The 57,671-nt window shown below is 63.0% G+C and carries 51 protein-coding genes and 1 tRNA gene (2 of these 52 cut by a window edge); 17 read left to right on the top strand and 35 right to left on the bottom strand.

Annotated elements, in window-relative coordinates; genetic code table 11:
- Together FVE66_RS00785 and FVE66_RS00780 are read right to left on the bottom strand one after the other, a co-directional pair.
- A protein-coding gene (locus FVE66_RS00785; protein ID WP_151445489.1) for an AzlD domain-containing protein crosses the window boundary here: on the bottom strand, positions 1-296 show its 5' portion. The gene continues 25 nt to the left of window position 1, outside the view; only the first 296 of its 321 coding nucleotides appear in the window; its start codon is at positions 294-296; its stop codon lies beyond the left edge, outside the window.
- Positions 297-300: 4 nt separating this feature from the next.
- Entirely contained in the window at positions 301-1,092 is a 792-nt protein-coding gene (locus tag FVE66_RS00780) for an AzlC family ABC transporter permease (protein WP_151445488.1), read from the bottom strand.
- A gap of 261 nt (positions 1,093-1,353) precedes the next feature.
- On the opposite strand from FVE66_RS00780, the gene FVE66_RS00775 reads away from it, so the two are divergent.
- The 4 genes from FVE66_RS00775 (at position 1,354) to FVE66_RS00755 (ending at position 4,256) form a co-directional block, all read left to right on the top strand.
- A complete protein-coding gene (locus tag FVE66_RS00775; RefSeq protein ID WP_151445487.1) occupies positions 1,354-2,274 on the top strand; it encodes a branched-chain amino acid transaminase in 921 nt (306 codons plus the stop codon).
- A 15-nt stretch (positions 2,275-2,289) separates the two neighbouring features.
- Complete coding sequence (locus FVE66_RS00770; RefSeq protein ID WP_151445486.1) at positions 2,290-2,490, top strand: zinc-finger domain-containing protein; 201 nt, start codon at positions 2,290-2,292, stop codon at positions 2,488-2,490.
- A 122-nt stretch (positions 2,491-2,612) separates the two neighbouring features.
- On the top strand, positions 2,613-3,599 hold the full coding sequence (locus FVE66_RS00760; protein WP_151445485.1) for a YheT family hydrolase: 987 nt from the start codon (positions 2,613-2,615) through the stop codon (positions 3,597-3,599).
- 60 nt (positions 3,600-3,659) lie between these two features.
- Entirely contained in the window at positions 3,660-4,256 is a 597-nt protein-coding gene (locus tag FVE66_RS00755; RefSeq protein WP_151445484.1) for a DUF2946 family protein, read from the top strand.
- Between the two features lie 49 nt (positions 4,257-4,305).
- On the opposite strand, the gene FVE66_RS00750 is transcribed toward FVE66_RS00755, so the two are convergent.
- Positions 4,306-5,757, bottom strand: coding sequence for a beta-barrel assembly-enhancing protease (locus FVE66_RS00750; RefSeq protein ID WP_151445483.1), 1,452 nt, complete (start codon positions 5,755-5,757; stop codon positions 4,306-4,308).
- 236 nt (positions 5,758-5,993) lie between these two features.
- Here FVE66_RS00750 and moaC point away from each other — a divergent pair, with 236 nt between their 5' ends.
- Positions 5,994-6,491: a cyclic pyranopterin monophosphate synthase MoaC gene (gene moaC / locus FVE66_RS00745; RefSeq protein ID WP_151445482.1), complete on the top strand. Its 498-nt coding sequence runs from the start codon at positions 5,994-5,996 to the stop codon at positions 6,489-6,491.
- Positions 6,492-6,674: 183 nt separating this feature from the next.
- Here the strand turns inward: moaC and FVE66_RS00740 are convergent, their stop codons facing one another.
- The 9 genes from FVE66_RS00740 to recA all read right to left on the bottom strand — a co-directional run bounded on the left by FVE66_RS00740 (position 6,675) and on the right by recA (position 15,505).
- Positions 6,675-7,274, bottom strand: a complete 600-nt coding sequence (locus FVE66_RS00740; protein ID WP_151445481.1) for a 3-keto-disaccharide hydrolase — start codon at positions 7,272-7,274, stop codon at positions 6,675-6,677.
- 111 nt (positions 7,275-7,385) lie between these two features.
- Positions 7,386-9,062, bottom strand: coding sequence for a hypothetical protein (locus tag FVE66_RS00735; protein WP_151445480.1), 1,677 nt, complete (start codon positions 9,060-9,062; stop codon positions 7,386-7,388).
- Between the two features lie 53 nt (positions 9,063-9,115).
- Complete coding sequence (locus FVE66_RS20575) at positions 9,116-9,574, bottom strand: pilin (RefSeq protein ID WP_151445479.1); 459 nt, start codon at positions 9,572-9,574, stop codon at positions 9,116-9,118.
- Positions 9,575-9,742: 168 nt separating this feature from the next.
- Entirely contained in the window at positions 9,743-10,582 is an 840-nt protein-coding gene (locus FVE66_RS00725) for a Stp1/IreP family PP2C-type Ser/Thr phosphatase (RefSeq protein ID WP_151445478.1), read from the bottom strand.
- 166 nt (positions 10,583-10,748) lie between these two features.
- The gene (sucD, locus tag FVE66_RS00720) at positions 10,749-11,630 is read right to left on the bottom strand and encodes a succinate--CoA ligase subunit alpha (RefSeq protein ID WP_151445477.1); all 882 of its coding nucleotides are present in this window, start codon (positions 11,628-11,630) and stop codon (positions 10,749-10,751) included.
- 15 nt (positions 11,631-11,645) lie between these two features.
- Positions 11,646-12,812, bottom strand: a complete 1,167-nt coding sequence (sucC, locus tag FVE66_RS00715) for an ADP-forming succinate--CoA ligase subunit beta (protein WP_151445476.1) — start codon at positions 12,810-12,812, stop codon at positions 11,646-11,648.
- A complete protein-coding gene (locus FVE66_RS00710; RefSeq protein ID WP_338325366.1) occupies positions 12,809-13,636 on the bottom strand; it encodes a DUF2889 domain-containing protein in 828 nt (275 codons plus the stop codon). Before FVE66_RS00710 ends, sucC begins: the two co-directional genes overlap by 4 nt.
- 223 nt (positions 13,637-13,859) lie before the next feature.
- A complete protein-coding gene (gene recX, locus FVE66_RS00705; RefSeq protein ID WP_151445474.1) occupies positions 13,860-14,312 on the bottom strand; it encodes a recombination regulator RecX in 453 nt (150 codons plus the stop codon).
- Positions 14,313-14,410: 98 nt separating this feature from the next.
- Entirely contained in the window at positions 14,411-15,505 is a 1,095-nt protein-coding gene (gene recA, locus FVE66_RS00700) for a recombinase RecA (RefSeq protein WP_151445473.1), read from the bottom strand.
- Between the two features lie 324 nt (positions 15,506-15,829).
- Between recA and FVE66_RS00695 the strand changes: the two genes are divergently transcribed.
- The 6 genes from FVE66_RS00695 (at position 15,830) to gluQRS (ending at position 22,405) form a co-directional block, all read left to right on the top strand.
- The gene (locus tag FVE66_RS00695) at positions 15,830-16,543 is read left to right on the top strand and encodes a response regulator transcription factor (protein WP_151445472.1); all 714 of its coding nucleotides are present in this window, start codon (positions 15,830-15,832) and stop codon (positions 16,541-16,543) included.
- Between the two features lie 4 nt (positions 16,544-16,547).
- The gene (locus FVE66_RS00690; protein ID WP_151445471.1) at positions 16,548-18,125 is read left to right on the top strand and encodes a sensor histidine kinase; all 1,578 of its coding nucleotides are present in this window, start codon (positions 16,548-16,550) and stop codon (positions 18,123-18,125) included.
- Positions 18,126-18,398, top strand: a complete 273-nt coding sequence (locus tag FVE66_RS00685) for a DUF4212 domain-containing protein (RefSeq protein ID WP_151445470.1) — start codon at positions 18,126-18,128, stop codon at positions 18,396-18,398.
- Positions 18,385-20,421, top strand: a complete 2,037-nt coding sequence (locus tag FVE66_RS00680; protein ID WP_151445469.1) for a sodium:solute symporter family protein — start codon at positions 18,385-18,387, stop codon at positions 20,419-20,421. The genes FVE66_RS00685 and FVE66_RS00680 overlap by 14 nt, the downstream gene beginning before the upstream one ends.
- Positions 20,422-20,574: 153 nt before the next feature.
- The gene (locus tag FVE66_RS00675) at positions 20,575-21,423 is read left to right on the top strand and encodes a sulfurtransferase (protein ID WP_151445468.1); all 849 of its coding nucleotides are present in this window, start codon (positions 20,575-20,577) and stop codon (positions 21,421-21,423) included.
- Positions 21,424-21,508: 85 nt separating this feature from the next.
- Positions 21,509-22,405 carry a tRNA glutamyl-Q(34) synthetase GluQRS gene (gene gluQRS / locus FVE66_RS00670; protein WP_151445467.1) on the top strand — a complete coding sequence of 299 codons (897 nt, stop codon included), beginning with the start codon at positions 21,509-21,511 and terminating at the stop codon, positions 22,403-22,405.
- A gap of 12 nt (positions 22,406-22,417) precedes the next feature.
- Here gluQRS and FVE66_RS00665 read toward each other — a convergent pair whose 3' ends face one another.
- Positions 22,418-23,944, bottom strand: coding sequence for a DEAD/DEAH box helicase (locus FVE66_RS00665; protein ID WP_151445466.1), 1,527 nt, complete (start codon positions 23,942-23,944; stop codon positions 22,418-22,420).
- Between the two features lie 360 nt (positions 23,945-24,304).
- Here FVE66_RS00665 and FVE66_RS00660 point away from each other — a divergent pair, with 360 nt between their 5' ends.
- On the top strand, positions 24,305-26,830 hold the full coding sequence (locus tag FVE66_RS00660; RefSeq protein WP_151445465.1) for a cation-translocating P-type ATPase: 2,526 nt from the start codon (positions 24,305-24,307) through the stop codon (positions 26,828-26,830).
- Between the two features lie 77 nt (positions 26,831-26,907).
- Here the strand turns inward: FVE66_RS00660 and FVE66_RS00655 are convergent.
- Positions 26,908-26,986, bottom strand: a tRNA-Ile gene (locus tag FVE66_RS00655).
- Between the two features lie 97 nt (positions 26,987-27,083).
- Positions 27,084-29,339: an RNA polymerase sigma factor RpoD gene (gene rpoD, locus FVE66_RS00650; RefSeq protein ID WP_421828738.1), complete on the bottom strand. Its 2,256-nt coding sequence runs from the start codon at positions 29,337-29,339 to the stop codon at positions 27,084-27,086.
- Here rpoD and FVE66_RS20420 point away from each other — a divergent pair.
- Entirely contained in the window at positions 29,293-29,679 is a 387-nt protein-coding gene (locus FVE66_RS20420; RefSeq protein ID WP_241672952.1) for a hypothetical protein, read from the top strand. The two genes, rpoD and FVE66_RS20420, sit on opposite strands and share 47 nt — an antisense overlap.
- A gap of 216 nt (positions 29,680-29,895) precedes the next feature.
- On the opposite strand, the gene dnaG is transcribed toward FVE66_RS20420, so the two are convergent.
- The 6 genes from dnaG to FVE66_RS00620 all read right to left on the bottom strand — a co-directional run bounded on the left by dnaG (position 29,896) and on the right by FVE66_RS00620 (position 36,459).
- The gene (dnaG, locus tag FVE66_RS00645; protein ID WP_151445463.1) at positions 29,896-31,695 is read right to left on the bottom strand and encodes a DNA primase; all 1,800 of its coding nucleotides are present in this window, start codon (positions 31,693-31,695) and stop codon (positions 29,896-29,898) included.
- A gap of 13 nt (positions 31,696-31,708) precedes the next feature.
- On the bottom strand, positions 31,709-32,158 hold the full coding sequence (locus FVE66_RS00640) for a GatB/YqeY domain-containing protein (RefSeq protein ID WP_151445462.1): 450 nt from the start codon (positions 32,156-32,158) through the stop codon (positions 31,709-31,711).
- A gap of 234 nt (positions 32,159-32,392) precedes the next feature.
- Complete coding sequence (gene rpsU / locus FVE66_RS00635) at positions 32,393-32,605, bottom strand: 30S ribosomal protein S21 (RefSeq protein WP_005665410.1); 213 nt, start codon at positions 32,603-32,605, stop codon at positions 32,393-32,395.
- 137 nt (positions 32,606-32,742) lie between these two features.
- Positions 32,743-34,062 carry a lipid IV(A) 3-deoxy-D-manno-octulosonic acid transferase gene (gene waaA / locus FVE66_RS00630; RefSeq protein WP_151445461.1) on the bottom strand — a complete coding sequence of 440 codons (1,320 nt, stop codon included), beginning with the start codon at positions 34,060-34,062 and terminating at the stop codon, positions 32,743-32,745.
- The gene (waaC, locus tag FVE66_RS00625; RefSeq protein WP_151445460.1) at positions 34,059-35,066 is read right to left on the bottom strand and encodes a lipopolysaccharide heptosyltransferase I; all 1,008 of its coding nucleotides are present in this window, start codon (positions 35,064-35,066) and stop codon (positions 34,059-34,061) included. The genes waaA and waaC overlap by 4 nt, the downstream gene beginning before the upstream one ends.
- 16 nt (positions 35,067-35,082) lie before the next feature.
- Complete coding sequence (locus FVE66_RS00620; RefSeq protein ID WP_151445459.1) at positions 35,083-36,459, bottom strand: phosphomannomutase/phosphoglucomutase; 1,377 nt, start codon at positions 36,457-36,459, stop codon at positions 35,083-35,085.
- Positions 36,460-36,634: 175 nt separating this feature from the next.
- On the opposite strand from FVE66_RS00620, the gene FVE66_RS00615 reads away from it, so the two are divergent.
- Complete coding sequence (locus FVE66_RS00615; protein WP_151445458.1) at positions 36,635-37,483, top strand: symmetrical bis(5'-nucleosyl)-tetraphosphatase; 849 nt, start codon at positions 36,635-36,637, stop codon at positions 37,481-37,483.
- Here FVE66_RS00615 and FVE66_RS00610 read toward each other — a convergent pair.
- Genes FVE66_RS00610 through FVE66_RS00585 form a run of 6 tightly spaced genes read right to left on the bottom strand, consistent with a single transcriptional unit; the run spans position 37,468 to position 42,037 of the window.
- Positions 37,468-38,220: a lysophospholipid acyltransferase family protein gene (locus tag FVE66_RS00610; RefSeq protein ID WP_151445457.1), complete on the bottom strand. Its 753-nt coding sequence runs from the start codon at positions 38,218-38,220 to the stop codon at positions 37,468-37,470. The genes FVE66_RS00615 and FVE66_RS00610 overlap by 16 nt on opposite strands.
- A gap of 16 nt (positions 38,221-38,236) precedes the next feature.
- Positions 38,237-39,535: a dihydroorotase gene (locus FVE66_RS00605; RefSeq protein WP_151445456.1), complete on the bottom strand. Its 1,299-nt coding sequence runs from the start codon at positions 39,533-39,535 to the stop codon at positions 38,237-38,239.
- Between the two features lie 3 nt (positions 39,536-39,538).
- Complete coding sequence (locus FVE66_RS00600) at positions 39,539-40,498, bottom strand: aspartate carbamoyltransferase catalytic subunit (protein ID WP_151445455.1); 960 nt, start codon at positions 40,496-40,498, stop codon at positions 39,539-39,541.
- Positions 40,491-40,997: a bifunctional pyr operon transcriptional regulator/uracil phosphoribosyltransferase PyrR gene (gene pyrR / locus FVE66_RS00595; RefSeq protein WP_194164338.1), complete on the bottom strand. Its 507-nt coding sequence runs from the start codon at positions 40,995-40,997 to the stop codon at positions 40,491-40,493. The genes FVE66_RS00600 and pyrR overlap by 8 nt, the downstream gene beginning before the upstream one ends.
- Positions 40,984-41,373: a Holliday junction resolvase RuvX gene (ruvX, locus tag FVE66_RS00590; protein WP_151445453.1), complete on the bottom strand. Its 390-nt coding sequence runs from the start codon at positions 41,371-41,373 to the stop codon at positions 40,984-40,986. The genes pyrR and ruvX overlap by 14 nt, the downstream gene beginning before the upstream one ends.
- A 28-nt stretch (positions 41,374-41,401) precedes the next feature.
- The gene (locus tag FVE66_RS00585; RefSeq protein ID WP_151445452.1) at positions 41,402-42,037 is read right to left on the bottom strand and encodes a YqgE/AlgH family protein; all 636 of its coding nucleotides are present in this window, start codon (positions 42,035-42,037) and stop codon (positions 41,402-41,404) included.
- A 173-nt stretch (positions 42,038-42,210) separates the two neighbouring features.
- Between FVE66_RS00585 and FVE66_RS00580 the strand changes: the two genes are divergently transcribed.
- Positions 42,211-43,719 (top strand): cryptochrome/photolyase family protein, encoded by a 1,509-nt coding sequence (locus FVE66_RS00580; protein ID WP_151445451.1) that lies wholly within the window; start codon positions 42,211-42,213, stop codon positions 43,717-43,719.
- 96 nt (positions 43,720-43,815) lie between these two features.
- On the opposite strand, the gene FVE66_RS20415 is transcribed toward FVE66_RS00580, so the two are convergent.
- The 6 genes from FVE66_RS20415 to FVE66_RS00545 form a co-directional block, all read right to left on the bottom strand.
- Positions 43,816-49,812 carry a hybrid sensor histidine kinase/response regulator gene (locus FVE66_RS20415; protein WP_241672951.1) on the bottom strand — a complete coding sequence of 1,999 codons (5,997 nt, stop codon included), beginning with the start codon at positions 49,810-49,812 and terminating at the stop codon, positions 43,816-43,818.
- A gap of 63 nt (positions 49,813-49,875) precedes the next feature.
- Positions 49,876-52,164, bottom strand: coding sequence for a methyl-accepting chemotaxis protein (locus tag FVE66_RS00565; RefSeq protein WP_151445450.1), 2,289 nt, complete (start codon positions 52,162-52,164; stop codon positions 49,876-49,878).
- A 62-nt stretch (positions 52,165-52,226) separates the two neighbouring features.
- Positions 52,227-52,796: a chemotaxis protein CheW gene (locus FVE66_RS00560; RefSeq protein WP_241672950.1), complete on the bottom strand. Its 570-nt coding sequence runs from the start codon at positions 52,794-52,796 to the stop codon at positions 52,227-52,229.
- A gap of 9 nt (positions 52,797-52,805) precedes the next feature.
- The gene (locus FVE66_RS00555) at positions 52,806-53,171 is read right to left on the bottom strand and encodes a response regulator transcription factor (protein ID WP_151445449.1); all 366 of its coding nucleotides are present in this window, start codon (positions 53,169-53,171) and stop codon (positions 52,806-52,808) included.
- Between the two features lie 12 nt (positions 53,172-53,183).
- Positions 53,184-53,600: a response regulator gene (locus FVE66_RS00550; RefSeq protein ID WP_151445448.1), complete on the bottom strand. Its 417-nt coding sequence runs from the start codon at positions 53,598-53,600 to the stop codon at positions 53,184-53,186.
- A gap of 192 nt (positions 53,601-53,792) precedes the next feature.
- Complete coding sequence (locus FVE66_RS00545; RefSeq protein ID WP_151446350.1) at positions 53,793-53,945, bottom strand: rubredoxin; 153 nt, start codon at positions 53,943-53,945, stop codon at positions 53,793-53,795.
- A 93-nt stretch (positions 53,946-54,038) separates the two neighbouring features.
- On the opposite strand from FVE66_RS00545, the gene thiD reads away from it, so the two are divergent.
- Positions 54,039-54,863 (top strand): bifunctional hydroxymethylpyrimidine kinase/phosphomethylpyrimidine kinase, encoded by an 825-nt coding sequence (gene thiD / locus FVE66_RS00540; RefSeq protein ID WP_151445447.1) that lies wholly within the window; start codon positions 54,039-54,041, stop codon positions 54,861-54,863.
- 16 nt (positions 54,864-54,879) lie between these two features.
- Positions 54,880-56,166, top strand: a complete 1,287-nt coding sequence (gene hemL / locus FVE66_RS00535; RefSeq protein ID WP_151445446.1) for a glutamate-1-semialdehyde 2,1-aminomutase — start codon at positions 54,880-54,882, stop codon at positions 56,164-56,166.
- A 130-nt stretch (positions 56,167-56,296) separates the two neighbouring features.
- Here the strand turns inward: hemL and corA are convergent, their stop codons facing one another.
- Positions 56,297-57,262: a magnesium/cobalt transporter CorA gene (gene corA / locus FVE66_RS00530; protein ID WP_151445445.1), complete on the bottom strand. Its 966-nt coding sequence runs from the start codon at positions 57,260-57,262 to the stop codon at positions 56,297-56,299.
- 294 nt (positions 57,263-57,556) lie between these two features.
- On the bottom strand, positions 57,557-57,671 hold the 3' end of the coding sequence (gene mtgA, locus FVE66_RS00525; protein WP_151445444.1) for a monofunctional biosynthetic peptidoglycan transglycosylase. 581 nt of this gene lie beyond the right edge of the window; 115 of the gene's 696 nt are visible here — the last part of the coding sequence; its start codon lies beyond the right edge, outside the window — the gene reads right to left on this strand; the stop codon is at positions 57,557-57,559.

The following is a 57,671-nucleotide window of genomic DNA, read 5'->3' as shown; positions in this document are numbered from 1 at the left end:
AATGCCAGCATGCCGAACAGGATGGTTCCGAGCAGGTGACGGGTGACCAGGAAAAACACCGCAGCCGATACCCCTGCCAGCAGTTTCGGGTTGGCCAGCGACAGGGTGACCTGCCCGCCCGACACCAGCAAGTCGGGCACGATGATGGCGGCCAGCGCCGCGGCCGGCGCATAACGCAGGCCATGCAGCAGGCGGGCCGGCAAGCGGACTCCGCTCAGCAGGAAGAAGGAGGCACGCGTGAGCACGGTAGCGACGCCCAGCGCGAGGATCGTGATCCAGACTTCGGTGTTGCTCATTTGCTCATTTCTTCCTCATGTCCTGCTTCATTTCCTGCTTCATGCGCTTGATCGCGAGCCGGCGCTGCCATGACTCGATCGCCATGGCGATCGCGACGCCGCCGACCACGCCAACCAGCAGCCCGAGGCGATAAGGGAGTGCGTGCAGGACGACGGCAATCACACTGGCGACAGCGACAGCGGCCACGCCTGGCAGGTTGGTCACCAGCGGGATCAGCAGCCCCATCAGGGCCAGCGTGCCGGCAAAACCGATGCTCCAGGACGCCGGTATCTGACCGGCCAGCATGATCCCGATCACCGCGCCCGACTGCCACGCAATCCAGTTCTGGTAGCTCAGTCCGGTGTAAAACCCGACCTTGCCGGCCGTGTCGTTTACCGTATGGTAGGGAAAGCGCTGGGTGAACTGCGCCATCGTGGAATCGCCATTGATATAGCCGTAAAGCAGGCGACGGTACCAGGGAAGATGGGCGAAATGCGGGCCAGTTCCGGCCGCGAAAATGACGAAGCGCAGGTTCACCACCATCGCCGTGACGAATACCATCCATATCGGCGCCGCGCTGGCGATCAGCGGCAGCGCCGCCAGTTGCGCCGACCCGGCAAAGACAATGAAGGTCATGCCCAGCGCCTGCCAGGCCGTCAGGCCGGTCTTGACCATTGCCATGGCCGTGACGATCCCCCAGGCAAAGATGCCGGGAAGATTGCCAGCGCCGACCTTGCGGCCTTCTAGATATGCGCGACGCTCAATGTCTGCCGCGGACTCGGTGCCGGCGGCATGCGCTTCGGATTGCTTGGTCATCGGAACTGCGGGGGACTTGCGCCGGCCGGGTCTTGTCAACTTGCCAGCGCAGGAGAAAATTGAGCTGTCCATTGTAACGCAAGCAGCAAAGGAAGCTGCAGGGCAAGCAGAACCCCGGCCTTGGCCTCCATCCCCCTCCATCCGCCCGCGATCCGCCCTTGATCCGCGGGTCAAACGGAGAAAAGCGCGATCGGTAGCGGCCAGTGCGTGTCGAATCCGTTAAAATTACCGCTTGCGAAAAATTTCCTGGAGAAACGAACCATGTCAATGGCTGACCGCGACGGCAAAATCTGGAAGGACGGTGAACTGCTCGAGTGGCGCGACGCGAAAGTCCATGTCCTCACCCACAGCCTGCATTACGGGATGGCGGTATTCGAGGGCGTGCGCGCCTACAAGACGGCAGAAGGAACCGCGATTTTCAGGCTGAAGGAACATACCCGCCGCCTGCTGAATTCGGCCAAGATCTTCCAGCTGCCCGTTGCCTATGACATGGAAACCCTGATGGCTGCGCAACGCGAAGTGGTGCGCTCCAACAATCTCGAATCCGGCTACCTGCGGCCGCTGATCTGGGTCGGCTCGGAAAAACTGGGCGTGGCCGCCAAGGGCAACACCATCCACGTCGCCGTCGCCGCATGGCCATGGGGCGCCTACCTCGGCGAGGACGGTATCACCAAGGGCATCCGGGTCAAGATTTCATCGTTCTCGCGCCATCACGTCAATGTATCGCTGGTGCGCGCAAAAGCCTCCGGCTACTACATCAACTCGATCCTGGCCAACCAGGAAGCGACCACCGACGGCTACGATGAAGCAATATTGCTGGATACCGACGGCTATGTGTCCGAGGGATCGGGCGAGAACATCTTCATCGTCAAGAACGGCAAGCTCTATACGCCGGACCTGGCTTCCTGCCTGGATGGCATCACCCGCGATTCGGTGATGACAATGGCGCGCGACATGGGCATCGAGGTGATCGAGAAGCGCATCACCCGCGACGAACTGTATTGCGCCGACGAAGCCTTCTTCACCGGCACCGCAGCCGAAATCACGCCTATCCGCGAAGTGGACAACCGTGCGATCGGCGAAGGCTCGCGTGGCCCTATCACGGAAAAACTGCAGAGCCTGTTCTTCGACGTCGTTGCTGGCCGCGCGCCGCAATACCGTCACTGGCTCACCATGGTCTGAGCATCGGAGCACGCAATGGATCAACCATCACTGCACGACAACGTGGTCGAACTGGGCGCAAAGGACTTGCCGGCGTTCTGCCCGAACAAGGCAATGCCGGTGTGGTCGAGCCATCCACGGGTCTATCTCGACCTGACGCCGGAGCACGAGGCGAAATGCCCGTACTGCAGCACGGTGTACCGGTTGGCGCCGGGCACCAAGGTACACGGCCACTGAACCGGACTGGCGGGCCCTGACGGGCCTGCCGTCCCCTGGTTCGCGACGCCGGCTTCGGTTCCCGCTTCTGTTCCCGCTTCTGCTCCGACTTCCGCTCCCGCTCTGGCTCCGGCTTTCCACTTTTGACTCACGACTACAGACCGCCGCGCTGGCTGCCCGGCGGCCACCTCCAGACCATTTATCCCGCCACGTGCATACGCCGCCCCGAGGTCGCCTATCGCCGTGAGCGCTGGTCGGCGCCTGACGGCGACTTCATCGATGTGGACCGCATTGACGGACAGGCAGGCAAACCCCTGCTGGTGCTGTTCCACGGGCTGGAGGGCTCGTCCGGCAGTCATTACGCCAGCTCGCTGATGTCGCTGGTCGCCCGGATGGGCTGGTCAGGCGCAGTGCCGCATTTTCGTGGCTGCTCGGGCGAGCCGAACCTGGCACCCCGCTTCTATCATTCCGGCGACTCGGCCGAGATTGACTGGATCCTGCGCCGCTTTGCTGCCGAGCGCAGCGAATCCGGCCTTCAATCCGGCCTTCAATCCAGCTACTCCCGCCTGTATGCGGCCGGGGTTTCCCTCGGCGGCAACGCCCTGCTGCGCTGGCTGGGCGAATCGCAGCACCAGGCCGAGATTGTCGACGCGGCCTGCGCCGTGTCGGCCCCGCTCGACCTCGCGGCCGGCGGTGCCGCCCTGTCGCGCGGTCCGAACCTGATCTACACCCGGATGTTCCTGCAAACGCTCAAGCCGAAATGCCTGCACAAGCTGGCCCAGCACCCCGGCCTGTTCGACCGCGAGGCAATGCTGGGGGCGCGCAACCTGTACGAATTCGATAACGTCGTGACCGCGCCGCTGCACGGCTATCGCAATACCGACGATTACTGGAACCGTGCCAGCGCCCGCCACGTGCTGGGCGACATCACGCTGCCCACGCTGGTCCTGAACGCGCAGAACGATCCCTTCCTGCCAGCCCGCTACCTGCCGGCGTCAGCGGCGCCGGAGGTGAAGCTGGAGTATCCGGAGCATGGCGGGCATGTCGGTTTTGCCCACGGCAGGCTGCCCGGCTCGATCGACTGGCTGCCGCAGCGGCTGGTGCGCTTCCTGCAGGACGCCGCGCCCTGAAACCCGGGCCACCCATGCGCTACACTCCTTGCATGGACAACGCACGCACACCGCACTTGCATGGATGAGATCGTCAGGCAGGCCATGGCCAAATGGCCGGACGTGCCACATTGTTTCGGCTGGCTCGCACTCGATGCGCGCGGCCACTGGCGCATGCGCGACGACCGCGCCCAGGCACTGGGGCTTCCCGGCGACCGCATCCGCAACACCACCCTGATCGGCTTCATCAATCGCAACTACCTGCCCGATGAGCAGGGCCGCTGGTATTTCCAGAATGGCCCGCAGCGGGTCTACGTCGACCTGGAAATTTGTCCCTTCGTCTGCCACACCGATCCCGCGCTGGGTCTGGTGCTGCACACCGGAGAACCGCTCGCGCAACCGGAAAGCGTGATGCTGTCCGCGGAAGGCGACCTGGCATTTGGCATCGGCAAGCGCTGTGCCGTGCTGGACGACCGCGACCTCGACCAGGGACTGGCGCGCTTGCGGCTGGAAGATGCGGTGCTGGACGAAGAAACGCTGGTGGCGTGGCTGGACGGGGAGGATCGGCGGCCGCTGACGTTCGACTGGAAGGGGCGTGCGCTGCCGGTGCAACGTGTGACGCGCGCGGAACTGGCGGGGCGTTTTGGTTTTGTTTCACATCCGCGGCAAGCGGCCTGACCAGATCGCGCTTCAAGCAGATCCGTCCCCCTCAAGCCCCCTGAATCCCTCAGCGCAGTTCCTTGTCCTTCAACTGCTCCAGGCGCTGCGCGCGCAACTCACGCTCGCGGGCGTCGATCACCGACTGGTCATAAAACGACGCGTCCGGCGCGCGGCGCGCCATGCCCAGCTGGTCGAGAGCGGCCGGGATACTGCCCTTCAATGCATAGGACTCGGCCAGCGCCATGTGCTGCAAGGCCAGCTTGCCCTGCGCCGAGTAGGCACGGGCCAGCTTGTCCTGCAGGCCCGGCTCCTGGCGATACAACTGGATCTGGTCGCGCAAATAGCGCACCGCCTCATCCTGCCTGCCGGCCAGCAACAGTGCTTCGCCGTATTGCGAGGCGATGCCACGCGACAGCGGAAAACGGCGGCGTGCTTCGTCAGCCAGCTTCAGCGCATCGTCCGCGCGCCGGGCGGCGCTGGCGATTTCTATGCCCAGGCTGGCCAAGGCCGGGCTGACGACATTGCGATCCTGCGCGCGCGCCTCGTCGAGCAGCGCCTGTGCCCGCACCGCGTCGCCTTGGCGCAAGGCGACCATTGCCAGTCCGTAACGCGCGGCCAGCATCTGCGAGCGGTTGCGCTGCTGCAGCAAGGTCTGGAAATGGGACGCCGCATCGCGCAGGCCCTGGGTGGACGGATCCTGCAACACCCGCGACCGTGCCCGCATCAGCTGGAAATCGCCGCTGTCGGCATGCTGCCGATAGCGATCGCTGCTGATCCGGGCCTGGATGTCGGCAATCCGCTCGGTGGTCAAGGGATGAGTGCGCAAATAGGCGGGGGCGGTATCGGTATAAGCCCGCGCCGACGATTGCAGGCGGGCAAAAAACGCCACCATGCCCGAGGTGTCGAACCCGCCCTCGCGCATGATCTGCAAGCCGACCCGGTCAGCCTCGCGCTCGGCTTCACGGCTGAAATTCAGTTGACGCTGGATCGCCAGGCCCTGGCCGCCGGCCATCGCGGCGCTGGCGAAATCGGGACTGCTACGCGCAGTCAGTGCCGCCAGCAACATCGCCGCCAAGGGGATCAGCGAATCCTGGCGCTGGCTACCGATCATGCGGGCGATATGGCGCTGGGCCACGTGGCCGATCTCGTGTGACAGCACCGACGCCAGCTCGGACTCGTTTTGCGAAGCCAGCATCAAGCCGGTATGCACGCCGATGAATCCGCCCGGCAACGCGAATGCATTGAGCATCGGATCGCGCACCGCGAAAAACTGGAAGTCATACCCCGCCTCGCCGCGCGCGTCCGGCCGCGCCGCAAGCAGCGATGCGCCGAGGGAGTTCAGGTATTCCCGCAGCGGCTGGTCATCAAGGTAATCACGGTCACGCCGCAGGTCCGTCATGATGCGTTCGCCGAGGCGCCGCTCCATCAGCGGCGACAAATCGCCGCGTTCAGTGTCGCCCAGGCTCGGCAAGTTCTGCGCAGGCAGGGGCGCGGCAACCAGCGTCGCCGTGAGCAGCATCGCCACCGCCCTCGCGGCAACGCGGCACCCGCGGCGTGGCCGAACCGGACTGGGGACTGGTCGCAGGAAACGAAGGAATTTCACGATGCTATGATACCCGCGCGGCTGGCGATCGGCATCCGGCGCCAGGCCGCTATTCGTAACGGCAAGTATCAGATCAGTAGCAGACCAGCATCAAGCCAACATCAAGCCAGCATCAATCAAATATAAGAACACCATCCCCACCGAGGATTTTTGTGACCAGGAAAGACAGCACCGCCACGCAAGGACTAACGCATTTCGACGACGCCGGCCAGGCGCACATGGTGGATGTAGGCAGCAAGGCCGACACCCACCGCGTTGCCATCGCCACCGGAACCATCACGATGCAGCCGGAAACACTGGCCATCATCCAGTCCGGCACGGCAAAGAAAGGGGATGTACTGGGCATTGCGCGCATTGCGGCGATCATGGCCTCCAAACGGACCAGCGACCTGATACCGCTTTGCCATCCTCTCGCGCTGACCCACGTCAGCGCCGATTTCGAGGTGGACCAGGCTGCATCCAGCATCCGCTGCACGGTGCGCGCCGAAACCGCCGGCAAGACTGGTGTGGAAATGGAAGCGCTGACGGCAGTGCAGGTGGGGCTGCTGACCATCTATGACATGTGCAAGGCGGTGGACCGGGGAATGGTGATGGGCGACGTCAGGCTACTGGAGAAGATGGGCGGGAAGTCGGGGCACTGGACTGCGTAGCAAAGCTGAAGCAGAAAGGGCTGACGTCGTGAATGCTTTTTTCCGCCGTAGCAAGAGCGTCAACAGCCGATCGACTCCATGGGTCCCTCCCTTTCAAGGGAGGGAGCCTTCATGGCGTGCGCCGGTCTACGCTGCGTCAATCATGCTGTGGGTGACGATCATCCCCAACACTGCCTCCGCGATTTACAGCGGCCTGATCTGCACCTTGCGGAACTTGATCACGCCGGCTCCGTACTGCAAGGCAAATGGTCCCTGCGCCAGCTTGCTGTCCTGCAGGTCGACCGTCTGCACGCCATTGAGCTTGACCGTCAATCGATTGCCACGAACAACAATGTCAAAGGTATTCCATTTGCCGCCGGCCTTGGGCACCGGCGAAACCGGGGCGAAATTGACGATGGCGCCGGTTGAATACTCCTGCCCGGGGCGCTGGTCGAAGATGTTCACTTCATAGCAGCTCTTGTCGGTGATCTGCTTCGGATCGGCGCAACGCATGAAGATGCCGCTGTTGGCATCCTGGCTGGCCCAGAATTCGGCGTGGATCTCGAAGTCCTTGTAACTGTTCTTCGATACCAGGTAGCTCGGCGTCTTGTCGGCCTTGCGGTCGGCCACGATTGCGTCGTCAGCGCCACGCCAGTTGGCGTCGCCGATACGGTTCCAGTTTTCCAGCCCGCGGGGGCCGTCGACCAGGGTGGCCCAGGGGGCCGTGCTGCCCATGCCAGCGCACCCGGCCAGTGCGGCTGCAAGGGTTACTGAAATTGCCGCAAAAGAGAAAATACGTGCCATGTCGTCCTCCTGTTTGTTGTTGTTTGATCTTGTTGTTTGATCTTGTTGTTTGATCTTGTTGTTTGGTCTTTATACCACCATCAACAGCATCCAGGCCTGACGCAGACGGGATCAATCAGGTCCGCCAGCTTCCACCTTCAGGCGCGCCACGACCAGGCAGGCCGGCATGTGTTGCGCGGCGCATGATGCCGTCATCTCCTCGCGCGCCTCTGCTGCCCGGCCGAGGCGCTTGAGCGTAACCGCGTGCGCATACAACAGCACGGGATTGCCCGGTTTTAGCAACAGCGCGTGCCGGAAAGCACCCTCTGCCCCGACTGGGTTGGCATTGGCGAAATGCGCCAGGCCGAGCGCCTGATGCACCTGGTACAGCTGCGGACTGATACGGGCAACCCGCTGCAGATCGGCCACCGCTTGCGCCGGACGGCCGGCGGCCAGTGCGGCATTGCCGCGGTTGTAGAGGATGCGGTCGGCGCCGGCCACCGCATCGTTTTCCAGCAGGCCCGCGGCGTCATCCCACAAGCGCCAGGTGTCGGATGCCACAGTGAGCCGGTCGAGTGTGGCCGGCGTCAGCAAGGCCACGACCAGAAGCAGCAAACCCAGCCGGGCAAAGGGCAATGCCAGGATTCGCTCGCGCACTGCCGGAAGTTGCTGGAGCCAGAGAAGCAGCACAGCCAACACCAGCATCAGGCCGGGCATCCACAGATAGCTGCGATAGAGCACGAGAGGCTCCTGCACCCGCACGCTGGAAAACTCGACCAGGAACATCAGCCATGGATAAAGCAGGCCGAATCCCGCAAGCGCAAGCAGCCCGCGGGCAAACAGCAGCCTTGCTGCCAGTGCACCGTAGAGCAGGAAGGCAAGCGGCCCGCCCCAAGCTTTCCATTGCACCAGGCTGGTCAGGAATTCCGGCCGCATGTCGACCGACATCCATCCCGGCACGGGGAGCAGCCAAAGCAACAGGTATTTGAAGTACAGGCCGGCCTGGGTGGCGATGCTCAGGGCGTGCGCGGGCTTGCCTTCCAGCAGGCCGCTCTGTGCGAAGACATGCGCCGCCATCGGCTCGTAGGCGGTACCGACGACGCCGCGCATGCGCAGAACGATCAGTAGCGCTACTCCGCCCATTGCCAGCGCAGCCAGCAACAATGCCGGCGGCGAAAGCCGCAACTGCCGGCGCATCAGCACGGTGATGGCGGCGATCAGCAAGGGCAGTCCGACGGCATGCTCCTTCGAAAAGCAGGCAAGGAAATAAGTCAGTACAGCCAGCACAATCCACCGATTCTTCCCTGTGGCCGCGGCATTCAGCCAGGCCCACAGGCACAGCAGCGAAAACAAGGTCGCCATCGCGATACTGCGTTGCACGATGTATCCGGCGACATAGCTAGCGACTGGATGCAGGGCGAAAACAAGCGCCGCTGCAGCAGCGGCGAAGTCGAGCGCGCTTGATTGCGCAGATTGCCCGCAACTGTGCTGCAGCAGGCTGCGCAGCAGCACGAACAGGGCGACCGCGGTGGCCGCGTGAAGCACAGCGTCGACTAGCCGATAAGCATGAGGTAGCGTGCTGCCGAACCATTGCATGGTCCACAGCATGCTGTCGTAGGGAATTCCGCGTGGTCTCAGCAGGAAGTCCAGTCCGGCGGACGGAACCGGCGCGGAACTGAAAAAGGTGAGGTCGTCAAAAAAAAACGGATTGGAGAGAAAAGGCAGGTACAGCGCGAGCACTGCGCCGATCAGCAGCAGGACATAGCCGCGCTGGCGTTGCTTGAGCCATGTAATCAGGCGAGTGTGCATCAGAGATGAAAAAGCCCCTCCGGAGAGGGGCTTTTGCGAGGCTCAGGCTACTATCAGTTCCACTTCGCGACGATTGCCGGAACAGGCGCGGCGCAGGTGGTGCTGACGGCCCACTTGATTGCCGTACCGCCAACCGTCGGGCTGTAGACGATGTTACATGCGGTACCGGTGATCGCAGGAGCGATGCTGGCCGTGATGACGCCAGCAGCGCTGACGCTGATGCCGGTGACTTCGGTGGTGGTCGTCGGTGCGCCCGACAGGCCCAGCGAGGTCCAGTTGTCAGCGCTAGCCAGGCTAGCCAGCGTGCCGCCATTCTCTTGCGAGAACTGGGCGATCGCGGTTTGCACTGCGCTTACAGCGGAAGCAACCTTGGCGACTTTGGCCTTGGTCACGTAGTCCTGGTAGGCCGGAATGGCGACCGCTGCCAGGATACCGATGATCGCGACCACGATCATCAATTCAATCAGCGTAAAGCCACGTTGCACGCGCTTGATCATTTTTGCGGATTTCATCTGAATCTCCCTAGTTGAATGAGGACAGAAGCTTCTGTCTGTGTTCCTTTGGAGCAATTGACGTGCCAGTGCAAAAACAGGCCATTTATTAACCGATGGACAATTTTTTCGCAGATCAACTGACAAATTTTGTCACTCCTGGTCAGTTGATCGCCAATCCTGGTCACTTCAGCGTGACAGGAACAGGAATTCGCTCAGGCCGCGCAGCAGGCGGCGCCCCAGCCCATCGCCCCCGGGCGGGTCTGGCCGACGCACCAGTACCACCGAGATATTGTCGGCGCCGCCGCGGGCATTGGCACTGGCAACCAGGTCGCGACAGGTCTGCTCCAGGTCGCCTGCGCCGTGGATCAGCAGATCCTCGATCGAGCGGTCGGACAATTCGTCCGTCAATCCGTCCGTGCACAGCAAGATGATGTCGCCCGGCGCGAGCGGGTGCGTGTGCACCTCGACCTCGACCGTGCTGTCGACGCCCATGCCCCTGGTCAGCAGGTTTTTCTGCTTGGCTGCGCGAGCTTGCTCGGCGGTGATCAGCCCGGCGTCGAGCTGCTGCTGCAACAGTGAGTGATCGCGGGACAGTGCCCGCAACTTTTGTTCGCGAAAGCAGTACGCGCGCGAATCCCCGATGTGGGCAATCACCAGTTCGCGTTGCCGCAGCAAGGCCAGCACCAGGGTCGTGCCCATGCCCTTGTAGCCGGTTTCCTGGCAGGCTGCGGCATAGATGGAGGCGTTGGCGTGCTGGATTTCGTCTGCGAGCAACTGCTGCATCCTCTGCGCCGGCAAGGCCAGCAACGAGGGTTCACCACGGAATCGCTGCTCCAGCGCCTCCGCCAACACGGAAGTGGCAATGCCGCTCGCGACCTCACCGGCGTTGTAGCCGCCCATGCCATCGGCGACGATCGCCAGTCCAAGCTCCGCACTGACCGTGAGCGCGTCTTCGTTATGCGTGCGCACCCGGCCGACATCGGTGGCACTGGCGAATTGCACTGGCAGGAGGTAGGGTCGGCGCATGCGACAGTCTAAACGGATCCAAAGGAATGCGGGGAGCCGAAGCTCCCCGCAGGTCAATCCCGAACCGGTGCCGATGAGCGCCGGACGGCTGACGATCCATCCTGACGGGGCCATCCGGGATCCGCCATGTGCAGCCAGCGTTCCGGGCAGCCCATCCAGGCCATTCTTACAGCATCGCCTTCAGCAGGCGGGCCATCTCGGAAGGATTGCGCGTCACCGTGATGCCGCATGCTTCCATGATTTCCAGCTTGGCGTCCGCAGTATCGGCGCCGCCGGAAATCAGCGCACCGGCATGGCCCATGCGCTTGCCGGCCGGCGCGGTCACGCCGGCGATGAAGCCGACCACCGGCTTCTTCATGTTGTCGCGGATCCAGTAGGATGCGTTGGCTTCGTCCGGTCCGCCGATCTCGCCGATCATGATCACGGCGTCGGTGTCGGGATCATCGTTGAACATGCGCATCACGTCGATGTGCTTGAGACCGTTGATCGGGTCGCCGCCGATGCCGACTGCAGACGATTGGCCCAGGCCGAGCGCGGTCACTTGCGCAACGGCTTCATAGGTCAACGTGCCGGAACGGGATACCACGCCGATGCGGCCCTTGCGATGGATGTGTCCCGGCATGATGCCGATCTTCAGTTCGTCTGGCGTGATCAGGCCCGGGCAGTTCGGTCCCAGCAACAGCGTCTTGCTGTTGGTCTTGGCCATGCGGTCCTTCACTTCCAGCATGTCGCGTACGGGAATACCTTCGGTGATGCAAACCACCAGATCCAGCTCCGCTTCGACCGCTTCCAGGATCGCAGCCGCAGCGCCGGCCGGCGGCACGTAAATCACGGAAACCGTGGCGCCGGTCTCGGCCTTGGCATCCTTCACCGATGCAAAGATGGGAATGCCTTCGAAATCTTCGCCAGCTTTCTTGGGATGGACACCTGCCACGTAGCAGTTCCGGCCGTTCGCGTATTCGCGCGACATGCGGGTGTGGAACTGTCCGGTCTTGCCAGTGATGCCTTGGGTGATGACTTTTGTGTCTTTGTTAATCAGGATCGACATGTTTGTTCCTTGCGATTATTTACCTTGGGCAGCAGCGACAACCTTCTGCGCAGCTTCTTCCATCGTGTCAGCGGCGATGATTGGCAGGCCGGAATCGGCCAGCATCTTCTTGCCGAGTTCTTCATTGGTGCCCTTCATGCGCACCACCAGCGGCACCGCCAGGGACACCGCTTTCGAAGCGGTGATCACGCCTTCTGCAATCACGTCGCAGCGCATGATGCCGCCGAAGATGTTCACAAGGATGGCTTTCAGATCAGGGTTTTTCAGCATGATCTTGAATGCTTCGGTGACTTTCTCGGCCGTGGCGCCACCGCCGACGTCGAGGAAGTTTGCCGGCTCGCCGCCGAACAGCTTGATGGTGTCCATGGTGGCCATCGCCAGGCCGGCGCCATTCACCAGGCAACCGATATTGCCGTCGAGCGAAATGTAGGCGAGATCGAATTTCGAGGCTTCGATTTCAGCCGGATCTTCCTCGTCCAGGTCGCGGTAGGCAACGATCTCCGGATGACGGAACAGCGCGTTCGAGTCGAAGTTGAACTTGGCGTCCAGCGCCACGACCTTGCCGTCGCCGGTCAGGATCAGGGGATTGATTTCAGCCAGCGAGGAGTCGGTTTCCCAGTATGCCTTGTACAGGCCCTGCAACTGAGCGCGCGCTTGCGGGATCGATTCGGCAGGAACACCGATCTTGGCGGCGATAGAATCTGCATCGGCGTCGGTCAGGCCGGTAGCCGGATCGATTGCGACTTTGTGGATCAGTTCGGGGTGCGACTCGGCGACTTCCTCGATGTCCATGCCGCCTTCGCTGGATGCCATCAGCACGACGCGCTGGCTCAGCCGGTCGGTGACCATGCTGACATACAGTTCCTTCTTGATGTCCGCGCCTTCTTCAATCAGCAAACGGCGAACTTTCTGGCCTTCGGGGCCGGTCTGGTGCGTGATAAGTTGCATGCCGAGGATGGCATTGGCATATTCGCGCACCTGGTCGAGCGATTTTGCGACTTTCACGCCGCCGCCCTTGCCGCGTCCGCCTGCATGGATCTGCGCCTTGACTACCCATACCTTGCCGCCCAGTTCCTCGGCCGCCTTGACGGCGCCCTCGACGGTATTGCACGGAATTCCGCGCGGAACAGCCACCCCGTACTTGCGGAGGATTTCTTTACCCTGGTACTCATGGATTTTCATGCGAGCTTCCTTATAGACGCTGATTGAAGAGGGATTGGAGACTCGTCGTCACGCTTGTTGTCAGCGTTGGCGACCGCCCAGCGGGGATAAAACTTTGCAACTACCGGGCCATCAGTACGCAAGGCACGGCAGCGGTTCAATTGAAACGGCATCTCGATCCGGCCATCTGCCTGCCTTCCGTCCACCGTATCGATGACGTCGCCGGCAAATGCCTGGATGGTGGCCGTCGGCAGCACCTGTGCCAGTTCGGTCAGGTGGGTGCAGCCCTGGATTCCGGCCAGGCGTTGCTTGAGTCCGGCACGAAAGCCTTTCCCAAGGTTCAGTCCTACCAGTTGCTGGTATTGCGGACCGACGGTGTCGCAGCCGCCGGGATAGGGAAAACTGTCCGAAACGGACTCGGCAGCGACAATATTGAGTTCAAGGTCGACGGTCAGGCGCAACCACAAGTCATGAATGGGCTCGCCCGCAGGCCGGATGCCGGGAAGCAGGTGGGCAGCACGAGTCTTGATATCGGTAACGTTGGCTTCGATGTCCCATAGGCCATCTTCCCGGGCATAGGCCTGGACCTGGATGGATCGCGTGTGCTTGAGCACGCGCTTTACGGCAGATGGCGACAAAGGCATATAACGAGAGTGCAGCGACAGCGGTAGTGAAACCGCGATGAATAAGGCGAAGCGGCAGGAGCGGTACAACGTTTCCTGCACGGAGCATTGCGACTCCGACAAGCTCGCCGGAAAGCCTTGGAGTGTAGCACAGCGTGCATTGCGGGAATGCTGAAAAACTGCGGGAATGCCATGTCTCCAGAGACAGACCGTTGGCGTCATGCACCAGTCTCAACCTCAAGAATGCCACGACATCGATGACCGAACTTTTGGTCGAATGACGAACTTCCGGACCGATGCACAGATGCACGCCGGTGCCGCCTCATTGCTTCCAGGCATGGAAACGACTTGGCGAGATAAGGAAAAGACGGGTGCGGGTGCGGGTGCGGGTGCGGGTGCGGGTGCGGGTGCGGGTGCGGCTACCGTCTTGTGTTCCGGAGGAAAATCACGAATCCGAAGAAAAGCCGCGCATCGCTGCCCGGATTGCAGCGGTCGTGAATCCCCGCTGCATCAGGAAACGCATCCGCTTGGCGCGATCCGCCGCGTCAACGGGCGGCCCGGTGTATTTCTTGCGCAGCACCTCGGTCGCCCTTGCCGCCTCGTCCTGCGCCAGTCCGTCCCTCAGATGGTCGAGCGCCTCGCCCCCGAGGCCGTGGCTTTGCAGTTCGGAAAATATGCGATTGTTGCCATAGCGGGCAGACCGGCGGTGAACCAGCGATTCGGAGAACCGGGATTCGGACAGGAATTTCAAGGCCTCCAGCTGGTCGAGCAGCTGTTCGACGTCATCCTCTTCGGTGGCGTAGCGGGCCAGCTTGCGCGCCAGTTCGGCACGGCTATGCTCCCGCGCGGAGAGGTAGCGCAGCGCGCGTCCCTTCAGGCTAAGCTTGATCGCCGGCACCGTCTGCCACCTCCATCACGATTTGCCACCGCCATCACGATTTCCCCACCGGTTCGCCACCAGATGCGGGTGGCAAACCGGTTTGACAGGAACACCGCTTATTCCGCTGGCCGTGCTTCCTTGGCCTCGCGCGCAGGAACCTTCTTCGGGCTTGCTTCGGTGCCGGGCAAGGGCGGCAACAGCGGCACGCCCAGCGCGCCACGCACCTTGTTCTCGATCTCGAATGCGAGCGCCGGATGCTCTTTCAGGTAGTTGCGGGCATTGTCCTTGCCTTGGCCAATCCGCTCGCCGTTGTAGCTGTACCAGGCACCGGATTTCTCAACCACCTTGGCGTCCGAACCCAGGTCCAGGATCTCGCCTTCGCGGGAGGTGCCTTCTCCGTACAGTATGTCGAAGTGGGCCTCCCTGAACGGCGGCGCGATCTTGTTCTTGACGACCTTGACCTTGGTTTCGCTGCCGATCACCTCGTCGCCTGACTTGATGGAGCCGGTCCGGCGGATGTCGAGACGCACCGACGCATAAAACTTCAGCGCATTGCCACCCGTCGTGGTCTCCGGGTTGCCGAACATGACGCCAATCTTCATCCGGATCTGGTTGATGAAAATCACCAGCGTGTTGGTCCGGTTGATGGAACCGGTCAGCTTGCGCAGCGCCTGCGACATCAGCCGTGCCTGCAAGCCTGGCAGCGAGTCGCCCATGTCACCCTCGATTTCGGCGCGCGGCGTCAGTGCCGCCACCGAGTCGATGACGATCAGGTCGACACCACCGGAACGTACCAGCGCGTCCGTGATTTCAAGTGCCTGTTCACCGGTGTCCGGCTGCGAAATCAGCAGGTCGGACAGGTTGATGCCAAGCTTTTGCGCGTAACCGGTGTCCAATGCGTGCTCGGCATCGATGAAGGCGCAGGTGCCGCCCAGTTTCTGCATCTCCGCGATGGTTTGCAGGGTCAGCGTCGTCTTGCCTGACGATTCCGGACCGTAGATCTCGACCACGCGGCCGCGCGGCAGTCCGCCGACACCCAGTGCAATGTCCAGTCCGAGCGAGCCGGTCGAGACCACCTGCACTTCTTCGACAGCCGCGCCGTCTGCCATGCGCATGACCGAGCCCTTGCCGAATTGCTTCTCGATCTGGGACAGGGCTGCAGCAAGTGCCTTGCTCTTTTCCGACGCATTGAGGGGTTTTCTGTCGTCCATGGGCTCTCTTTTCCGATGCGGTTTTTCTGTGGTTTGCCGGTGAATGGCAGGATGAAACAAATCCGAAAATATATACCGGCATGACATACCGGGCATGTTTCGCAGGCCTGCCGTCCAATCAGGCTGTACTGTATAAACAAACAGTGATTAATGCAAGCTAATTTGTGCCGCTGATTGCCGTGCAGGGCGTGCGCATCACTCGCGCCGACTACCGAACAAACGGGCTGCCAACGCGGCCCGGAACATGCGCTGGCGCTGCGCCTTGCTGCACTGCTGGAAACGCAATAGACTAGCCTTCACACCGAAACCTCTCCCCATTCCACTATGCGTATTTTGCTTGCCGAGGATGACAGCGTGCTGGCCGACGGGCTGACACGCTCCCTGCGGCAGTCCGGCTACGCAACCGACTGCGTCAAGAATGGCCAGGATGCCGACCTGGCCCTTTCGGCACAAGACTTCGACCTGCTGATACTGGACGTGGGCCTGCCCAAGATGTCCGGCCTGGAGGTGCTGCGCCGGCTGCGCGCCCGCAATTCCCGGCTGCCGGTGCTGATCCTGACCGCCAACGATTCGGTCGAACAGCGGGTAAAGGGGCTGGATCTCGGGGCCGACGATTACATGGCCAAGCCTTTTGCCCTGTCCGAACTGGAAGCGCGGGTGCGCGCCCTGACCCGTCGCGGCGCCGGCGGCGGACCGACGGTGATCCGCCATGGGCCGCTGTCGTTCGACCAGGTCGGCCGCATCGCCTATATCAATGACCAGATGCTCGAACTTTCGGCGCGCGAACTGGGACTGCTGGAAGTACTGCTGCAACGGACCGGCCGCCTGGTCTCCAAGGAGCAGCTGGTCGACCACCTGTGCGAGTGGGGCGAAGAGGTAAGCAACAACGCCATCGAGGTTTACGTCCACCGTTTGCGCAAGAAGATCGAAACCGGCGGCGTGCGCATCGCCACCGTGCGCGGACTTGGCTACTGCATGGAAAAGTACACGGAGCCGCCAGCCCCGCCTTCCGCCACGCCGCCCGCCACGGCGGCCTGAAAGCATGCTTCCTGGCGCGCGTCCGGCCGTGCAGGGACAGGCTGCGCCGGCAGTTGTCGAGCCACCGGCCAGCGCTGCCTTTCCCGATCCTGCCGACGAGACCGAGCATCCGGAGCCGATGCAGCGCTCGCTGTTCGGCGAGATCCTCGACTGGATGCTGGTTCCGCTGCTGCTCCTGTGGCCGGTCAGCATTGCGGTCACATTCCTGGTTGCGAAGTCGATTGCAAATCATCCATTCGACCGGGCCCTGGACGACCGCGTCACCGTGCTGGCGCAGCAGGTCAAGGAGTCCGACGGTCGCGTGGTGGCACCGCTGCCGACGTCGACCAAGGACATACTGCGCGCGGACGATGTCGACAACGTGTTCTTCCAGATCGTCGGCCCTGCCGGCGACCACATCGACGGTGATCGCGACATGCCGCCGCCACCCGACGAGGAAAACCGGCAGCCGTGGGCGGTGCAACTGCGTACGGACGTGATGCGCAATGCCGAAGTCCGCATCGCCTATACCTACCTCGACCTGAATCACACCCCATCCCACGCCCCTTCCGGCGTCACGCGTGCGGAAGGGCGCCGAATGGTGCTGGTCCAGGTCGGGGAGACGCTCGACAAAAGGGTGCAACTGGCCAACCAGATCATCAAGGGCGTGATCCTGCCGGAGTTCCTGATCCTGCCGATTGCGCTCGCGCTGGTGTGGTTCGCGCTGTCGCGCGGGCTATCGCCCCTGACCGAACTGCAGCAGCGTATACGGGCACGGCGTGCCGACGACCTGAGTCCGATCGAATCGGGCCATGTGCCGGAGGAAATCGCACCGCTGGTGGGTTCGCTTAATGAATTGCTGGACCGGCTGTCGCAAAGCATACAGTTGCAGAAGCGCTTCATTGCCGATGCGGCGCATCAGATGAAAACCCCCCTGGCCGGCATGCGCATGCAATCTGAGCTGGCCCTGCGACAGACCAGTCCGGACGAGATACATCGCTCACTGGAGCAGCTATCAAAAAGTTCGGAGACCGCGACCCGCCTGGTGAACCAGCTGCTGGCGCTGGCACGCGCCGAGAACCAGACACCGCAGGCGACGCCGTTCACGGCCGTGGAACTGACTGCAATGGCACGCAATGTGGTGCAGGAGTGGGTGCAGACCGCACTGGCACGCCGGATCGACCTTGGCTTCGAACAGCCGGGCCGGGAGGTCATGATCGACGGCAATGCGACCATGCTGCGCGAGTTGCTGAACAACCTGGTCGACAATGCGCTGCGCTACACCCCAGCCGGCGGCAGCGTCACGATCAGGGTGCGGGTCGACGAGGACGCCGGGCGTGCCTTCCTTGAAGTGGAAGACACCGGCCCTGGCATACCGCCCGCCGAGCGCTCGCACATCTTCGAACGCTTCTACCGGATACTGGGCAGCCAGACCGAGGGCAGCGGGCTTGGCCTGGCGATCGTGCGCGAGATTGCGCAGCAGCACGAGGCGGAGATCGACGTCTACAACAATCCGCGCAGCCATGATCCGAAATGCCCCGGCAGCCTGTTCCGCCTGACGCTGAAGCTGCATCCTCCCGCCGATGCAAAGGAGAACGACTGAATGCGCATTCCGCCCGAACACCGGCAACGGCACTGGCTGCGGACACGGCAAGTCACGCTGCTGTTGCTTGCCATCTGGTTCGCCGTCACCTTCCTGTCAATCTGGTACGCCCGCGAGCTGACCGGCCTGACGCTGCTCGGCTGGCCGGTCTCCTTCTACATGGCAGCCCAGGGATCGGTACTGGTCTATGTGGCGATCATCGGCGCCTATGCATGGTGGATGGGCCGGCTTGACGCGAAATACCAGGTGCGGGCGAGCGATGGCGACAAATAGTTTTTCAAGCCGGCTTGCGCGCTACTACATCTGGTACACGATCGGTTTCGTGCTGCTGCTGGCGGCGCTGGCGATACTGGAGCGGGAAGGCTTTCCCCGGGTATGGATAGGCTACCTGTTCATTTTCTCGACCATCGTGCTGTACGCCGGAATCGGCTTCCTGAGCCGCACCTCCGATGTGACCGAGTACTACGTGGCCGGACGCCGGGTGCCGGCAGTGTTCAACGGCATGGCGACTGCCGCCGACTGGATGTCGGCAGCCACCTTCATCAGCCTGGCCGGCGGACTTTACCTGCAGGGCTTCGACGGGCTGGCCTACATCATGGGATGGACCGGCGGGTATTGCCTGGTGGCGCTGCTGATTGCGCCTTATCTGCGCAAGTTCGGGCAGTACACGGTGCCCGATTTCCTGGCCGCCCGCTTTGCCGGCCAGGCCGGCGGCGACTTCGTGCGCATCATCGGCGCACTGGCAACCATTGCCATCTCGTTCACCTATGTGGTGGCCCAGATCTATGGCGTGGGCCTGATCACGTCGCGCTTCACCGGCATCGATTTTTCGGTGGGCATCTTCCTCGGACTGGCGAGCATACTGGTGTGCTCCTTCCTGGGCGGCATGCGCGCCATCACGTGGACCCAGATTGCGCAGTACATCATCATCGTGTTTGCCTACCTGATTCCGGTGACCTGGCTGGCTGCCAAGCACACCAGCGTGCCGCTGCCGCAAGTGGCATATGGCGCCACGCTCGCCAAGCTGAGCGAAAAAGAGAAGGCGCTGGCCGTCGAACCCGGCGAACTGCAAGTGCGCGCGGTGTTCCAGCGTAAAGCGGAAACCTACGACGAGATGCTGGTGCGCCTGCCAGCCTCATGGGAGGAAGGCCGGCTGGTAGCGCAACAACGGGTGCAGGAACTGAAATCGGGCAACGCTTCGCTGCTTGAAATCAAAGCGGCCGCGCGGGAGGCGGCCTCATACCCGAAAGACCCGGACGAGGCGCGCCGTGTGTGGAACGAACAACGCAAGCTGGCACTGGCGCGGGCAGCGCCACCGATAAAACAGGCCGAACCCTTCCCCGGACCGAACCGCGAAACCTCTGACGAAAAACGCAACAACTTCCTGGCCCTGGTGCTCAGCCTGATGATGGGTACGGCCGCGCTGCCGCACATCCTGGTGCGCTACTACACCACGCCAAGCGTGGCGGAAGCACGCCGTTCGGTGTTCTGGTCGCTGTTTTTCATCATGCTGGTCTATACCGCGGTGCCGGCTTTGGCGGTACTGGTCAAATACGACATCCTGACTTCGCTGGTAGGAACCGACTTCACTCGGCTTCCCACCTGGGTCAGCTATTGGGCCAACATCGACAAGATCAATCCGCTGGTCAGCATCGTCGACATCAATGGCGACGGCCTGGTGCAGTTCGCCGAGATTTCCATGGATGCCGACATGCTGGTGCTGGCCACGCCGGAGATCGCCGGGCTGCCATATGTCGTTTCGGGCCTGGTGGCTGCGGGTGGATTGGCGGCGGCGCTGTCGACGGCGGACGGCCTGCTGCTGACGATCTCGAACGCCCTTTCGCATGACACCTACTACAAGACCATCGACCCCACCGCCTCGACCCAGAAGCGGGTCACGGTCTCCAAGTTGCTGTTGCTGGTGGTGGCCCTGGTGGCGGCCTATGCTGCTTCACTGAAGCCGGGCGACATCCTGTCCGTGGTCGGCGCTGCGTTCTCGCTGGCGGCCTCGACGCTGTTCCCGGCGCTGGTGCTGGGCGTGTTCTGGAAACGTGCCAATGCGTTCGGCGCCGTGGCCGGCATCATCACCGGCTTTTCCGCCTGCGTCGCCTACATGCTGTGCACCAGCCCCGCTCTCGGTGGTTCGACCCTGAATCAATGGTATGGCATCGCTGCCAACTCGGCGGCCGTGTTCGGCGTCCCGGCCGGCTTCGCCGCCATCGTCATCGGCAGCCTGCTGACCCGGCCGCCATCGGCAAAAATCGAAGCGCTGGTGGATCACCTGCGCACGCCCTGAAACACGCCCCGCTGAAACACGCCCCTGACGCGCTCTCATTCACGGCCGCTGGCGAGGCCCCGGTCCCAGCCGTGGCCGTCACCGCCGGCTGGCCGCCGGCCCTCCCGTCCAGTATAATTCCGAGGAATCAAAGACTTACCGGAATTCCACAGCATGCCCGCCACACATCCCATCGTCAACATCGCCGCTTATAAATTCATCACCTTCGACGACACTGCCGAACGCCGTGCAGCGTTCCAGGCAATCTGCGCCGAACTGGCGCTGAAGGGCACCATCCTGCTGTCACCCGAAGGCATCAACCTGTTCGTCGCCGGCAGCCGCGCATCGGTCGATCGCTTCCTCGCCTGGCTGCGCGACGATCCGCGCTTTGCCGACCTCGAAGTGAAGGAAAGCTACTCCGACGAGCAGCCTTTCAACCGCATGCTGGTGAAGTTGAAGCGCGAGATCATTACCATGAAGAATCCGCTGATCAAGCCGGAACTGGGGCGGGCGCCGGTAGTCACGGCTACCACCCTGAAACGCTGGCTCGACCAGGGGCATGACGACGACGGCAAGCCGGTCGTGATGGTCGATACCCGCAACGCCTTCGAAGTCGACGTCGGCACATTTGATGACACGATCGACTACCGCATCGAGAAATTCAGTGAGTTCCCGGCAGTGATCGAAGCCCATCGCAACGAGCTGGCGGACAAGACCGTGGTGACCTTCTGCACCGGCGGCATCCGCTGCGAGAAGGCGGCCATCCACATGCACAACATCGGCTACGAGAGCGTGTACCAGCTCGAAGGCGGCATCCTCAAGTATTTCGAGGAAGTGGGCGGCGCCCATTACACCGGCGACTGTTTCGTCTTCGACCACCGGACCGCGCTCAATCCACAGCTCGAGGCCACCGAAGCGACCCAGTGCTTTGCGTGCCGCTCGGTGGTGATGCCGCGCGAGCAACTTTCCCCTTCGTACATTCCGGGCAAGTCATGCCCGCATTGCGTGCTGGTGGAAGCCTGATCACCCCCGCTTTCCCCCTCCCCTTGCGCTGCCCGCGCGGCTGAGCGCTGGCAGCGCAGCGGCCCCTGCCGAAGGTATCCCGAGGATGAGTTATGTCGGCCGCTTCGCCCCCTCGCCCAGCGGCGCGCTGCATGCCGGTTCGCTGGTAGCGGCGCTGGCCTCCTTCCTCGATGCCCGCGTACACGGCGGCCAGTGGCTGCTGCGCATCGAAGATGTCGACGAAGCGCGCACCGTCCCCGGTTCCGCCGAGGACATCATGCGCACGCTGCGCGTGCTGGGCATGCAATGGGATGGCGAAGTGGTATGGCAAAGCCAGCGCAAAGCGCTTTACCAGCAAGCCTGCGATCAGCTAGGGCAGCACGTGTTTCCCTGCGCCTGTACGCGCCGGGAGATTGCCGACTCGCACACTGGCATTGCCAGCGATGGTGCGCCGGTCTATCCCGGAACCTGCCGCGCCGGCCTGCCGGCCGGCCGCGCGTCACGCGCCCTGCGGGTGCGGGTTCCGGCCGCCGGCGATCCGGCGTCGCGGATACAGTTCCACGATCGCTGGTTCGGCGACGTGTCACAGGACCTCGCTGCGCAAGTCGGTGATTTCGTGCTGCGCCGGGCGGACGGCTACTGGGCTTACCAGCTGGCGGTGGTGGTGGACGATGCGGCGCAGGGTGTGACCGACGTGGTTCGCGGCGCTGACCTGCTGGATTCAACGCCGCGCCAGATCTGGCTGCAGCGCTTGCTGGGATTGCCCACGCCAACCTACCTCCATGTACCCACGGTGACCAACGCACAGGGGGAGAAGCTGTCCAAGCAGACGGGCGCGATGGCGCTGGACCTGGGCGATCCACTGCAGCCGCTGAAACGCGCTGCGGCGTTTCTCGGATTAGCGGCTACGGAGGAGGCGGCGACCGCCGCCAGGTTCTGGGCTGTCGCTGCCACCGGATGGGAGCAGCGACTACGGGAGCGCGAGCAGGCGACCAAGGCCTGAGCGCCATGACAATCAGCGCCGGGTGAGTCCGCCCAGCAGTGCTGCCTTCTTGGGCTGCTGCTTGCCGGATGCCCCAGTGGATTCGCTGCGCGGTTCGGCTTGCGGTGCAGGCGTCGCCGTCGGCTCGTACGGCTTCAGGAACCACGGATCCACTTTTTCGGGACGGGAGCCACGGCGGGGTGCTGACGGATAGGCACTTGCACCAGCATCGGCGATGCTGCGGGAACTGTCGCCGCCACGCGAGCTCTCGCTGCGGGATCTGTCGCCGCGAGGCCTGTCGCCACGGGAGCTCTCGCTGCGCGAGCTGTCGCCACGACCGCCTGCTTCCGGCCGCCGCGCGTGCGCGCCGTGTCGGACGCCGGCAAAGCCCGGCAATTCCTCGATCTCGAACTTCTGGCGGATCATCTTCTCGATGTCGGCCAGCAGGCGCACATCCTTGTCGGTACACAGCGAGATCGCATCGCCCGACGCGCCCGCACGGCCGGTGCGGCCAATGCGGTGCACATAGTCTTCAGCGTTGTACGGCAAGTCGTAATTGATCACGCAGGGCAGTTCGGCAATATCCAGTCCGCGCGCGGCCACGTCGGTGGCAACCAGCACGTCGACCGTGCCGTTCTTGAACGCGTCCAGCGCCGCCATTCGCTCCGACTGCGATTTGTCGCCATGGATTGCAGAAGCCTTGACGCCTTCCTGTTCCAGCTGGCGTGCCAGCCGCGATGCGCCGATCTTGGTGTTGGAGAACACCAGGATCTGCTTCAGCGCGCGGCCCTTGATGATGTGCGCGACGGCATCGCGCTTGTCGTCTTCGCCGACCTTGTACACGGTCTGCGTGACGCGGTCCGCGGTGGCATTGCTGCGGGCGACCTCGATCATCAGCGGGTTGTTCAGGAAGGTCGATGCGAGCTTCTTGATCTCCGGCGAGAATGTGGCCGAAAACATCAAGCTCTGGCGCTTCTTCGGCAGCAGGTTGATGATGCGCTGCAGGTCGGGCAGGAAGCCCATGTCGAGCATGCGATCGGCTTCATCCAGCACCAGGATCTGGGTCTGCGACAGGTTCAGTGTTTTTTGCTGCACATGGTCGAGCAGGCGTCCGGGCGTGGCGATCAGGATCTCGACGCCGGCGCGCAGCGCGGCCGTTTGCGGCGCCATGTCGATGCCGCCGAACACGACCGCCGAACGCAGCGGCGTGTGGCGCGAATAGGCCTTCACGTTTTCAGCAACCTGGTCGGCCAACTCGCGGGTCGGCGTCAGTATCAGCGCACGGACCGGGTGGCGGGCCGGCGAGGCACTGGTGCTCGCCTGCGGCAGCAGTGTCTGGATGATAGGCAGAGAAAAGCTGGCCGTCTTGCCAGTGCCGGTCTGGGCAGCGCCCATGACGTCGCGCCCCTGCAGGACGATCGGGATCGCCTGGGCCTGGATCGGAGTCGGATGGACATAGCCCTGGTCGGAGAGGGCGCGGAGGATATCGGCGGACAGCCCGAAGTCTTCGAAACGGATTTCTGCTGTCTCTTGTACAGCGTCAGACTGGGTATCAGACATGGTATATGGTGGGCCTGCCGTGAGTCGAACACCGCACGGATTGTGAGTACCTCGCTATCGCATCGCGTTAGCGCCAGAACCCTGCCCTTTCCTTCACTTTCCCTTATGAATCAAGGGGCTATTGTAGCATGAGCCGTTATGCGGCTACAGCGCCAACATACTTGATGCAGGGAGCAGTGGCGCAAAATTACCGGTGCATGGATTACCGCGTCACAATAGGCGTCCGGAGAGCGCAGCGGCTCCCCGGCCAGATCAACAAGTCAGGATTTTGAAGCATGAGTGAATCAATGCGGCACCAGGCTGCCGCCGGCAAGATCAACCTCTCGCAGGATCCCTACCTTTTCATGCATCCGGACCGCCATGCCTGATACACCAGAACCAACAGGCCTTTCCACTGAAGAAGCGGCGCGCCGCCTGGCTGAAGATGGTCCCAACGCCCTGCCCTCCGACAGCCACCAATGGCTGGACGTGCTGTGGGAGGCGATCCGAGAGCCGATGTTCCTGTTGCTGGTTGGTGCCGCGGCACTCTACCTTGTGCTCGGCGACCTGCATGAGGGCTTGTTGCTGCTGTTCATGGTCTGCATCACCATCGGCATCACGCTGTTCCAGGAGGGCAAGACCGCCCGTGCACTGGATGCATTGCGCGACCTGAGCAGTCCCCGCGCGCTGGTAAAACGCAATGGCGAGCGGATCCGGATTCCGGGAATTGAAGTGGTGCGCGGTGACCTGCTGATGCTTTCGGAAGGCGACCGGGTGCCGGCCGACGGCGTGCTGCTGTCGGCCAACAACCTCCAGATCGACGAATCACTTCTCACTGGCGAAGCGTGGCCGGTCGGCAAGCGCGCCGGCAGCGAGTCGGACGCGCCTTCGGCGCCCGGTGGCGAGGATCTCCCTTATGTCTGGTCAGGAACGCTGGTAGTGCAGGGCGATGGCGTGGCGCTGGTGACCTCGACCGGGCCACGCACGGAAATGGGCAAGATCGGCAAGGCGCTGCAAAGCCTGTCCAAGGAACAATCTCCGCTGCAACGCCAGACGGGAAAAATAGTCCGGATTCTCGCCATCGCCGGATTGGCGGTCAGCATAGCGCTGACCCTTGCCTACGGCTGGCTTCACGACGACTGGCTACAGGCCGTGCTTGCCGGAATTGCGCTGTCGATGGCCTTGCTGCCGGAAGAATTCCCGGTAATCCTGGCCGTGTTTCCCGCCATCGGTGCGTGGCGATTGTCGCGGGCGCAGGTTCTTACCCGGCGCTTGTCGGCGATCGAAACCCTGGGCTCGATCACAGTGCTTTGTTCGGACAAGACCGGGACAATCACGGAAAACCGCATGACGGTGGTCCAGATGCGCGCTGCGGGCGCGCACATCGAACTCGGTAGCGACAGTGCGCTTAGCTCTGGCTTCCTGCAACTTGCCGAATTCGCTTCACTGGCCAGCAAGCCGCAGCCTTTCGATCCGATGGAACGTGCGTTCCACCAGCTTGCGGACAGATTCGAGACCGGAATCGGATCGCGCGGCGCACCGGCGAGGGAGTATCCATTGTCGGCCCAACTGCGCGCCATGTCCCAGGTCTGGCAAGGCGAATCCGAGGGTCAATCGATCGTCGCTGCAAAAGGCGCACCCGAAGCCATCGCCGCATTGTGCCGGCTTGATGAAGCGGCCCTGCAAGCAATGCACGCGGACATCAATGACCTGGCACGGCAGGGCTTGCGCGTGCTTGCCGTGGCTCGCGCGGAATTTTCCGGAATGGAGCTTCCGGCGTCACAGGATCACTTTGCATTCGAGTACCTGGGACTGGTAGCACTTGCAGACCCGGTACGTGCGGAAATCCCCGCTGCGGTACTGGAATGCAAGCAAGCAGGTATCCGCGTCATCATGATTACCGGCGACTACCCGGGCACGGCGGCCAGCATCGCAAAACAAATTGGCCTGGCGCATGCCAACGTGCTGAGCGGCGACCAGATGGATGCCCTGGACGATCTCCAGTTGCGATCGCGCCTGCAGGATTGCGACGTCTGCGCCCGCATCACCCCGGAGCAAAAGCTGAGGATCGTGCAGGCATTGAAGGCAGCCGGCGAGGTCGTCGCCATGACCGGTGACGGCGTCAACGATGCGCCGGCATTGAAAGCTGCCCACGTCGGCATCGCCATGGGCGGGCGTGGTACGGATGTGGCGCGCGAAGCGGCGTCGCTGGTCCTGCTGGACGACAATTTCGCGTCCATCGTGCGCGCCATTCGTCTCGGCAGGCGAATTTTCACGAACATGAAAAACGCCATGTCCTACGTGCTATCGGTGCATGTCCCCATAGCTGGCATTGCCTTGCTGCCGACATTCATGGGCTTGCCGATCCTGCTGTATCCGATGCATATCGCTTTCCTGGAACTGATTATCGATCCCGCTTGCTCGCTGGCTTTCGAGAACGAGGCGTCAGAGGCGAACGCCATGCGTCGTCCACCGCGGAAATCCGATGCGCCGCTGCTTGACCGGACCACCTTTGCCCGGTCTGCTGTGCAGGGATCGATCGCACTGATCCTGGTGGCGATTGCCTATGTCTGGGCCATCGATTCCTTGCCGGAAGGGAAAGCGCGCGCCGTTGCATTTTCAGTATTGGTGGTCGCCAACCTGGGGCTCATCTTTGCCAACATCTCCGATACCCGCGGTATCGCAAGCGTGTTCACGTCATCCAATCGGATCCCGCTGATCGTGGCGGGCGCCGCCATCGTCATGTTGCTGCTTGTCTTGTACCTGCCCAGCATCAGCCAGGCATTTCATTTCTCGCCATTGTCTGCTGCTGAATTCGTTGCCACGCTGGGTTTCGGCATGAGCAGCATCCTGTGGCTGGCGCTCACCAAGCTGGCGTTTCGCAGCAATACTGCGCCCGCCACCTAGGTCGCCGGAAATCTTCGCACCTGAAACGACAAGAGGGTCAGCTTTCGCTGACCCTCTTGTCGTTTACTTCCTGAATCTGGTGGGCCCCCCGTGAGTCGAACACGGCACCAACGGATTATGAGTCCGCTGCTCTAACCAAGCATGAGCTAGGGGCCCAATTCTTTCAGCAGCCACCAGGCTATGCTGTGGCCGCTTCCTGTTACGGAAGCGGCGGTTGGTGAGTATATAACTTGCCTGAAGGCAGTGGCAATGATCAGCTGCCTTCGAGGAAGCTCTTCAGCTTGTCGGAGCGGGACGGATGGCGCAGCTTGCGCAGCGCTTTTGCCTCTATCTGGCGGATCCGCTCACGTGTCACGTCAAACTGCTTGCCGACTTCTTCCAGCGTATGGTCGGTCGACATTTCGATACCGAAACGCATGCGCAGGACTTTCGCTTCGCGCGGGGTCAGCGAATCCAGCACATCCTTCACCACGCCACGCATCGATGCATGCAGCGCAGCGTCCGCCGGAGCGAGCGTGTTGCTGTCTTCGATGAAATCGCCCAGATGGGAATCGTCGTCGTCACCGATCGGCGTCTCCATCGAGATCGGTTCCTTCGCGATCTTCATGATCTTGCGGATCTTGTCTTCCGGCATTTCCATCTTCAGCGCCAGCGTTGCCGGATCCGGCTCGGCGCCGGTCTCCTGCAGGATCTGCCGCGAGATCCGGTTCATCTTGTTGATCGTCTCGATCATGTGAACCGGAATACGGATCGTGCGGGCCTGGTCGGCGATCGAGCGGGTGATAGCCTGCCGGATCCACCAAGTGGCATACGTCGAAAACTTATAGCCGCGGCGATATTCGAATTTATCCACCGCCTTCATCAGGCCGATATTGCCTTCCTGGATCAGATCCAGGAACTGCAGGCCGCGGTTGGTGTATTTCTTCGCGATCGAGATTACCAGGCGCAAGTTGGCTTCGGTCATTTCCCGTTTGGCCTTGCGCGCCTTCATCTCGCCGGCTGCCATCTTCTTGTTGATGTTGCGCAGATCGGGCAGCGGCAGCACGACACGCGCTTGCAGGTCGATCAGCTTCTGCTGCAGTTCCTTGATGGTCGGCACGTTGCGACCGAGGATCCCGCTGTAGGGATGGGCTCCGCTCACTTCGCCGTCTACCCAGTCGAGATTGGTCTCGTTGCCCGGGAACACCTTGATGAAATGGCTGCGCGGCATGCCGCAGCGATTCACTGCGACATCCAGGATCTGCTTTTCAATGTGGCGGACTTCATCGACCTGGCCGCGCAGCGTGTCGCACAGCTTCTCGACCATCTTGGCCGTGAAGCGCAGGCTGAGCAGCTCGTTGGAGATCGATTCCTGCGCCTTCACGTACGGCTTGGAGTTGTAGCCTTCCTTCTCGAACGCCTTGCGCATCTTGTCGAATTGCTGGGCGATCGAAGCGAACTTGGCGAGCGCATCGCGCTTGAGCTGCTCCAGCTGTTCGGCCGAGAAGCCGGCGGCGCCGCCTGCGGCGTTGCCTTCTTCTTCTTCCTCTTCCTCTTCTTCCTCTTCTTCCTCGTCTTCCTCGGCATCAGCGCTTGCGGCTGCGGCAACGGGAATCGCAACATGCGAGTCAGCGTTCATATCTACCAGACCGTCGACCATTTCGTCGATCTTGGATTCGTCGCGCGCGATCTTGTCCGCGCCAGCCAGGATTTCTGCAATCGTGGTCGGGCAGGCAGAGATCGCCTGGATCATGTCCTTCAGGCCATCTTCGATGCGCTTGGCGATTTCGATCTCGCCCTCGCGGGTCAGCAGTTCAACCGAGCCCATCTCGCGCATGTACATGCGAACCGGGTCGGTAGTGCGGCCGAAATCGGAATCGACTGTGGACAGGGCGGCTTCGGCTGCCGCTTCGGCGTCGTCATCGCTGGCCGCCGAAGCGACCGTATCCGACAGCAGCAAGGTTTCTGCATCGGGCGCGTGCTCGTACACCGCAATACCCATGTCGTTGAAGGTACCGATGATGCCTTCGATCGCTTCCGGCTCGACGATGTTTTCCGGCAGATGGTCGTTGATTTCCGAATACGTCAGGAAGCCGCGCTCCTTGCCGAGCTTGATCAGGGTCTTCAGCTTCTGGCGGCGGCGCTCGAGTTCTTCCTCGGTGGCTTCCGTGTCCGACGAGAAGGCATCCTTCAGCAGAGCCTTTTCCTTGGCCTTGCGATCCTTGGCGCGCGCCTTGTCGGCGGCCTTCATTTCGGCACGCTCGACAGCGTTCAACGCTGCCACTTCCTCATTCTCGGGCTGGAAATCCTTGGGCTTGCGGCCACGGCGGCCCGGCACCTTCACTGTCGGCAGCACATAGCCGGAGGTGTCGATGGCAGCGAGCGCAGCTGCATCCCGGGTCTGCGAGACTTCAGACACCAGCGAGGTAGAAGGTGCGGGAGCAGATACAGGCACCGGCGCGGCTGACGCAACCGGATTCTTCGTGTTCTTCACAGCAGCGGCTTTGGATTCGGTTTTCTTTGTCGTCACAGAGGTCTTCAATTGGGTCGAGCCTGGCTTCGCCGGGCTTTTCGATATGGATTTTTCCGTCGGTCCCGGCGCAGGCTTGGCGGCCGACTTTGCGGTACGGCCCGACGCCGTGGTCTCCGCCTGGCTGGCTGCCTTCGACGAGACTTTGTCTATTGATTTCGCAGCAGCCGTTCCGGTTCCCGCCTTGACGCGGCCAGTGGCTGGCGTTTTGGCTGCCGCCGCCCTGGAGTTGCTGGCAGAGGCGGCCTGGGACCGTGCCGGTTCGGTTTTTTTCGCCACGGAGGCCTGGGTTTTCGCGGTCTTCTTCATTGCGCTCGCCATGAGATTAACTGCCGAATGAAAATACTGCCCATCTACTGCCGATCAAATCTTACTGTACCGCGCGGCAATGTTTGCCGCTGTTTGCCGCAGATCGCCGGTACTGCAGTCCGCTCATCGAACCTGGCCAAGGTGCTTGCCGCACCTTCGTTGCCACCTCGTGGACTCGCCGTAAGACTTTGATTGAAAAGCCTTTAATTATAGCACAGCCGCTGCTATTTCCGGTCGAGAACAGGATCTAGCGCGCCGCCGCCTCGGCATCGGATTGCCGACGCAGCGCATCTTGTTTTCTCATCAATTCACGGTAATGCTCCCGATCTGTTTCACTGCGCAATCCGCCCGCCACCAGTTGCTCGAGCTCGCTTTTGAGCAAACGCAAGCTGCTTTGCCGCAAGGCGCCGCGCAATTCCTGGCGCGCCACCTCGGGATCGGTTTCGGTGTCGCCGGCAACTTCCGCAATCACACTGTCAAAATCGCTGCCTGTCAGGCGCAACTGCTCGGTCAGCGCAGCGAAACCAGCCCCTTCCCCGACCGCCCGGCACTGCCCGACCAGTTCGGATAGCATGGCGCCACCATCCGGGGAAAAGCGTCCCACTGTTTGCAATGCATCCTCGTCCAGCACTGACACCAGCGATGGATGGGCCACCAGCAGCCGCATGATCAGGCGCTCCAGCTCCATTGGCGGGGTACGCGCCACCCGTCCCGGCGGCGCCGATGCATAGCGCGCCGGCCGCTTGGACATCCCGCACAAGGCTTCAATTTCTTCTGGCGTCGACAGGGTCAGCTTCGCCAGGCTGCGAATGATCTGCATCCGCAGCGCCGACGATGGCATCGCCTGCAGCATGGGCTTGGCCTCATGCTGCATCCGCGCCCGTCCTTCTGCCGTATTCATGTCGCAACCCGTGCCGGCCTCATTGAGGAGGAACTGCGACAGTGGCATCGCATTCCTGACCTGCTCGGCAAACACGTCCGCGCCGAACTCCCTGACGTAGCTGTCCGGGTCATGCTCCGCCGGCAGAAACAGGAAACCGATGGCCCTGTTGTCGGCCGCATGGGGAAGACTCGCCTCCAGCGCCCGTCTTGCTGCCCGGCGGCCAGCCGAATCGCCGTCGAAACTGAAAATCACATGATCGGTCTGGCGCACCAGCTTCTGTACGTGAGTCGCCGTGCAAGCCGTGCCAAGAGTCGCAACCGCCTGCGGAAAACCAAGCTGGGCCAAAGCCACGACGTCCATGTAGCCTTCGGTCACCAGCACATAACCGGCATCGCGGATTGCCTGGCGCGCCTCGAACAAGCCGTACAGTTCGCTGCCTTTCTGAAATAGGGGCGTCTCGGGCGAATTCAAGTATTTTGGTTCGCCGCCGTCCATCACGCGGCCGCCGAAACCGATTACCTGCCCCTTTCCATTCCGGATCGGAAACATTATCCGGTTACGGAAGCGGTCGTAGCGCTTCGCCGGCATGCCCCCTTCCGGCTCGCGCAGGATCACCAGGCCGGCCTCGACCAGCGCCTCGTCGTCGTAGGACGGAAACACGTCATGCAATCCGTCCCAGCGATCGGGCGCGAAGCCAATGCCGAACCGTGCGGCGATTTCTCCACTCAGCCCGCGGCGCTTCAGGTACTCGATCGCCGCCGGCGCGCCGCGCAACTGGTGACGGTAATAGTCGCAGGCGCGGGTCAGCGCCTCGGACAGGGCCATGGTTTTCGCCTGGGCCTCGGCACGGACTGCCGGTGGAATCCTGTCGTTCTGGTCAGGAACCACCATGCCGACGCCATCGGCCAGTTGCTTGACCGCATCGACAAAACCGAGGCCTGAATATTCAATCAGGAAACCGATTGCCGTCCCATGCGCGCCGCACCCGAAGCAATGGTAGAACTGCTTGGTCGGACTGACGGTGAAGCTGGGGGATTTCTCGTTATGGAATGGGCACAGGCCCATGAAATTGGCGCCACCCTTCTTCAACTGGACGTAACGGCCAACCACGTCGACGATGTCGACCCGGTTGAGCAGGTCCTGTATGAAGGTGGGTGGGATCACGGCGGGCGGCGGCCTAGGGCTTGGCCAGCGCCGCCTTGACCATCGCCGACACCGCGGTCATGTCCGCACGTCCGGCGAGTTGCTGCTTGACTACCGCCATCACGCGTCCCATGTCCTGCGGACCGGTGGCGCCGGTCGCAGCCACCGCTGCAGTCACTGCCGATTGCACTTCCGCATCGGACAGGGCAGCCGGCATGTATGCTGCCAGCACCGTCAGTTCCGCACGCTCCTTGTCGGCCAGGTCCTGGCGTCCGCCCGCTTCGAACTGCGTGATCGAGTCCTTGCGCTGCTTGATCATTTTCTCGATCACTGCCAACACCTGGGCGTCATCCAGTTCGATCCGCTCGTCGACCTCTTTCTGCTTGATGGCAGCGGTCAGCAGGCGCACCGTACCCAGGCGCTCGCTGTCACGGGCGCGCATCGCGGCTTTCATGTCGTCGGTGATTCGTTCTTTCAGGCTCATGATTGCTCTCCGAAGCCGGGCTGATGACCGGCTATTGTGACAATGGTGACAATTGGCTGGTGATGGACTGCGGAAAACTGCACGCCCGGACGACGCCACAAGGAGCGCCGCCGGCATTCACGAACTTGTGAAAGACACTACAAACGCCAGCACAATAAACGCCAAAACCCGCTTCGGACCGTTTCCGGAGCGGGTTTGCGTTGTGAACTTGTCCGCAACGCGTGCGGATATAGATCAGTACAGCTTTTTCGGCAATTGCTGGCTACGGATGCGCTTGTAGTGGCGCTTCACGGCAGCCGCGAGCTTGCGCTTGCGTTCTGCAGTCGGCTTCTCGTAAAACTCACGCGCACGCAACTCGGTCAGCAGACCGGTTTTTTCGATCGTGCGCTTGAAGCGACGCATTGCAACTTCAAACGGCTCGTTTTCTTTTAGACGGATGGTGGTCATGTACAAACCGGGAATTCGGGTGGAAAGACCGCAAGTATATCAGGGCCGGTTGGCAAATGGAAGCCCGAAAAATGCCCGGATCAATTGCCGGCCAAACATGGCTTTCCGCTGCCTTCCGGCAGCACTCGCCCTGCCCCTCAGGCGCGCGCGTCCGGCGCCGCCTCGACCAGCGGCCGCAGCAGCGCCAGCGTGCGCTGCGTTGCTCCCCGGTGATGGCGGGCAAAATCCAGCGCCCGCTGTCCCATTGCTGTTTGCGCTTCCGGGTCTGACAGCAGCCGCACGGCTTGCGCCAGCATCTGGCCGGCATCGTCGCAGCGAATCGCTGCCCCGGCCGTGATTGCCTCTTCGGTAATGGTGGCGAAATTGAAGGTATGCGGCCCGACCAGCACCGGCTTGCCGACGGCACAGGGTTCGATCAGGTTCTGGCCGCCCAGCGGCAACAGGCTGCCGCCGACGAAGGCGACGTCGCAAGCGCCGTAGTAGGCGAACATTTCTCCCATCGAATCGCCGAGAAAGACCGTCTCGCCGGCGGCGCCGCGCATGGATTCCCGGCCCGCGCCGGAGCGACGGAACACGCGCAAGCCACGCTGCTCGACCAGCCTGGCGACGTCGTCGAAACGCTGCGGATGGCGCGGGACGATCACCAGCCGCACATTCTCCGGCACTGCCGCAGCCCAGGCGTCGAGTATCAACGCCTCTTCCCCCTCGCGGGTACTGGCGCACAACAGCACCCGTTGCGCCTGCATGGCGGCGCGCAATTCACCGGCCCGCTGCATCATCGCTTCCGGCACCACCACATCGAACTTGACGCTGCCGACCACGCTTACCTGCGTAACACCGAGCTCGGCGATTCGGCGGGCATCGGCATCGGTCTGCGCCGCCACCAGTGAAATTTCCCGTGCGGCGGGTCCCATCAAGGATTCCAGCCTTTGCGCCCGTTCCAGTGAACGCGCGGACAGGCGGGCATTGACCAGCGCCACCGGCACCCCATGCCGCACGCATTGATGCAACAGGTTGGGCCAGACTTCGGTTTCCATCAGTACACAGATGCCGGGCCGGAATCGCCGCAGGAAGCGCGCGGCGATCCAGCCAATGTCGTAGGGCAGGTAGCTTTGCTGCACGCGGCCGGCCTGGCCGGCAAACAGGGCGGCGCCGGTGGCGCGCCCGGTCGGCGTCATGTGCGTCAGCAGCACCCGGCAGTCCGGCCATGCTTGCAGGACGGCCTCGACCAGTGGCTGCGCCGCGCGCGTCTCGCCGACCGACACAGCGTGGATCCAGATGGTCCGGCCCGAAGCCGGGGGCGCGTCCTGCGCATTGTCCCTGCCTCCATACCAGCCGAAGCGTTCGCCCACATGCTGCCGGTAGCCAGGTTCGCGCCTTCCGCGCCACCACAGCCGCAGCAGCACGGCGGGCAATGCCAGGTGCCAGGCAAGGGAGTACAGCGTCCGTGCAATCATCCGGCGCGCCCTGCCCGGCCTTGCAGCAGGCCGAGCGCCGCTTGCGCCACGGCGTCGACTCCCGGCATCTCGCCCTCGTCACCAAGGTTGATGATGTTCGCCGACCAGTTGCCTTCGGTCTTCCAGCGCGGGGAGTCGCAATAGATCTCAACCGTCGGGCGTTCGAATGCGGCAGCCACGTGGGTCAATCCGGTGTCGACGCCAACCGCCAGCGCGGCTTCGCGCGCGAGCGCGACCGCTTCCATCATCGGCAGGCGCGGCAGCACGGTGCAGTTGGCGCTGCCGGCCGCAATTGCCTGCGCCGCCTGCTGTTCGTCGGCGCTGCCCCATGGCAGCAAAACCGGCAAGCCGCGCCCGGCCAGTTGCCGGGCAAGTGCAATCCAGGAAGCAATCGGCCATTTCTTGGCGGCGCGCGCGGTGCCGTGGAAGAACACGGCGTAGTCACCGGCAGGCATCCACGGCAAGCGCTGTCCGGCGCCGGCTGCGGGCGTGCCGAGGCCGAAGTCGGGCGGCAAGTCGAGCGTGTAGCCGAGGGCGGCGGCAGCCACCAGCCGGCCGCGCTCGACAGCGTGGCAGCGGCGCGGCACCGGAATGCTGCGGGTGTGGAACATGCGCGAGGCGCTCTCGTAACCCGAACCCTCGGTGGCATTGGCCAGGCCAACCCGCTGGCCGCCGGGCCTGATCCGTGCCAGACCCATCACGATGCCGGTTTTCAGCAATCCCTGGGTATCGAAGGCGATGTCGTAGGTCTCTTCACGCAGGGTCGCCAGGAAGGTGCGGATTTCGGCCCTGGTCGATGGCCGCAACAGGCTCTTGCGCCAGCGCCGCAGGCCGAACGGAATGATGCGGCGCACGCCGGGGAGCATGCGCACCAGGTCGACATAGCCCTCCTCGACCACCCAGTCGATCTGCGCGTCGGGAAAACGGCGCAGCAGGTCGGCCACCATCGGCATGTTGTGCACCACATCGCCAAGCGAGGAGACGCGTACGATCAGTATTTTCACGAACGTGCGGCGGGGGTCAGTACGGAAGCACGGCATCCGGCTTTGCAGCCAGGATCACGCGCTTGAACTCGGACTGGATGCGCTCCAGCGCCGCCTGGTTTTCCGCCTCGAAGCGCATCACCACGACCGGGGTCGTATTCGACGACCGCGCCAGTCCGAATCCGTCTGCATATTCGACGCGCAGGCCGTCGATCGTGATCACCTCCTGCGAATCGGGAAACTTTGCATCGCGCTGCAGTTGCTCGATCAGGCGGAAATTCTCGCCTTCGGCCAGCTTCAATTGCAGCTCGGGCGTGCTCGACGATTGCGGCAAGGCATTCAGAACCGCCGAAGGATCACGCTCCCGGCTCATCAACTCCAGCAGCCGCGCGCCGGCATACAGGCCGTCGTCGAAGCCATACCAGCGGTCCTTGAAGAACACATGGCCGCTCATCTCGCCGCCCAGCGGCGCGCCGGTCTCGCGCATCTTGGCCTTGACCAGCGAATGGCCGGTTTTCCACATCAGCGGCTCGCCGCCGTGTTGCCGGATCCACGGCGCCAGATGACGGGTGCATTTGACGTCGTACAGGATCTTTTCGCCCGGATGCCGCGTCAGCACGTCGGCCGCAAACAGCATCAGCTGCCGGTCCGGATAGATGATCTGCCCATCCTTGGTGACCACGCCCAGTCGGTCGCCATCGCCGTCGAAAGCCAAGCCAAGTTCCGCGTCAGTCGTCTGCAGGCAGCGGATCAGGTCCTGCAGGTTTTCCGGATGCGCCGGATCCGGGTGGTGGTTGGGGAACGTGCCGTCGACCTCGCAGAACAACTCGATCACTTCGCAGCCCATTGCGCGGTACAGGTCGCCCGCGAAGGCGCCGGCCACGCCGTTGCCGCAGTCGACCGCAATCTTCATCGGCCGCGCCATCTTCGCGTCGCCAGCAATCCGGTCCAGGTAGGCCTGGCGGATATCGTGCTGGCGGTAGCTGCCGGCGCCGGTCTCGAACTTCTGCTCCACGATGGCGCGGTACAGGTCCTGGATGGTGTCGCCATAAATGGCGTCGCCCTCCAGCACCATCTTGAAGCCGTTGTAATCGGGCGGGTTATGGCTGCCGGTGACCATGATGCCGGAACGCGCTTCCAGCATCTGGGTGGCCAGGTACAGCATGGGAGTGGCCACCATGCCGACGTCGATCACATCCACCCCCGCCGCCTGCAGGCCCTGCGCCAGCGCAGCCGACAAGTCGGGGCCGGACAGGCGGCCATCGCGTCCGATCGCGCAAGAGGTGGCGCCGCGGGCGCGCACTGCGCTGCCAAAAGCGCAGCCGATCTGGCGCGCAACCTCGGTATCCAGGGTCTTGCCGATGATGCCGCGAATGTCGTAAGCCTTGAAGATGGAGGGAGAGATGTCGGTCATGTGAGCTTCTTTTTCAGGGTCAGGCTGCCAGCGGGTATCATCGATGCCCGTACGTTCGAAACATGCGGTGCGTCAGCAGCCGTCATTTTAGTGCAAACATCTGCACTGCCGGCCATGGCATGCGCGAGTCGCCACTTTCATCGTTTCCTTCATCTGTTCCGGATCAAGACCCGACATGAGTTCCACCTACGCCATTGGCGATGTACAAGGCTGCCAGCATGCGCTCGCGATGCTGGTCGAGCGCATACACCAGCAACACAAGACCGAACACCAGAACGAAGGCCAGGACGATCCATTTTTCATTTTCGTCGGCGACCTGGTCAACCGCGGGCCGCAGTCACTGGCCACCTTGCGGCACATGAAATCGCTCGGCGAGCGCGGCGCCGTGGTGCTCGGCAATCACGACCTGCATCTGCTGGCGGCGGCCCACAATATCCGCAAGCCGAATGCACTCGACACGCTGGACGACATACTGGCGGCACCCGACCGCGACGAATTGCTGGACTGGCTGCGTCGCCAGCCGCTGGCGCTGATGCGTGACGGGCACCTGATCGTACATGCCGGCGTATTGCCGCAGTGGACCGCGCAGCAGACGCTGGAACTGGCGCAGGAAGTCGGCGAGGTGCTGCGCGGACCTGACTGGATCACGTTCATGTCCAACATGTACGGGAATTCGCCGGACCAGTGGGATGACAAGCTGCGCGGACACGACCGGCTGCGCTGCATCGTCAATGCCCTGACCCGGATGCGCTTCTGCGATGCCGATGGACGCATGGAGTTCAAGTCCAAGGAAGGCACAGGCGCCGCGCCCGCGGGCTTCATGCCGTGGTTCGACGTGCCCGGCCGCAAGACTGCCGGCACGCCCATCGTCTGCGGACACTGGTCGACGCTAGGCCTGGTGATGCGGCCGGACCTGATGGCGCTGGATACCGGCTGCGTGTGGGGCGGCAAGCTCAGCGCGGTCAGGCTATCCGATCGCGCCCTGTTCCAGGTGGACTGCGCGCAGTATCAGATACCCGGCTGATCGGCCATCCGCGCGCCCAGGGCTTCGGCGATGCAAGCCCGCGAAGCGCTGGCGAGATCGCGGCGATGCGCGTTTTCCGTGGAAATCGGCGGCAACAGGATCACTTCAGCAATCAGGTTGCGCCTGCGCAGGATCTCCATCACGCTCTGGGCGAATGTCATGTCGCCAATGAACTCGGCGGCGGGATGCAGGCGATCGGCCGCATCCAGGTAGCGCACGGCGTAGGGGTGGACCGGGACGCCGGCATCGATCGCCGCCTCGAACAGATTGGCATGGAAGGGCAGCACCGTGCCTTGGGCAGCGGTGGTGCCTTCAGGGAAAAACGCTACCCGCTCGCCGGCGCGCACGCTTTCCACCAGCCCCTGGAAGATGCGGCGGACGTCGCGCTGGCGTCCACGGGCGATGAATACGGTTCCCGCCTTCTCGCATAGCCAGCCAACCAGCGGCCAGTCACGGATGTCGGCCTTTGCCACGAATCGGCAGGGCTGGCGGGCGTTGATCACGAAGATATCCAGCCACGAGACGTGATTCGAGACGATCAGCGCCGGCCCGGCGTCGTCAATGCCGGCCGGCACCCGGGTGCGCACCTTCACGCCGCAAATACGCAGCAGCTTCTGCGACCAGCGCCGGATCAGCTGCTCGCGCCGGGGCGCAGCGACAATCGGAAATATGACGGCACAGGTGGCCAGCCCTGCCATCAGGTGCAGGATCAGGCGCAGCAGGTACCATGCCGTCATCGCGGTTCAGCGCCGGTCAACGCGGAAAACGGTCGAAAACAATCTTCCCGCCGAGCAGGGTCTGCCAGACCTGGCCGGGCAGTTCATACCCGAGGAAAGGCGTGTGCTTGCCCTGGCTGGCCAGCGCTGCCGGCACCACTTTCCAGCGCGCAGCCGGGTCGAAGATGCAGATGTCGGCATCGCTTCCGGGGGCCAGCTGGCCGGACGCCAGGCCCAGCACCCGCGCCGGCTCCGACGTGATCTTGGCGATTGCCTGCGCCAGCGCAGTGCGCGAACCCTGCGCCGGATTATCGTCCGCCCAGCGCAGCGCCAGCGACAGCAGCAGTTCGAGACCAGTCGCGCCCGGGGATGCTTCGCCAAAGGGCATCAGCTTCTCATCATCGTCCACCGGAGTATGGTCGGAACAGATTGCATCAATGGTGCCGTCGGCCAGCCCGGCCCGGATCGCATCGCGGTCGCGTTGCGAGCGCAGCGGCGGCAGCAGCCGTGCATTCGAATCGAAGAAGCCGATGTCCATGTCGGTCAGATGCACGTGGTGGGCGCCGACATCGCAAGTGACCGGCAGGCCTTCTTTCTTTGCCGCACGGATCAGTGCTATCCCCGCCGCCGACGAGATGCGGCACAGGTGCACCCGTGCGCTGGTCGAACGCACCAGCTCGAATATCGTGTGCAGCGCAATCGTTTCCGACATCACCGGCACGCCAGCCAGGCCCAGGCGCGAAGCAACCGCGCCACTGTGGGCAACGCCGTTGCGCCCCAGGTGCGGATCCTGCGGGCGCAACCAGACGGTGTAGCCGAAGGTATTGGCATATTGCAGCGCGCGCAGCGTTACCGTGGTGTCGGTAATGACCTGGTCGCCCTGGGAGAAGCCGATGCAGCCGGCCTCGGTCAGTTCCGCCATCTCGGTCAATGCCTCGCCCTTGAGGCCCATCGTGAGTGCGCCCAGGGGATAGACGTGCGCCTGGTTCAGCAGGCGGGCGCGGTGGGTCAGCATCTCGACCAGGCCGGGCTCGTCCAGCACCGGATCGGTGTCCGGCGGACATACCAGGGTGGTCACGCCGCCCTGCACCGCCGCCCGCAGTTCGGATTCCAGCGTCGCCTTGTATTCGTAGCCGGGTTCACGCAGGCGTACGGAAAGATCGACCAGTCCGGGCGCGACCACCAGGCCACGGGCGTCGATGGTGGTGTCGGCGCGAAAGCCATCCGGTGCGCGGCCGACGCCGGCCACCTTGCCGTCTGCTATGTACAAGGCCGATTCGGCATCGATTCCGTTTGCCGGGTCGATCAGGCGGCCGTTGATAATTTCAAGCTTCATCGCTTAATTCCCTGCCAGTATGCTCATTACCGCCATGCGCACCGCGATGCCGAAGGTCACCTGCGGAAGGATCACGGCTTGCGCGCCGTCGGCTACCGCGGAATCGATCTCCACGCCGCGGTTCATCGGCCCCGGATGCATGACGATCGCATCCGGCTTTGCCAGCGCCAGCCGCTCCGGCGTCAGGCCGTAGCTCTTGAAGAATTCCTGCGCCGACGGCAGCAGCGCACCGCTCATCCGTTCATTTTGCAGGCGCAGCATGATGATGACGTCGACGTCCTTCAGGCCCTCGTTCATGCTGGTGAATACGCGCACGCCCATCTGCTCCAGCCCGCCCGGCAGCAGCGTGCGGGGCCCGATCGCCCGCACCTCGGGCACGCCCAGCGTGGTCAGCGCATGGATGTCGGAACGCGCCACCCGGCTGTGCAGGATGTCGCCAACGATGGCCACCCGCAACTGGCTGAAGTCTTTCTTGTAGTGCCGGATCGTGTACATGTCCAGCAGACCCTGGGTCGGGTGGGCATGGCGGCCATCGCCAGCGTTCACCACATGCACATGGGACTGCTTGGTTTCCGACAGGTGCCGCGCAATCAGGTAAGGCGCACCGGACTGCGCATGGCGCACCACAAACATGTCCGCATGCATGGCCGACAGGTTGTCGATGGTGTCGAGAAGCGACTCGCCCTTGGAAGCGCTGGAAGCCGAAATGTTCAGGTTGATGACGTCGGCCGACAAGCGTTTCGATGCGATTTCGAAAGTGGTGCGGGTGCGCGTGGAGTTCTCGAAGAACAGGTTGAACACGCTCTTGCCGCGCAATAGCGGGACTTTCTTGACTTCGCGATCGCCGATGCTGACGAAGGACGATGCGGTGTCCAGTATCTGGGTGACGACTGCCCTGGGCAGCCCCTCGATGGTGAGCAGGTGCTGCAGCTCGCCGTTCTTGTTAAGTTGCGGATTATGCATGGTCTACGGTGAAAGATAGTCGTCCATCATCTGCGCGCTGCAGGACCAGGGATTGCCCGGGCGGCAGCTGCACCGTGGCGGAAACGAAATCGGCCGCAATCGGCAACTCGCGGCCGCCACGGTCAACCAGCGCCGCCAGCATGATGCGTTCGGGCCGGCCATAGTCGAACAGCTCATTGATCGCGGCACGGGTAGTACGGCCGGTGTACAGCACATCGTCCACCAGCAGGATGCTGGCGCCGTCGACCTCGAAGCCGATCTGGCTCGGCTTGACCTGCGCATGCAGGCCCTTCTCGGCGAAATCGTCGCGATAGAAAGAAACGTCGATGAAGCCCAGGCGGGCCGTCAGTTGCAGTTCTGCCGCCAGCCGCTCGGCCAGCCAGGCGCCGCCGGAATAGATACCGACAATGGCCGGGTTCTGGACAGCGGACAGCGCCTGCCGCACCTGCCCCGCCAGGGTCTGGTACAGGGCTTCGGCATCAAGATCAAGATTGGGCATTTTCGTCAAAGTATTGTTGCAGGATCACTGCGGCGGCCTGCGCATCGATCCGCTCGCCCCGCCGCTGCGGCAGCACTGCGGAGGAAAATCGCTCGTCCACCAGAACGGTTTCGACGCCGAACCGGCCATGCAATTGATTCGCGAAGCGTCGGCATCTTATCGTCATCTCGTGCTCAGCGCCATCGGGATGACGCGGCAAGCCCACCACGCAGAGCGCCGGCTGCCAGTCCTGGACCAGCCCTGCGATCGCGCTGAATTTTCCTTCATTTGTCGCTTCGTCAATGACGGCCAGCGGCTGCGCCACGCGCGTCCCGGTGTTGCCAACCGCCACGCCGATGCGCTTCAGGCCGAAATCGAAGGCAAGACAGGTTTTCAATGCGAACAGTTCAGCATGGGCCCGGCGCTCAGGCGTGCCCAGCCTGAGCGCTGAGCATGTACGGGTCAATGCCGAGCAATTTCAGCGCCGCGACGAAGCGTTCTTCAATCGGCAGGTCGAAGATGATCGCGGGATCGGCGCGGACAGTGAGCCAGCCGTTGCGCAAGATTTCTTCTTCCAGCTGGCCGGCGCTCCAGCCAGCGCAACCGAGCGCGACGACCAGCCGCTCCGGGCCGGCTCCCGCGGCAACCGCTTCCAGCACGTCCTTCGACGTTGTCAGGACGACCTGTTCGGTCACGGCCAGGGTCGACGAATACGTGCCGAAGGGCGCATGCAGCACGAAACCGCGCTCGACCTGGACCGGACCGCCAAACAGCACCGGCCGCTCGCCAACGCCCACCCGGTTCGCCTGTATTTCGAGAGTCAGTTCAAGCCGCTCGAACAGGACACTCATGGTCATGTCGGTGGGCTTGTTGATGATCACGCCGAGTGCGCCTTCGGCATTATGCTCGCACATGTAGACGACAGTGCCGCCAAACATGGGATCGAGCATGGACGGCATGGCGATCAGGAAATGGTCTGCAAGTTGCAGTCCGTCGGATGGTTCCTGCCCGGCGCGGGCGCCGGATGCGGGTTCGGTGTTGCTGGTCTTCGGCGAGGGCATGGCCAGATTTTATCAGCTTTGCTTGTCAGATCATCAGCGCCGGGCTGGCTGTATGATGTGCGCCAATCCGCCCTGCATCCGGCCTTCTATGCCGATTCCTTGCGATTCCTTGCTATTCCTTACGATTCCTCCCGATTTCTGCCGATCTGTCCTGATATCTCCTGATTCCTACAATGCCCCGATTCGATACTAGCCTGGTGTGGTTCCGGCGTGACTTGCGCAATTTCGACCATGCCGCCCTGCATTTCGCCCTGCAGAACAGCCGTGCCGTGTACTGTGTTTTCGTGTTCGACCGTGAAATCCTCGCCCCCTTGCTGGAAAGAGGATTGCGGGCCGACCGGCGGGTGGAATTCATTTTCGATAGCGTGCAGGAACTCGCCGCCGAGCTACGGGCATGCGGCGGCGGTTTGCTGGTCCGGCACAGCGTGGCGAGGGACGAGATCCCGCGACTTGCCAAAGATTTACGGGTAGATGCCGTGCTGGTCAACAGCGACTACGAGCCGGCGGCGGTCGCCCGTGACGCGGCGGTGGAGCAGGCACTGCGCGCACAGGGACGCCAGATGCTCAGCTTCAAGGACCAGGTGATTTTCGAGAAAGACGAGCTGTTGTCGCAATCCGGCCGCCCGTACGCCGTCTTCACGCCCTACAAGAATGCCTGGCTTAAAAAACTGTTGCCCGACGCGGCAGTGCCGGCTGCCGAGATTCCCGCACTGGGTGCGTGGATGCACGATGTCCCGCAATCGGCCTTGGCCGCGCCGCCCCCCGGTGACGCGCAGATCTCGCTTGAAGACCTTGGCTTCGAGCGCACCAACCTGCGCCAGCTCGGCATTCCGACCGGCATGTCAGGCGGCTCGAAGCTGATCGAAGATTTCCTTCCGCGCCTGGCACGTTATGACACCACCCGCGACTATCCATCGATCAAGGGACCATCCTATCTCTCGGTGCACCTGCGCTTCGGCACGGTTTCGATCCGTGGCCTGGTACGTATGGCGCTCGACGCAATGCGATCAGGCGAAGGCGGGGACGGCGCCCGCGTCTGGCTGTCGGAACTGGTCTGGCGCGACTTCTACTTCATGATCCTGCACAATTTTCCGCATGTGGTGGATCACTCGTTCCGTCCCGAATTCGACCGCGTCGAATGGGAAGCCGGCACCCAGGCAGATGAGGATTTTTCCGCCTGGTGCGAGGGCCGGACTGGCTATCCATTGGTCGACGCCGCCATGCTGCAACTGAACCAGACCGGATACATGCACAACCGGCTGCGGATGGTGACCGCCAGTTTCCTGGTCAAGGACCTTGGCATAGACTGGCGGCGCGGGGAGCACTATTTCGCGGAGCGCTTGAACGACTACGACCTGGCTGCCAACAATGGCGGCTGGCAGTGGGCAGCATCGACGGGCTGCGACGCGCAGCCATGGTTTCGCATATTCAACCCGGTGACGCAGTCGGAACGGTTCGATACCGAAGGGAAATTCATACGGCGATATTTGCCGGTGCTGGGACGGCTCTCGGCGAAGCAGATTCATGCGCCGTGGCTGGCGCCGGCGGAGTCGCTGGCCGATGCGGGAGTGCGGCTGGGAGTGAATTATCCGCGGCCTGTTGTTGCACATGATGAAGCGCGCAAGAGAACGCTGGAGCGGTTTTCGGTGGTGAAGAAGGCATCACCCGAATCGCCAGTTTGACACTTCGAAAATAGTCAGGCGTCGACGGCCGATCGACTTTATGGCTCCCTCCCTTTCAAGGGGAGGGAGCGTTCTTGGCGTGCGCCGCCCCAAGAACTATCCCGCCACCACTTCGCGCCCCACGAAGCCCTTGACCAGGCCCAGCAACTCGCTCTCCTGATACGGCTTGCCCAGGTATTCGTTGACCCCCAACTCCATCGCGTAATTGCGGTGCTTGGCCGCAGTGCGCGAGGTGATCATGATGATCGGTATCGCTCGCGTGCGTTCATCGCTGCGAACGTTGCGGGCTAGGTCGAAACCATCCATCCGCGGCATTTCGATGTCCAGCAGCATGACGTCGGGCGTGATCGACTGCAACTGTTCGAGCGCGTCAATGCCATCCTTGGCCAACACCACCTGATAACCCTCGCGGGTGAGCAGGCGTTGCGTGACGCGGCGCACGGTCAGTGAATCGTCGACCACCATCACGATCGACTGGGACCGCAAACCCTGCACCGGCTCGCTGCCAAGCTCGGCCGGCGCGCCAATCTCGGCCACCGCACCCATGTCGTCCGGTGCGTCGGAAGCCGTGATCCGCGGCGCGCGCAGCAGAGTGGAAGCGGCGCGCTGGGCCAGCGGCACCGGATTCAGGATCAGCACGATATCGCCGGTACCGAGCACGGTCGCGCCGGCTATGCCGACCAGGCGCGACAATTGCGGACCGATGTTCTTGACCACAACCTCGCGGTTGCCTATCACTTCATCGACGTGGATCGCCACCCGTTCATTGCCACTGTGCAGGATGACCACCGGGCAATACTGCTGCGATACCGGCACGCTGCCAGTATCGCCCAGCAGTGAAGACAGGTAATGCAGGGGCACGCGACGGTTCTGCCACATCACCCCGCCTTCGTTGTAGGCGGCGGCCAGTGGACCGGACTTGAGCTGCTGCACCTGCTCGACCAGTACCGAGGGCACGGCGAATGTCTTGCCGCCAGCCGCCAGCAACACCACCTGCGTGACGGCGAGGGTCAGCGGCAGCCGGATCAGGAAGCGCGCACCCTGCCCCGCATCGCTCTGGATTTCAATCCTGCCACCCAGCGATGCCGCCTCTGAACGCACCACGTCCATGCCGACGCCGCGCCCGGCCAGGGCCGTCACTTCGGAAGCCGTGGTGAAGCCCGGATGGAAAATCAGGTCGCGCAATTCGGCCTCGGCCGGTTGCGCGTCGGCATCCAGCAGCCCGACCGACTGCGCCTTGCTGCGGATGCGCTCCAGGTCGAGTCCACTGCCGTCATCGGCGAACTGGATCACGACCTCGTTGCCTTCCTGCCGTACTTCGATGTGGATTTCGCCGATCTCGTTCTTTCCGGCAGCAGCCCGGTCGGCGCGCGATTCGATGCCGTGCACGATGGCATTGCGCAGCAGGTGCTCGAACGGACCGGCCATTTTTTCCAGCACCCCGCGGTCGACCTCCACCGTGCCGCCGCGCAGGTCCAGGTTGACGCGCTTGTCGACTTCCTTCGCAACCTGGCGCGTGACGCGGTACAGGCGCTCCGAGATGCTGGAGAATTGCACCATGCGCACCCGCATCAGGTCCTGCTGCAGTTCGCGCGTCAAGCGCGCCTGGCTGATCAGCGCGGCGTCGGTGTTGTCCAGCGTACGCGACAGCGTGCCCTGCAGCGAGCCCACGTCGTTAACGCTTTCCGCCATCATCCGGGTCAGTTCCTGCAGCCGGGTGAAACGATCGAACTCAAGCGGATCGAATTCGCGCTCGGTCGACGACGCCATCTGCGACATCATCTGCGATTCGGCCTGGATCTCGATCTCGCGCAATTGCGTGCGCAAGCGCGACACGTTCTCGGTCAGGTCCACCAGCGACTGGCGCAAGCCGCCCACTTCGGTTTCCGCCCGGGAACGGGCAATCGACACTTCACCCGCCTGGTTGACCAAGCGGTCGAGCACGTCGGCGCGAACACGAACCAGGGGCACCGGTGACATTGCCGCTGCGGCGGCTGCGCCGGCGCGCACGCCCAGTGCCTGCGATGCGGCGACCGCGCTCGTGCCGGACCCCTGTGAAACAGCGAGCTGGTTCGCAGCCAGCGCTGCACCGGACTCCGCCGACGGCGTGCCGGTGACGACGTCCGATGCTGCGGCCTGCGGATTCTGCAGGCGATCGAACATGAACAGTGCCAGGTCGAGCCGGTTAAGCAAATCGTCGATCGCATCGCGCGTCGGCGCGCCCAGGCCGCAGATATGCTCGATGCGGCTTTCCATTTCATGCATGTGCTGGCCGAAGGTCATTGCCCCGGCCATGCGCGCACTTCCCTTGATCGTATGCAGCAGTCGCAGCAGCGCCGCAGGATGGCCGGTATCCGCCAGGGAGGCTTGCCACGCTCGCAGTTCACGGCCAATCTGCGGCAACATGTCGCGACCTTCCTCCAGGAAGATCGGTAGCAGGTCCGGGTCGAGTTCGTCGTTTTGCAGCAACTCTGCCGGCAAGCCGCCGGTGGCCGGCTTCGATGGTTCGGGTTCCGCATGCGCGGGCAAGGCGGGTGCGGGGGCCACGCCTGCCGGCCCGGGCGCATCTGCCGTCGCTGCCGGATCGGCCGTGCCTGCAACATCGGTCGCATCAGCATCGGTCGCGTCGGCAGCTTCATCGCCAATTCCAGGCCGCAGCCCGATGTCCGCCAGCCGGCCTTCCAGCGCCTGTACCAGCGACGGCTCGTCAGCGGGCAGGTCGCCCAGCGCGAAAGTGGACAGCATGCTCCGGATCCGCTCGACCGACTGCTGCATCAGCATGAAATCCGATCCCAGCAACTGGACCGGACGGCGCGCCAGGGATTGCAGGATCATTTCCAGCGCGTGTGCAATTTCGTGCACGGCCATGAAACCGACCGTGGCGGAACTGCCCGCCAGCGAGTGCGCCGCATGCACCGAAGTCGTATGGACCGGCCGCTCGGGCTCGTGCCGCCATTCGGCGAAATCATGCGACAGCAGCCGCACCAGATCGTCTGTCTCGGCCAGATAGATGTTGTACAGCGGCAGGCTGATTTCCAGCGTGCCAATGCGCTTGATGTTGTCGTCAATGCGGCGCTCGACAGGCCGCGCCGCTGCCAGGTCGATGACACGCGCAATGTTTTCCTGCGCAACCGGTGCTGCCGCGAAGGGCGCGACAGGTTCGAAGTCCGCTTCAATTACCTGGCTGGCCTCGAACGCCGGAAGCAGGTCCTCGCCAGCCTCGTCAGCCTCGTCCCCAGCGACGTCATCGCTGGACTGACCGTGCGCGGACACCGGCAGCTCATCACCAGAATTCGCGCCAAAATTCGCATTGCCCGGAGTTACGGACAATGGCTCGTCGACGGACAGTTCGAACGACGCATCGAACCCGGTCTGCGCGGTCTCGACCGGCAAGTCGGCATCGACATCGAGCTCCGGGAAATCGGTGGCAAGTTCGCCATCGCCCTCGCCAATGACCGGGAGCGCGCGCTCACCGCTGGCATCAGGACTGTCCAGTCCGATGTCGAAGGTCAAGGAAATGCCATCTTCGGCGACCGCCACCCGATCGTCTTGCTCCGCCCACTCATCCAGGCTATCGGCGGATGGCATGGAGGCGACGATCTCTTCATCGACGGTGAGCGTGAAGGCATGCCCCCCGGACGCAAGCCCGGGCAGGTCGGCGGCAATCGGCGGCGCGTCGACTGCAGCAGCATCAAGTATCTGTACTTCGGCGTCCATGTGGAAATCGGCGCCGTCTTTCACGCGCTGTGCAGCCGCCACCAGCGCATCCGGCGTGCAGCCCGATGTGCCACTGGTGCGCAGGTCGGAAACCCAACGCCCGAGTACCGTCGTGGCGGCATGCAGCAAGCCTGTCAAGGGGGCAGTGGCGGGTGCCGCATCCGCCAGCCGCAGGTTCAATACTTGCTCGATGCTCCACGCCGCATCGCCGAATGCGCTCAGGCCGACCATGCGGCCACTGCCCTTGAGCGTGTGGAAGGAGCGGCGCAGCGTGGTCAGGTGCGCGGTGCTGGACGGCTCTGCCTCCAGCATGGGCAGCGTGGTCGTCACGCATTCGAGCACTTCTTCGGCCTCGCCAAGGAAAATTTCCAGCAGTTCGGCGTCGACCTCGGCGTCGCGCTGCGATATTGATGCCGGTGCCGGAGATTGGCTGCTGACCACGGCAGCGGCGGCCGCTTCCTTCGGCGCAATATCAAGGGACGGCAAGGACGGAACCGGGTCTTCCAGCGCAGGGATCGCGGCAGAGTCGACGGCCGGAACCGGCTGTGCTGCCGTATTCGAGGGCAATTCGGGCAATTCCGGCAACGCGGAAAATTCGGGCACCGGTTCGGGCAACGGATCGACCACGACATCGAGCCCGGCCGAGCGGTCAGGGTCGGCCATCCTGGCATGGAAACTACCGGCATTCGAATCGAAGCTGAAGCGCTCGCGCGCCGCGTTCGGTTGCTTCTGCAGGGTTTCGAGGAAGAAGCTCAATGCCCCGAGGTTGCGGGCAACGCGGTGCGATTCCGATGAGTCTGGCCCCTGCTCCGGCGGCAGTGCGGCAAAGCGGCTGACGGCGGCACGGGTGTCGGCCACCGCCAGCCGCGCATCGTCCTGCTCAAGGATGGCGAGGGCGCCTTCGATCTGGTGCAGCGTGGCGTCGACCACCGGCAGTGCAGCACGCCGCGTGCAGTCGCCAAAGAATTCCTCCAGGCCTTTCTCGACCTGGCTCAGGCTGGTGGCCATCTCGCCAGCGAGCACCGAGACAGTTTCTTTCTGCTGGGCGTCGCGCGACATGTCATCCAGCCACTGCGTCTGTCCGCCCGGCTGTTCCCCTGCCACGACCGACAGCAGACGCGCCGTCAGTGCCTCCGCCCTTTCTGCAAAACTATCGGACAGGCGGCTGGTATGGTTCAGCGCATTCTCGACGAACAACAGGCTTCCGGCCATTTCCAGCGCCAGCACTTCGCCCGGCTGGCTATGGGCGGCGCGTGCAATACCGTTCAGCTCTCTCAGCAGCTTTTCCAGCGAAGGCGCCTGCAGCTTGGCCCCGGCATCTGCCAGCGCCTGCATTTCCTTCTCGAACTGCGCGCCGACCGTGCTGTCGCCACTGACCAGGCGGCTCCACAGGTTTTTTGCCTCGTTCAGCCGCTCGCGTGTCGCAGCGAGCAGCGAGCCATCCACCTGGCCGTAGCGCCGCCGTTCGTAATCTTCCGGCACCTGGCCATCGAGTTGGTAGGCGCTCCTGACCTGGGCCGTGCGGCCGCTGGCGCGGGACGCTGCTGCGATGAAAAACAAGGCGTCGCGAACCAGCCGCTCCACTGCGCCCTGGCTGCCGTCGGCGAGCCGCCGGAGCTGCAGGTTGATGCGGCCGAACAACTGCTTGACGTGTAGCTCGGCGGGAATCTCTCCACCGGCAACGCCTTCGGCAAATCCGCGCAGTACCCACCAGAAACGGCGCGCTTCCGCGCTGGCTTGGGCGCGCTCCACTTCAGCGACCAACGCCGCCATGTCGCCAGCGGCACGGCATTCACCCTGGGCATCGCTGCTGCGCAGGAATGGCAGTAGCGCACGCTCGAACCGTTGCCGCAGCGACGCAAATTCGACCACGCCACCCTGACGCGGCTCGACTGGAAGCTGGGGACGGATTGCGAGATTGGGGAAGAACAGGTCGGACGGATGCGCCTTCTCATTACCGGAAGCCTGCAACACCGACTTGTAGTAGGGAAACAGGCGCACCGGCTGCTGCATCCCGCCAGACAGCAATTCTTCGAGATATTCGACGATGGCGACGCAAGCGCTGCCATGGGCGCGCGCAACGCCCTCCGAAAACACCGGCTTTGCGGCCAGCACGGAGTCGAGCATTTTCTCGATGGCGTCGGTAATCACGGATACGCCGTCGATGTCGACGACCTGCAAGGCGCCATGCGCCTGGTGCAGGAAGGAACGCGCCTGGCGCAGCGAGGTCGACTGCGTCTCCGGATCCTGTTTCAGCGCCTCGTCGACGAGTGTGCGCGAACGCTGCAGCGCCTCGCGGATTTCATTCATCACCCACGACAGCGGCCCCGTGTCGAAGCTGCTGGTCTGGACTGGCAAATTGGATAGCGATGTCATGACTGCCTCGGTATTTCAGCGGGCGGCCCTGCTTCGGCCACCCGGCACACGATGTGACGAACGTCAGGCAGCGACACGGAACCGGGAGACCGAGCTCTTCAGTTCGTCGGCCAGCTTGGACAGCTCCTGAATCGACCGCGCTGTCAGTTGCGTGCCTTCCTGGGTCTGCTCGTTAACGGTCAGGATGTTCTGGATGTTCTGCGCGACACCGCTGGCCGATGTTGCCTGCACCTCGGTGGCATTCGAAATACCCTGGATCAGCTCCGCCAGCTGGTTCGACACGCTTCGGATATCGGAAAGCGCCGCACCCGCAGCGTCGGACAGCCTGGCCCCTTCAACCACACCCTGGGTCGATTTTTCCATTGCGGCGACGGCGTCGTGGGTGTCGGTCTGAATCGTGCGAACCAGCGCGCCGATCTGCTTCGTTGCCTCGGCCGAGCGTTCCGCCAGCCGCTGCACTTCTTCCGCAACCACCGAGAAGCCCCGGCCCGCTTCGCCGGCCGACGCCGCCTGGATCGCAGCGTTCAGTGCCAGCACGTTGGTCTGTTCGGTAATGTCGGAAATCAGTTCAGTGATTTCGCCAATTTCCTGGGACGATTCGCCCAGCCGCTTGATCCGCTTCGACGTTTCCTGAATCTGCTCGCGAATTTCATTCATGCCCTTGATCGCATTCTCCACGGCGAGCGCACCCTGCTCCGCCGCGTTCACCGAATGCCGCGCCACTTCCGCCGATTCATTCGCCGAACGTGACACGTCGGTAATCTGGGCCGCCATCGTCAGTACTGCCTGGCCGGTCTCCTGGATCTCGCGCGACTGCTTCTGCGATGCATCCAGCAGTCCGGTCGAAATGCTCTGCGCCTGGTCAGATGCCGACGTCACCTGCTCGGCGACACGGGTCACGCGCCCGACCAGCCCGCGCAACTCTTCCACGGTGTAGTTCACCGAGTCGGCAATGGCGCCAGTGATGTCTTCCGACACCGTCGCCTGGATCGTCAGGTCGCCGTCGGCCACTTCCTGCAATTCGTTCATCAGGCGCAAAATCGCGGCCTGGTTCTGGTCGTTCGTGCGCTTGGCTTCTTCCTCGTGCTCCAGAGCCACCAGCCTCTGCCTGTCCGCCTCTTCGCGCTGCAGGTCGGCTTCGCTTGCTCGCACCCGGCTGTCCTGCAGCATGGCGACCGCCACGCCGGCAGCGGACAGCAGCGCCACCAGCGCCGCCAGCATCATTGCGTAAAAGGCCCAGCTGAAGGAATCTTCTTCCTCGCGCAGGTTACGCTGCAGTTTCGCCAGGCGGTCTTTCAGCGCTTCGTTCTCGGTAAAGATCAGCTGCTCCGCCTGTTTGGCGGCAATGAAGTTCTGCAGGTTGCCAAGGATGCTGGCAACAGACTTCTGGTATTCGGCGAACACGTTCTGCAGTTCGGTCAGCTTGTCGCGGGTCTCCTGGTCCTTGGTCGCGGCCAGGCGCAGTGCCTCGCTGCCGTTCAGGAAGCCCTCGGTGATGTCGCGGAAGGTATTGGTGTCCTTGCCCAGCAGGAAGGCGGTTTCCGGGTTCACGCCTTCGGAGGTCAGGAATTCGTTGGCGCTGCGGCCCAGGCGCTGGGTCAACATCACCAGCTGGCCGGCGGCCGAAATCTCGCGCGCAGAGGCGCCCGTCTGGGCCTTCAGCGCGACAATCTGCTCGCTCAGTTCCAGCAGCGACGGGGAGATTTCGTTCAGCTTCTTCAGGGTGGCGCCGAAACCGGTCAGCTCGCCCCGCATTTTCAGGATGGTGGCGGCCGCCTTGTCCGAATTGGTCCACAGCTTGCGCGATTCATTCAGGATCGCCAGCGCATCCGAGCTCAGGGGATCGATGTCGCGGCCCTGCGCAGTTCCGCCCTTTTGCAGCGCGTCAAGGTCGGCATTCAGCTCCTTGCGGCTATCGTCCAGCTGCCTGAATGCCTCGACGTTGCCCTGGATCGCGTTCGGCGTCGCCTTGCCGATACGCTGCGAGTGCATCAGCGCGTCACCGGCCACCTGCGTCTGGGATGAGGTAAGCGTGGATTTGTTGGCACTGACCCACACGAACACCGCACCAAGGACCAGCGATCCGCCCAGCGCCATCAGCAGCACACGGATCTGCTTCTGCACCGGCAGCTCGCCGATGATCGGCAAGCGGACTTCGCCGGCCTGCAGGAAGGCACCGCCGAAAAGTCGCCGGCCAGGCTCAGCCCGGGACGCAGCTTCCGCCGCGGCCTGCACGTCCGGCCCGGGCGTAGCCGGGTCTGCTGACGGCATCATGTCGAGTTCGGCGACGGTCATCGGCGAAGCGCCGGCGGCCTTCTTCTTTTTCGACAAAAAACTGAGCTTGAACGCCATCGGTATTTCTCCTGATTTCCCTGATTCCGTTTGCCGCTCGCGCATCTGGCGCGACGCTGGCTTCAAATTCCAACGTGCAAAAAGCGCGGGTCGTGTATTGCGAGCGAAAGGTCGAGTTGATTCCAGACCAGATCTTCATGATCGATATAGCGGGCCGCCGCCCAATCGAGGCCAGGCGGAGGGGCATCAGGCGACTCCTGCATCTGCGCCATGTTGCGCAGTCCCAGCACGCGCGAGACGAGCAGCCCGCCATTGAAGCCCAGCGAGGGCGCGAAGGCGAGTATGCGGCTGTCCTTGTCGACCGACGTCGCCGGTTCGCCGTGATAGCGCGCAAGGTCGACCACGGTGACGAGCTTGCCGCGGATGTTGGTCACGCCCAGGAACCAGTCCTGGGTCAGCGGCACCCTGGTAATGGTGCCGACCGGTACGATTTCGCCGGCGTGCTGCAGGCTGACCAACCAGCGTGAGTTGCCGATCTGGACACCGAGCTGGTTGACGTGGGCATCGGCACCCGAACGGGCGGCCTGCATGCGCTCGACCAACTGGGCCTGGAATTCGCGCAGGCGCGTACGCCGGCGGGCTCCCTGGTCCAGGGAACTTGCTGTCTTTTGCGTGTCCGGTGTCGGCAACATGACGAGCGGCTAGCCCAGCGCAGCAATCTTGGCGAGCAATTCCTGCGGATCGACCGGCTTCACGATATAGTCTCGCGCCCCCTGGCGCAGCCCCCAGATCCGGTCGGTTTCCTGGCCCTTGCTGGTGCAGATGATGACTGGCACGTCCTGCGTCTCGGCGTCGCGGGAAATGGCGCGCGTCACCTGGAAACCGTTCTGGCCGGGCATCACCACGTCCATCAGGATCAGTTGCGGCTTGTCGGCCTTTATTTTCTGGATTGCCTCCTCGCCGTTCTCGGCGGTGGAGACGGAGAATCCATTCTTGATCAGGATGTCGGACAGGAAGTAACGCTCGGTGGGCGAGTCGTCGACAACGAGGATTTTCTGGATTGCCATGTTTGCGCTTGGTTAGCTTGTGGTGATCTGACGGGACAGCTCGGCTGCGGTGTACTCGCGCACGGTCTTGAGCAGGCTGTCCTTGGTGAAAGGCTTGGTGAGGTAGGCGTTCGACCCGACCATTGCGCCGCGGGCACGATCGAACAGTCCGTCCTTGGAGGACAGCATGACTACCGGTGTTTCGTGGAAGCGGGCACTCTTCTTGATCAGCGCGCAGGTCTGGTAGCCGTCCAGGCGAGGCATCAGGATGTCGCAAAAAATCAGCGCCGGCCGATGATCGTTCATCTTGGCCAATGCGTCGAAACCATCGTCAGCCAGTACGACTTCGTAACCTGACTGACCAAGAAAAATTTCTGCCGAGCGCCGGATGGTGCTGCTGTCGTCAATCACCATGATCTTCAGTCGCACAGGCTCTGTTGCTATTGTCATCACGTCGTCCGTTGATCCCCGCGATCAATATACGGCCCAAGTGTGACAAAAAGCAAGATGCGCCAGGACAAGAAAACCGGAGTGGATTTCCGACGTAGTTTTTTGGCGAATCTTTTGCAAAACGACATCGCCGGGATTTGACAAAAATCAACAGCTTGCCGTACAAAAAGCCCTCAAGCCTGGGTCAACCGGTCAGACCGCAACCATCTCGAAATCTTCCTTGCGGGCGCCGCATTCCGGGCAAGTCCAGTTCATCGGCACGTCTTCCCAGCGCGTTCCGGGCGCGATGCCTTCCTCGGGCAATCCGGCGGCCTCGTCATAGACCCATCCGCAGATCAGGCACATCCATGTCTTGTATTCGGTTGTAGTTTCGGTATTGCTCACGACCCTGTGCCCTTCAAGTTAAAATGCAAAGTCCACTATCTTAATGCAGGCTCCGTGCAAAACCAAACACCGCCGCTCGTGCTCACCTTCGGCGCCGCCGATCCGGTCGGCGCCGCTGGCATCCAGGCAGACCTTGCATGCATCGCTGCGATGGGTTGCCACGGGCTGTCGGTCATTACCGCGATCCTGATCAGCGACACCACCGGCATCGAGGACGTGCAGAATGTCGATGCCGACTGGGTAGCCGACCAGGCCCGCGTCCTGCTCGAGGACATGCAGGTCGCGGCGTTCAAGGTCGGATATGCCGGCAACACCGAAAGCATCGCCGCGATCGCCGAAGTCATGTCCGATTATCCTGACATTCCGCTGGTCCTGGACCCATTCCCTACGTCGATGCCCGAATCCGGCGAGGACGCCGAAGAGATGCTGATCGCGACCCGCGAACTGCTGGTACCGCAGGCCACACTGTTGCTGCTGTCGGCGGTCGAACTGGGACGGTTCGCGGAAACCTGGCGCGAAGCTGCACCCGATCGCACGCTGGCGGATGACGCCGCCGACCTGATCCGCCAGGGCTGCCAGTATGTGTTCGTCACCGGCATGCCGGGCGAGATGCAGGAGGTAACCAACACGCTGTTCAGCGAAGAAGGCGCGATACGCCAGGATAACTGGCAGCGCCAGCCAGGCTCGTTTGCCGGCGCCGGCAGTACGCTGTCGGCAACCATTGCCGCCTTGCTGGCCAACGGCCTCGATGTACCCGAAGCAGTAGCCGAAGCCCAGGAGTTCAATGTCGCGTCGCTGGCGCACGCGCAACGACTGGGCATGGGCAAGCTGATTCCCGACCGCCACTTCTGGGCGCGTGAGTCCGACGACAATCCTTGATCACTCCTTTACTCGCATGAGCACATCCTCCCTGAACGACCAGCTTTTCACCCGCGCCCAGGCATCCACGCCGGGCGGCGTCAATTCACCAGTGCGCGCGTTCCGCTCGGTCGGCGGCACGCCGCGCTTCATTACCCGCGCTGAAGGCGCGTACTTCTGGGATGCGGACGGACGCCGGTATATCGACTACATCGGGTCGTGGGGACCGGCAATCGTCGGACACGCCCATCCGCAAGTGGTGAAGGCAGTGCAGGACGCCGCTGCGCGCGGCCTCTCGTTCGGCGCGCCAACCGAAGCCGAGATCGACATGGCAGAAGAAATCTGCCGGCTGGTGCCGTCGGTGGAACAGGTGCGGCTGGTATCCAGCGGAACGGAAGCCGCAATGAGCGCCTTGCGGCTCGCGCGTGGCGCCACCGGACGGGACATGGTGATCAAGTTCGAGGGCTGCTACCACGGCCACGCCGACTCCCTGCTGGTCAAGGCCGGCAGCGGCTTGCTTACCTTCGGCAACCCGACCTCGGCTGGCGTGCCGGCCGACTTCGCGGCGCATACGATGGTGCTCGACTACAACAACCCGCAGCAACTCGAAGACGCGTTCAGCAAGATGGGCGACCGGATCGCCTGCGTGATCGTCGAGCCGGTTGCGGGCAACATGAACTTGCTGCCTGCCACGCCCGAATTCCTGCAAACCATGCGCCGGCTGTGCAGCGCGCATGGCTCGGTCCTGATTTTCGACGAGGTGATGTCCGGCTTCCGCGTGGCGCTTGGCGGCGCGCAGTCCCTGTACGGCATCGCGCCGGACATGACGGTGCTGGGCAAGGTGATCGGCGGCGGCCTGCCGGTGGCAGCTTTCGGCGGCCGGCGCGACCTGATGCAGCACCTGGCGCCGCTCGGCGCGGTGTACCAGGCCGGCACGCTGTCGGGCAATCCGGTCGCCGTGGCAGCCGGCTTGTCGACGCTCAAGCTGATCCAGCAACCTGGATTCTACGAGTCCCTGGGCGCGACCGGACGCAGGCTGACCGAGGGTCTGGGCCAGGCCGCGCGCGATGCCGGCGTGTCGTTCTGCGCGGCCGCCGTTGGCGGCATGTTCGGCCTGTATTTTGCCGACAAGGTGCCGACGAACTACAGCGAGATGATGACCTGCGACAAGAACCGCTTCAATGCGTTCTTCCATGCAATGCTGGACGAAGGCGTGTACCTGGCACCATCGGCGTTCGAAGCCGGATTCGTGTCGGCGGCACACAGCGATGCGGTGGTCGATGAGACGATTGCAGCGGCGCGCAAGGCGTTTGCGAAGGGCTGAGGCATTACCCATATCCATGGGTGAATGGTTTGGTGGTTTTGCGGCTCTTTGGCTTGCGGTTCGTGTGGTCACACCACCCGCAAGCCAAAAAACCAAAAAACTACGGTCATGGACAACGATCATCCCGGCCCTACTTCAACCACCCACGTTTCCGGAAATACCAGAACGGCGCCACCGCACTGCCCACCATCAGCATCAGCGCAAACGGATAACCCAGGTCCCAGTTCAACTCCGGCAGTATCCTGAAATTCATGCCGTAGATGCTGGCAATCAGCGTCGGCGGCAGGAATGCGACTGACGCCACCGAAAAGATCTTGATGATCTTGTTCTGGTTGATGTTGATGAAGCCGACCGTCGCATCCATCAGGAAGTTGATTTTCTCGAACAGGAAGGCGGTGTGTCCGTCCAGCGATTCGATGTCGCGCAGGATCTGGCGCGCCTCTTCGAACTGGTCGGTGTTGAGCAGGCGGCCACGCATCAGGAAGCTGACTGCGCGCCGCGTATCCATCATGTTGCGGCGGATGCGGCCGTTCAAGTCTTCTTCATGTGCCATCGCGGACAAGGACTCGGCGGCGTGCTGGTCGGTGAAATCTTTCTGCAGCACGCTGCGGCTGACATCTTCCAGACTCTGGTAGATGCCCTCGAGCGCATCGGCCGAATATTCGGCGTCTGTAGCGTACAGGTCCAGCAGCACGTCCTTGTAGTCGTTGATCGAGCCCGGTCGTGAACGAGCGCGCATGCGCACCAGCCGGAACACCGGCAAGTCGTCGGTATGCACCGAAAACAGCATATCCCTGGCGAGGATGAAGGCCACCGTGACCACGCGCGCCGGACCGTCGTCGTCTTCCAGCAGGAAGTCAGTGCGCAGGTGCAGGTCGCCATTCTCGGCTTCGTAGTAACGGGCCGATGCCTCGATGTCCTTGACTTCGTCCTCGTCGGGCAGCGTGATGCCGTAGGCGCTCTTGACCCAGTCGCGCTCCTCGTCGTTGGGGTCGGTCAGGTCGACCCACACCGGAGATATCGTGTCCAGATCTTCCCGGCGGTCGATATTCACCTGGTTCAGGCGGCCATTCTGCAGAAGGAAAACATTGATCATCTGTACTCCCGCGCGCAACCGTCCGGTTGCGCAACAACACCAGCGACGGATCGCGTCGCTGGCTTAATGAATTTTTCGGGGAACGCGGTCAGATGTGACCTGATTGCGCCGCCCGCCAGAATGTGGCGAGCCGCGCAGGAAAAGAAGAAGCGCTTGCTCGCCGGTCAGCCGTCCAATGACGGCACGGTACATGGTGTAGGACTACCCAAGACGGGCTCCGGATACGAAAACAGCGCAAGTGTACTGACATGGCGCGAGTCAGGCAAGCTGATGTGGTATGTAACCAAATGGTAATCAGGGGAGTTCGGCAGCGCGCATCCGGCGCAGGATCAGGCCGGTCCTGCGTTCAAGGTAGCCCGAGCCCTGGTTACGGTCGAAATAGCGCGGGTTGGGCAGCATGACCGCCAGC

It is taken from the genome of Lacisediminimonas profundi (assembly GCF_008831265.1).
In the GTDB taxonomy this organism is placed as follows: Bacteria; Pseudomonadota; Gammaproteobacteria; order Burkholderiales; family Burkholderiaceae_D; genus Lacisediminimonas; species Lacisediminimonas profundi.
The sequence above is the reverse complement of the archived record's forward strand: the minus strand, read 5'-3'. Positions and strand labels throughout refer to the sequence as shown.

Bases quoted from the DNA above. Each gene is read 5' to 3' on its own strand.
- FVE66_RS00780 (WP_151445488.1), bottom strand. From the start codon at position 1,092: ATGACCAAGCAATCCGAAGCGCATGCCGCCGGCACCGAGTCCGCGGCA.
- FVE66_RS00775 (WP_151445487.1), top strand. From the start codon at position 1,354: ATGTCAATGGCTGACCGCGACGGCAAAATCTGGAAGGACGGTGAACTG.
- FVE66_RS00770 (WP_151445486.1), top strand. From the start codon at position 2,290: ATGGATCAACCATCACTGCACGACAACGTGGTCGAACTGGGCGCAAAG.
- FVE66_RS00755 (WP_151445484.1), top strand. From the start codon at position 3,660: ATGGATGAGATCGTCAGGCAGGCCATGGCCAAATGGCCGGACGTGCCA.
- FVE66_RS00750 (WP_151445483.1), bottom strand. From the start codon at position 5,757: ATGCTGCTCACGGCGACGCTGGTTGCCGCGCCCCTGCCTGCGCAGAAC.
- FVE66_RS00740 (WP_151445481.1), bottom strand. From the start codon at position 7,274: ATGGCACGTATTTTCTCTTTTGCGGCAATTTCAGTAACCCTTGCAGCC.
- FVE66_RS00735 (WP_151445480.1), bottom strand. From the start codon at position 9,062: ATGCACACTCGCCTGATTACATGGCTCAAGCAACGCCAGCGCGGCTAT.
- FVE66_RS20575 (WP_151445479.1), bottom strand. From the start codon at position 9,574: ATGAAATCCGCAAAAATGATCAAGCGCGTGCAACGTGGCTTTACGCTG.
- FVE66_RS00725 (WP_151445478.1), bottom strand. From the start codon at position 10,582: ATGCGCCGACCCTACCTCCTGCCAGTGCAATTCGCCAGTGCCACCGAT.
- sucD (WP_151445477.1), bottom strand. From the start codon at position 11,630: ATGTCGATCCTGATTAACAAAGACACAAAAGTCATCACCCAAGGCATC.
- sucC (WP_151445476.1), bottom strand. From the start codon at position 12,812: ATGAAAATCCATGAGTACCAGGGTAAAGAAATCCTCCGCAAGTACGGG.
- FVE66_RS00710 (WP_338325366.1), bottom strand. From the start codon at position 13,636: ATGACGCCAACGGTCTGTCTCTGGAGACATGGCATTCCCGCAGTTTTT.
- recA (WP_151445473.1), bottom strand. From the start codon at position 15,505: ATGGACGACAGAAAACCCCTCAATGCGTCGGAAAAGAGCAAGGCACTT.
- FVE66_RS00695 (WP_151445472.1), top strand. From the start codon at position 15,830: ATGCGTATTTTGCTTGCCGAGGATGACAGCGTGCTGGCCGACGGGCTG.
- FVE66_RS00690 (WP_151445471.1), top strand. From the start codon at position 16,548: ATGCTTCCTGGCGCGCGTCCGGCCGTGCAGGGACAGGCTGCGCCGGCA.
- FVE66_RS00685 (WP_151445470.1), top strand. From the start codon at position 18,126: ATGCGCATTCCGCCCGAACACCGGCAACGGCACTGGCTGCGGACACGG.
- FVE66_RS00680 (WP_151445469.1), top strand. From the start codon at position 18,385: ATGGCGACAAATAGTTTTTCAAGCCGGCTTGCGCGCTACTACATCTGG.
- FVE66_RS00675 (WP_151445468.1), top strand. From the start codon at position 20,575: ATGCCCGCCACACATCCCATCGTCAACATCGCCGCTTATAAATTCATC.
- gluQRS (WP_151445467.1), top strand. From the start codon at position 21,509: ATGAGTTATGTCGGCCGCTTCGCCCCCTCGCCCAGCGGCGCGCTGCAT.
- FVE66_RS00665 (WP_151445466.1), bottom strand. From the start codon at position 23,944: ATGTCTGATACCCAGTCTGACGCTGTACAAGAGACAGCAGAAATCCGT.
- FVE66_RS00660 (WP_151445465.1), top strand. From the start codon at position 24,305: ATGCCTGATACACCAGAACCAACAGGCCTTTCCACTGAAGAAGCGGCG.
- FVE66_RS00640 (WP_151445462.1), bottom strand. From the start codon at position 32,158: ATGAGCCTGAAAGAACGAATCACCGACGACATGAAAGCCGCGATGCGC.
- rpsU (WP_005665410.1), bottom strand. From the start codon at position 32,605: ATGACCACCATCCGTCTAAAAGAAAACGAGCCGTTTGAAGTTGCAATG.
- waaA (WP_151445461.1), bottom strand. From the start codon at position 34,062: ATGATTGCACGGACGCTGTACTCCCTTGCCTGGCACCTGGCATTGCCC.
- FVE66_RS00620 (WP_151445459.1), bottom strand. From the start codon at position 36,459: ATGACCGACATCTCTCCCTCCATCTTCAAGGCTTACGACATTCGCGGC.
- FVE66_RS00615 (WP_151445458.1), top strand. From the start codon at position 36,635: ATGAGTTCCACCTACGCCATTGGCGATGTACAAGGCTGCCAGCATGCG.
- FVE66_RS00610 (WP_151445457.1), bottom strand. From the start codon at position 38,220: ATGACGGCATGGTACCTGCTGCGCCTGATCCTGCACCTGATGGCAGGG.
- FVE66_RS00605 (WP_151445456.1), bottom strand. From the start codon at position 39,535: ATGAAGCTTGAAATTATCAACGGCCGCCTGATCGACCCGGCAAACGGA.
- FVE66_RS00600 (WP_151445455.1), bottom strand. From the start codon at position 40,498: ATGCATAATCCGCAACTTAACAAGAACGGCGAGCTGCAGCACCTGCTC.
- pyrR (WP_194164338.1), bottom strand. From the start codon at position 40,997: ATGCCCAATCTTGATCTTGATGCCGAAGCCCTGTACCAGACCCTGGCG.
- FVE66_RS00585 (WP_151445452.1), bottom strand. From the start codon at position 42,037: ATGCCCTCGCCGAAGACCAGCAACACCGAACCCGCATCCGGCGCCCGC.
- FVE66_RS00580 (WP_151445451.1), top strand. From the start codon at position 42,211: ATGCCCCGATTCGATACTAGCCTGGTGTGGTTCCGGCGTGACTTGCGC.
- FVE66_RS20415 (WP_241672951.1), bottom strand. From the start codon at position 49,812: ATGACATCGCTATCCAATTTGCCAGTCCAGACCAGCAGCTTCGACACG.
- FVE66_RS00565 (WP_151445450.1), bottom strand. From the start codon at position 52,164: ATGGCGTTCAAGCTCAGTTTTTTGTCGAAAAAGAAGAAGGCCGCCGGC.
- FVE66_RS00560 (WP_241672950.1), bottom strand. From the start codon at position 52,796: ATGTTGCCGACACCGGACACGCAAAAGACAGCAAGTTCCCTGGACCAG.
- FVE66_RS00555 (WP_151445449.1), bottom strand. From the start codon at position 53,171: ATGGCAATCCAGAAAATCCTCGTTGTCGACGACTCGCCCACCGAGCGT.
- FVE66_RS00550 (WP_151445448.1), bottom strand. From the start codon at position 53,600: ATGACAATAGCAACAGAGCCTGTGCGACTGAAGATCATGGTGATTGAC.
- FVE66_RS00545 (WP_151446350.1), bottom strand. From the start codon at position 53,945: ATGTGCCTGATCTGCGGATGGGTCTATGACGAGGCCGCCGGATTGCCC.
- hemL (WP_151445446.1), top strand. From the start codon at position 54,880: ATGAGCACATCCTCCCTGAACGACCAGCTTTTCACCCGCGCCCAGGCA.
- corA (WP_151445445.1), bottom strand. From the start codon at position 57,262: ATGATCAATGTTTTCCTTCTGCAGAATGGCCGCCTGAACCAGGTGAAT.